General features: G+C 37.6%; 52 protein-coding genes (1 of these 52 running past the window's edge). 23 read left to right on the top strand and 29 right to left on the bottom strand.

Annotated elements, in window-relative coordinates; translation table 11 throughout:
* Both ACR1PO_RS19845 and ACR1PO_RS19840 read right to left on the bottom strand, forming a co-directional pair.
* Window positions 1-855, bottom strand: partial view of a RagB/SusD family nutrient uptake outer membrane protein gene (locus ACR1PO_RS19845; RefSeq protein ID WP_433987921.1) — the 5' portion only. The gene continues 675 nt to the left of window position 1, outside the view; 855 of the gene's 1,530 nt are visible here — the first part of the coding sequence; the start codon lies at window positions 853-855; its stop codon lies off the left edge, out of view.
* A gap of 9 nt (window positions 856-864) precedes the next feature.
* Window positions 865-3,783 carry a SusC/RagA family TonB-linked outer membrane protein gene (locus tag ACR1PO_RS19840; protein ID WP_433987920.1) on the bottom strand — a complete coding sequence of 973 codons (2,919 nt, stop codon included), beginning with the start codon at window positions 3,781-3,783 and terminating at the stop codon, window positions 865-867.
* Window positions 3,784-3,959: 176 nt separating this feature from the next.
* On the opposite strand from ACR1PO_RS19840, the gene ACR1PO_RS19835 reads away from it, so the two are divergent.
* The 4 genes from ACR1PO_RS19835 to ACR1PO_RS19820 all read left to right on the top strand — a co-directional run bounded on the left by ACR1PO_RS19835 (window position 3,960) and on the right by ACR1PO_RS19820 (window position 9,374).
* A complete protein-coding gene (locus ACR1PO_RS19835) occupies window positions 3,960-5,144 on the top strand; it encodes an MFS transporter (RefSeq protein WP_433987919.1) in 1,185 nt (394 codons plus the stop codon).
* Between the two features lie 16 nt (window positions 5,145-5,160).
* Entirely contained in the window at window positions 5,161-5,949 is a 789-nt protein-coding gene (locus ACR1PO_RS19830; protein ID WP_050791148.1) for an NUDIX hydrolase, read from the top strand.
* A gap of 128 nt (window positions 5,950-6,077) precedes the next feature.
* On the top strand, window positions 6,078-7,256 hold the full coding sequence (locus ACR1PO_RS19825; RefSeq protein ID WP_110008646.1) for an acyl-CoA dehydrogenase family protein: 1,179 nt from the start codon (window positions 6,078-6,080) through the stop codon (window positions 7,254-7,256).
* Between the two features lie 159 nt (window positions 7,257-7,415).
* Entirely contained in the window at window positions 7,416-9,374 is a 1,959-nt protein-coding gene (locus ACR1PO_RS19820; RefSeq protein WP_433987918.1) for a T9SS type A sorting domain-containing protein, read from the top strand.
* A 103-nt stretch (window positions 9,375-9,477) separates the two neighbouring features.
* On the opposite strand, the gene ACR1PO_RS19815 is transcribed toward ACR1PO_RS19820, so the two are convergent.
* From ACR1PO_RS19815 to ACR1PO_RS19790, 6 genes are all read right to left on the bottom strand, one after another.
* Window positions 9,478-11,838 (bottom strand): patatin-like phospholipase family protein, encoded by a 2,361-nt coding sequence (locus ACR1PO_RS19815; RefSeq protein WP_433987917.1) that lies wholly within the window; start codon window positions 11,836-11,838, stop codon window positions 9,478-9,480.
* 185 nt (window positions 11,839-12,023) lie between these two features.
* On the bottom strand, window positions 12,024-14,711 hold the full coding sequence (locus ACR1PO_RS19810) for a PD-(D/E)XK nuclease family protein (RefSeq protein WP_433987916.1): 2,688 nt from the start codon (window positions 14,709-14,711) through the stop codon (window positions 12,024-12,026).
* On the bottom strand, window positions 14,708-15,244 hold the full coding sequence (locus ACR1PO_RS19805; protein WP_433987915.1) for a DUF922 domain-containing protein: 537 nt from the start codon (window positions 15,242-15,244) through the stop codon (window positions 14,708-14,710). The genes ACR1PO_RS19810 and ACR1PO_RS19805 overlap by 4 nt, the downstream gene beginning before the upstream one ends.
* Window positions 15,244-15,648, bottom strand: coding sequence for a hypothetical protein (locus ACR1PO_RS19800; RefSeq protein ID WP_131433446.1), 405 nt, complete (start codon window positions 15,646-15,648; stop codon window positions 15,244-15,246). Before ACR1PO_RS19800 ends, ACR1PO_RS19805 begins: the two co-directional genes overlap by 1 nt.
* Window positions 15,649-15,710: 62 nt before the next feature.
* The gene (rsmG, locus tag ACR1PO_RS19795) at window positions 15,711-16,346 is read right to left on the bottom strand and encodes a 16S rRNA (guanine(527)-N(7))-methyltransferase RsmG (RefSeq protein WP_332387115.1); all 636 of its coding nucleotides are present in this window, start codon (window positions 16,344-16,346) and stop codon (window positions 15,711-15,713) included.
* A gap of 94 nt (window positions 16,347-16,440) precedes the next feature.
* The gene (locus ACR1PO_RS19790) at window positions 16,441-17,778 is read right to left on the bottom strand and encodes a M20/M25/M40 family metallo-hydrolase (RefSeq protein WP_433987914.1); all 1,338 of its coding nucleotides are present in this window, start codon (window positions 17,776-17,778) and stop codon (window positions 16,441-16,443) included.
* Between the two features lie 207 nt (window positions 17,779-17,985).
* Between ACR1PO_RS19790 and ACR1PO_RS19785 the strand changes: the two genes are divergently transcribed.
* From ACR1PO_RS19785 to ACR1PO_RS19765, 5 genes are all read left to right on the top strand, one after another.
* Window positions 17,986-19,179, top strand: a complete 1,194-nt coding sequence (locus ACR1PO_RS19785; protein ID WP_278353483.1) for a pyridoxal phosphate-dependent aminotransferase — start codon at window positions 17,986-17,988, stop codon at window positions 19,177-19,179.
* A gap of 34 nt (window positions 19,180-19,213) precedes the next feature.
* On the top strand, window positions 19,214-22,153 hold the full coding sequence (locus ACR1PO_RS19780) for a M16 family metallopeptidase (protein ID WP_433987913.1): 2,940 nt from the start codon (window positions 19,214-19,216) through the stop codon (window positions 22,151-22,153).
* Window positions 22,154-22,301: 148 nt separating this feature from the next.
* On the top strand, window positions 22,302-22,934 hold the full coding sequence (locus tag ACR1PO_RS19775) for a peroxiredoxin (RefSeq protein WP_002980000.1): 633 nt from the start codon (window positions 22,302-22,304) through the stop codon (window positions 22,932-22,934).
* A gap of 129 nt (window positions 22,935-23,063) precedes the next feature.
* Complete coding sequence (locus ACR1PO_RS19770) at window positions 23,064-23,372, top strand: thioredoxin family protein (RefSeq protein ID WP_002980001.1); 309 nt, start codon at window positions 23,064-23,066, stop codon at window positions 23,370-23,372.
* Window positions 23,372-23,620, top strand: a complete 249-nt coding sequence (locus ACR1PO_RS19765) for a DUF6952 family protein (RefSeq protein ID WP_002980002.1) — start codon at window positions 23,372-23,374, stop codon at window positions 23,618-23,620. The genes ACR1PO_RS19770 and ACR1PO_RS19765 overlap by 1 nt, the downstream gene beginning before the upstream one ends.
* Window positions 23,621-24,149: 529 nt before the next feature.
* Here the strand turns inward: ACR1PO_RS19765 and ACR1PO_RS19760 are convergent.
* From ACR1PO_RS19760 to ACR1PO_RS19750, 3 genes are read right to left on the bottom strand one after another with little or no spacing between them, the layout of a single operon-like run.
* Complete coding sequence (locus ACR1PO_RS19760; protein WP_433987912.1) at window positions 24,150-24,839, bottom strand: Bax inhibitor-1/YccA family protein; 690 nt, start codon at window positions 24,837-24,839, stop codon at window positions 24,150-24,152.
* 38 nt (window positions 24,840-24,877) lie between these two features.
* Window positions 24,878-25,312, bottom strand: coding sequence for a peptidylprolyl isomerase (locus tag ACR1PO_RS19755; RefSeq protein WP_332387119.1), 435 nt, complete (start codon window positions 25,310-25,312; stop codon window positions 24,878-24,880).
* A gap of 47 nt (window positions 25,313-25,359) precedes the next feature.
* Window positions 25,360-26,394 carry an acyl-CoA reductase gene (locus ACR1PO_RS19750; protein WP_332387120.1) on the bottom strand — a complete coding sequence of 345 codons (1,035 nt, stop codon included), beginning with the start codon at window positions 26,392-26,394 and terminating at the stop codon, window positions 25,360-25,362.
* Window positions 26,395-26,453: 59 nt separating this feature from the next.
* Here ACR1PO_RS19750 and ACR1PO_RS19745 point away from each other — a divergent pair, with 59 nt between their 5' ends.
* The 8 genes from ACR1PO_RS19745 to ACR1PO_RS19710 all read left to right on the top strand — a co-directional run bounded on the left by ACR1PO_RS19745 (window position 26,454) and on the right by ACR1PO_RS19710 (window position 35,527).
* Window positions 26,454-26,804, top strand: a complete 351-nt coding sequence (locus tag ACR1PO_RS19745; protein WP_002980006.1) for a 4Fe-4S binding protein — start codon at window positions 26,454-26,456, stop codon at window positions 26,802-26,804.
* Between the two features lie 111 nt (window positions 26,805-26,915).
* Complete coding sequence (gene serC, locus ACR1PO_RS19740; protein ID WP_332387121.1) at window positions 26,916-27,980, top strand: 3-phosphoserine/phosphohydroxythreonine transaminase; 1,065 nt, start codon at window positions 26,916-26,918, stop codon at window positions 27,978-27,980.
* A 110-nt stretch (window positions 27,981-28,090) separates the two neighbouring features.
* Complete coding sequence (locus tag ACR1PO_RS19735; protein WP_433987911.1) at window positions 28,091-29,056, top strand: D-2-hydroxyacid dehydrogenase; 966 nt, start codon at window positions 28,091-28,093, stop codon at window positions 29,054-29,056.
* A gap of 2 nt (window positions 29,057-29,058) precedes the next feature.
* The gene (locus tag ACR1PO_RS19730) at window positions 29,059-30,303 is read left to right on the top strand and encodes a DUF1015 domain-containing protein (RefSeq protein ID WP_433987910.1); all 1,245 of its coding nucleotides are present in this window, start codon (window positions 29,059-29,061) and stop codon (window positions 30,301-30,303) included.
* A gap of 55 nt (window positions 30,304-30,358) precedes the next feature.
* Entirely contained in the window at window positions 30,359-31,762 is a 1,404-nt protein-coding gene (locus ACR1PO_RS19725; RefSeq protein ID WP_433987909.1) for a M28 family peptidase, read from the top strand.
* A 2-nt stretch (window positions 31,763-31,764) separates the two neighbouring features.
* The gene (locus tag ACR1PO_RS19720) at window positions 31,765-33,123 is read left to right on the top strand and encodes a M28 family peptidase (protein ID WP_433987908.1); all 1,359 of its coding nucleotides are present in this window, start codon (window positions 31,765-31,767) and stop codon (window positions 33,121-33,123) included.
* Window positions 33,124-33,127: 4 nt separating this feature from the next.
* A complete protein-coding gene (locus tag ACR1PO_RS19715; RefSeq protein WP_433987907.1) occupies window positions 33,128-34,486 on the top strand; it encodes a M20/M25/M40 family metallo-hydrolase in 1,359 nt (452 codons plus the stop codon).
* A gap of 810 nt (window positions 34,487-35,296) precedes the next feature.
* Window positions 35,297-35,527, top strand: a complete 231-nt coding sequence (locus ACR1PO_RS19710; RefSeq protein ID WP_332387127.1) for a hypothetical protein — start codon at window positions 35,297-35,299, stop codon at window positions 35,525-35,527.
* A gap of 159 nt (window positions 35,528-35,686) precedes the next feature.
* Here the strand turns inward: ACR1PO_RS19710 and ACR1PO_RS19705 are convergent, their stop codons facing one another.
* From ACR1PO_RS19705 to ACR1PO_RS19685, 5 genes are all read right to left on the bottom strand, one after another.
* Window positions 35,687-35,908: a hypothetical protein gene (locus ACR1PO_RS19705; RefSeq protein ID WP_433987906.1), complete on the bottom strand. Its 222-nt coding sequence runs from the start codon at window positions 35,906-35,908 to the stop codon at window positions 35,687-35,689.
* 131 nt (window positions 35,909-36,039) lie between these two features.
* Window positions 36,040-36,615 carry a hypothetical protein gene (locus tag ACR1PO_RS19700; RefSeq protein WP_433987905.1) on the bottom strand — a complete coding sequence of 192 codons (576 nt, stop codon included), beginning with the start codon at window positions 36,613-36,615 and terminating at the stop codon, window positions 36,040-36,042.
* A gap of 152 nt (window positions 36,616-36,767) precedes the next feature.
* Window positions 36,768-37,805 (bottom strand): peptidylprolyl isomerase, encoded by a 1,038-nt coding sequence (locus ACR1PO_RS19695; protein ID WP_228370561.1) that lies wholly within the window; start codon window positions 37,803-37,805, stop codon window positions 36,768-36,770.
* Window positions 37,806-37,886: 81 nt separating this feature from the next.
* A complete protein-coding gene (locus ACR1PO_RS19690) occupies window positions 37,887-38,399 on the bottom strand; it encodes an FKBP-type peptidyl-prolyl cis-trans isomerase (protein WP_332387130.1) in 513 nt (170 codons plus the stop codon).
* Between the two features lie 169 nt (window positions 38,400-38,568).
* Window positions 38,569-39,639 carry a branched-chain amino acid aminotransferase gene (locus ACR1PO_RS19685; protein WP_332387131.1) on the bottom strand — a complete coding sequence of 357 codons (1,071 nt, stop codon included), beginning with the start codon at window positions 39,637-39,639 and terminating at the stop codon, window positions 38,569-38,571.
* 85 nt (window positions 39,640-39,724) lie between these two features.
* Here ACR1PO_RS19685 and mnmC2 point away from each other — a divergent pair, with 85 nt between their 5' ends.
* The gene (gene mnmC2 / locus ACR1PO_RS19680) at window positions 39,725-40,399 is read left to right on the top strand and encodes a tRNA (5-methylaminomethyl-2-thiouridine)(34)-methyltransferase MnmC2 (protein WP_433987904.1); all 675 of its coding nucleotides are present in this window, start codon (window positions 39,725-39,727) and stop codon (window positions 40,397-40,399) included.
* A 121-nt stretch (window positions 40,400-40,520) separates the two neighbouring features.
* Window positions 40,521-40,937 (top strand): NUDIX hydrolase, encoded by a 417-nt coding sequence (locus ACR1PO_RS19675; protein ID WP_332387132.1) that lies wholly within the window; start codon window positions 40,521-40,523, stop codon window positions 40,935-40,937.
* 22 nt (window positions 40,938-40,959) lie between these two features.
* Here ACR1PO_RS19675 and ACR1PO_RS19670 read toward each other — a convergent pair whose 3' ends face one another.
* Complete coding sequence (locus tag ACR1PO_RS19670) at window positions 40,960-41,664, bottom strand: DUF4294 domain-containing protein (protein WP_374464606.1); 705 nt, start codon at window positions 41,662-41,664, stop codon at window positions 40,960-40,962.
* Between the two features lie 51 nt (window positions 41,665-41,715).
* Here ACR1PO_RS19670 and chrP point away from each other — a divergent pair, with 51 nt between their 5' ends.
* Both chrP and rpe read left to right on the top strand, forming a co-directional pair.
* Window positions 41,716-42,789, top strand: coding sequence for a chryseobasin maturation metalloprotease ChrP (chrP, locus tag ACR1PO_RS19665; RefSeq protein WP_332387133.1), 1,074 nt, complete (start codon window positions 41,716-41,718; stop codon window positions 42,787-42,789).
* 121 nt (window positions 42,790-42,910) lie between these two features.
* Window positions 42,911-43,561, top strand: a complete 651-nt coding sequence (gene rpe / locus ACR1PO_RS19660; RefSeq protein ID WP_433987903.1) for a ribulose-phosphate 3-epimerase — start codon at window positions 42,911-42,913, stop codon at window positions 43,559-43,561.
* Window positions 43,562-43,778: 217 nt separating this feature from the next.
* Here rpe and chrI read toward each other — a convergent pair whose 3' ends face one another.
* Genes chrI through chrA form a run of 3 tightly spaced genes read right to left on the bottom strand, consistent with a single transcriptional unit; the run spans window position 43,779 to window position 45,620 of the window.
* Window positions 43,779-44,264, bottom strand: a complete 486-nt coding sequence (gene chrI, locus ACR1PO_RS19655; RefSeq protein WP_433987902.1) for a chryseobasin maturation helper ChrI — start codon at window positions 44,262-44,264, stop codon at window positions 43,779-43,781.
* Window positions 44,265-44,300: 36 nt separating this feature from the next.
* Window positions 44,301-45,395 (bottom strand): MNIO family chryseobactin maturase, encoded by a 1,095-nt coding sequence (chrH, locus tag ACR1PO_RS19650; RefSeq protein WP_433987901.1) that lies wholly within the window; start codon window positions 45,393-45,395, stop codon window positions 44,301-44,303.
* Between the two features lie 3 nt (window positions 45,396-45,398).
* Window positions 45,399-45,620, bottom strand: a complete 222-nt coding sequence (gene chrA / locus ACR1PO_RS19645; protein WP_433987900.1) for an MNIO class RiPP chryseobasin precursor ChrA — start codon at window positions 45,618-45,620, stop codon at window positions 45,399-45,401.
* 153 nt (window positions 45,621-45,773) lie between these two features.
* Here chrA and ACR1PO_RS19640 point away from each other — a divergent pair, with 153 nt between their 5' ends.
* Entirely contained in the window at window positions 45,774-47,621 is a 1,848-nt protein-coding gene (locus ACR1PO_RS19640) for an alpha-L-fucosidase (RefSeq protein ID WP_433987899.1), read from the top strand.
* Between the two features lie 71 nt (window positions 47,622-47,692).
* Here ACR1PO_RS19640 and ACR1PO_RS19635 read toward each other — a convergent pair whose 3' ends face one another.
* The 9 genes from ACR1PO_RS19635 to ACR1PO_RS19595 form a co-directional block, all read right to left on the bottom strand.
* Complete coding sequence (locus tag ACR1PO_RS19635) at window positions 47,693-48,109, bottom strand: nucleoside-diphosphate kinase (RefSeq protein ID WP_034722935.1); 417 nt, start codon at window positions 48,107-48,109, stop codon at window positions 47,693-47,695.
* Window positions 48,110-48,692: 583 nt separating this feature from the next.
* Complete coding sequence (gene rsgA, locus ACR1PO_RS19630; RefSeq protein WP_332387140.1) at window positions 48,693-49,619, bottom strand: ribosome small subunit-dependent GTPase A; 927 nt, start codon at window positions 49,617-49,619, stop codon at window positions 48,693-48,695.
* 143 nt (window positions 49,620-49,762) lie between these two features.
* Window positions 49,763-50,845 (bottom strand): chorismate mutase, encoded by a 1,083-nt coding sequence (locus ACR1PO_RS19625; protein WP_433987898.1) that lies wholly within the window; start codon window positions 50,843-50,845, stop codon window positions 49,763-49,765.
* 400 nt (window positions 50,846-51,245) lie between these two features.
* Window positions 51,246-51,827, bottom strand: a complete 582-nt coding sequence (locus ACR1PO_RS19620) for a DUF8439 domain-containing protein (protein ID WP_433987897.1) — start codon at window positions 51,825-51,827, stop codon at window positions 51,246-51,248.
* Between the two features lie 32 nt (window positions 51,828-51,859).
* Window positions 51,860-52,945 (bottom strand): DNA polymerase III subunit gamma/tau, encoded by a 1,086-nt coding sequence (dnaX, locus tag ACR1PO_RS19615; RefSeq protein WP_433987896.1) that lies wholly within the window; start codon window positions 52,943-52,945, stop codon window positions 51,860-51,862.
* A 99-nt stretch (window positions 52,946-53,044) separates the two neighbouring features.
* Window positions 53,045-53,677 carry a TetR/AcrR family transcriptional regulator gene (locus ACR1PO_RS19610; RefSeq protein ID WP_002980040.1) on the bottom strand — a complete coding sequence of 211 codons (633 nt, stop codon included), beginning with the start codon at window positions 53,675-53,677 and terminating at the stop codon, window positions 53,045-53,047.
* Between the two features lie 5 nt (window positions 53,678-53,682).
* Complete coding sequence (locus tag ACR1PO_RS19605; RefSeq protein WP_433987895.1) at window positions 53,683-54,939, bottom strand: aminotransferase class I/II-fold pyridoxal phosphate-dependent enzyme; 1,257 nt, start codon at window positions 54,937-54,939, stop codon at window positions 53,683-53,685.
* A gap of 430 nt (window positions 54,940-55,369) precedes the next feature.
* Window positions 55,370-55,726 carry a helix-turn-helix domain-containing protein gene (locus ACR1PO_RS19600; protein WP_332387145.1) on the bottom strand — a complete coding sequence of 119 codons (357 nt, stop codon included), beginning with the start codon at window positions 55,724-55,726 and terminating at the stop codon, window positions 55,370-55,372.
* A gap of 92 nt (window positions 55,727-55,818) precedes the next feature.
* Window positions 55,819-56,556, bottom strand: coding sequence for a response regulator transcription factor (locus ACR1PO_RS19595; RefSeq protein WP_433987894.1), 738 nt, complete (start codon window positions 56,554-56,556; stop codon window positions 55,819-55,821).
* Between the two features lie 88 nt (window positions 56,557-56,644).
* Between ACR1PO_RS19595 and ACR1PO_RS19590 the strand changes: the two genes are divergently transcribed.
* Window positions 56,645-57,292 carry a DUF1349 domain-containing protein gene (locus ACR1PO_RS19590; RefSeq protein WP_332387147.1) on the top strand — a complete coding sequence of 216 codons (648 nt, stop codon included), beginning with the start codon at window positions 56,645-56,647 and terminating at the stop codon, window positions 57,290-57,292.
* The last annotated feature ends 379 nt before the right edge of the window (window positions 57,293-57,671 follow it).

The following is a 57,671-nucleotide window of genomic DNA, read 5'->3' as shown; positions in this document are numbered from 1 at the left end:
TACTTCCAGAATAGATTCTGTGGTGAACTTATTGTCCGGTCTCCACAGATCATTATAATTGGCAATTAATTTATATCCATACTGGCTGGCTTGTCCCGGTGTTCCGTTTACTTCAGCAAATTGGGCTGCAGCAAGATCTTTCTTATTGTTATACAAATAAATTTTTCCTAAAATAGCTCTGGCTGTTCCCTGGCTTATCCTTCCCACCTCAGCCTTGTTAGTAGGCGCAATAGAGAGTGGAAGATCATTAATGGATGCTAAAATGTCTGATTCAATCTGCTCATATACTTTCTGAGGTTCTGCCTGAGGGATATTATAAAAATCATCGGCAGCTGTAATAGGCTGTAGAATTAGTGGAATATTTCCAAACATTTTCAGCAATTCAAAATAGTAAAGAGCCCTCAGCGTTTTAGCTTCAGCAATAAATCTCTTGCGTGTCTGATCATTCATTTTAGCAGCTGGAATTCTCTGAATAAGGAGATTTGCTCTGGCAATTCCCTGATAGAAATCATTCCAGTAGGTTTTAGGAACAGTGATCTGATCAATAGAATAGTTGGAAAAACTTTGTATTCCGGTACCGTCTGTAGGACTTCCGCCCCCAGAATAGAAATCATCCGAAGCTGCATTAAAAAAAGTTACCGTATTTTCAAACCCACCAGAATATTTTCTTAGCAGATCATACACTGATACAAGCGCACTAAAGGATTGTTCTTCATTCTGGAAGTAGTTATTGGAGTCAAAAGCTCCTTTATTCTGCACATCTTCAATAAACTCATCACCACAAGATACGGAACTGAATCCAATACCTGATGTAAGAGCGATCAATACTATTGCTTTATAGAATCTATTTTTCATGTTGTTTTTTTAGAATTGAATATTAGCACCAAATATGAATGTTCTGGCCTGTGGATAATAGGCTCTGTCTATACCATAGGAATCGTTAACTGCAATTTCAGGATCATATCCTGTATATTTTGTAAAAGTGAAAAGATTTTCTCCCGTTACATAAAATCTTACCTTATTGGCACCAAAGCGTTTGGAAATATCTACCGGCAGCGTATATCCCAGCTGAACCAGTTTAATTCTCATAAAATCTCCTTTTTGAAGATAATAGTCAGACATTTTGGTGTAATTTTCATTTTTATCGTCGGCATCCAATCTTGCCACTGTATTTGAAGTACCTGGCCCTGTCCATCGATCAAGAATTGTAGTCTGATAATTACTGTAGAAAAGATCAAGTCTTCTTAGGCCCTGGAAAATCTTATTTCCTCCCTGTCCTTGTAAAAATACCATCAAATCTACATTCTTATAATTAAGATTTAATGTTAAACCATAGGTAAACTTAGGTACAGAGCTTCCCAAATATTCATAATCATCCTGATTGATTCTACCATCACCATTTACATCAAGTCTTTTGAAATCACCAGGCTTAGCATTAGGCTGTATCAAATCACCATTGGCATTTCTGTATGCATTAATTTCCTCCTGCGTCTGGAAAATGCCTACATTCTTATATCCGTAAAAAGCTCCATAGGGCGCACCCACCTGAAATCTTGTTACAGGTCCCATAGACTGGAAGGAAGCAAAGTTCTCATAGACTTTATCATCTTCAAGCCTTGTTACTTCATTCTTTAAATACGAGAAATTACCATTTACTGTAATTCCGAAATCAGACCAGTTCTTTTTATATCCGAGATTAACTTCAACTCCAGTATTGTTCATATCCCCCACATTTCTCCAAGGTCTGTCCGGAGCACCTACATATCCCGGAATGTCCACCTGACGGAGAATATCTGTTGTTTTCTTTTTAAACCAGTCCACTGTCAAGGTAAAATCATTTAATAATTTCAAATCGGCAGCAACATTTAACTGAGAAGTCTCTTCCCAGCGAAGATCCGGGTTTTCAAGAGTAGTCGGAGCATATCCGATAATGATATTATTATCGCCATAGGTATAATTACTTCCTGATTTAAGGAAGTTTGCAAATCTGAAGTTTTCAATAGCATCATTACCTAAAACACCATATCCTCCTCTGAATTTCAAGGTATTAACAATTTTATTCTCAGGCCAGAAGTTTTCGTTGGAGATATTCCATCCCAGAGAGAAGGCAGGAAAGTTTCCCCAATGTCTGTTTTTTGCAAATTTAGAGGAACCATCTCTACGTATTGTCCCGGTAAAGAGGTATTTATCTTCATAATCGTAAATCACTCTTGCAAAATAAGAGGCCTTATGGGTCTCAACTCCGTCATAAGCAGATGTTGAGCGATTTTCCTGTGGAACATCAAAATTAAAGGAAGCATCTTCCCAGTTATTCACCGGCAGGTTGATATAAGTAGTATTATTTCCTGAACCTATATTATAAAAGTAAGCTCCCTGCCCGATTAATACACTTAAATTATGACTTCCCCATTTATTCTGATAAGTCAATGTATTTTCCGTATTCCATTCAAGCTTCCTGTTGCTTTCTCTTAAAAAGCTATTGAATACAGTGTTTCTTGAATTGGTATTAAGATAAAACTTAGGCGTAAACTGTTCTTTTCCCCAATAGGATAGCTTTCCGTTAAGGGTAGTTTTAAAAGTAAAATGTTCTAGAAACTTTAACTCTGCAAATATATTCGCCACAAAGTCATCAGACCAGTTATATCTTCCACGCTGGGTTTGTCTGAATGCCAGCGGGTTTGTCATCTCATTCTCTACAATAGTTGATACTCCATATGGATTTCCGAAAGCGTCTCTAATCAGATAAGGAGAAATATCTGCATTATTATATGGGCTTGTATTCAGTAAGGCAGGGTCTGTAACCACTACCGGTGTTATAGGATCTAAATTTATAGCCGAACTTAAAGGTCCTCCGAATTCGTCATTCGCGTTAACTCCTTTTGTCTTTTGATGAGTGTAGGAGAATGTTTGTCCAATGGTAAGGAAATCAAAAACTTTATGGGTAGAATTCAGCCTTACATTCATCCTTTTGTAATTTGAAATATCTTTCAGAACAATTCCGTCCTGCTCATAATATCCGAAGGAAGAATAAAAAGTAGACCTGTCATTTCCTCCACTCAGACTGAATTCATGAGAGTTTCTTTCAGCTGTGTTGAAAACTACATCCTGCCAGTCTGTACCGACTCCAAAAGATTGAGGATTAGTGAAACGCGGAGCTTTTCCTGCATTGGTTAGCGCTTCATTAATTATAGTTCCATATTGACTGGCATTCAAAAGATCCAGTTTTTTTGAAGCTGAACCTATTCCATAAAACCCGTTATAGGTTAAATTCATTTTTCCCTTTTTCCCTTTCTTGGTCGTTACAAGAATAACACCTTTTGCTGCGGAAACCCCGTAAATTGCTGCGGAAGCACCATCTTTAAGAATTTCAATATTTTCTATGTCAGACTGGTTGAGCCATGCAATATTATCCACCACAATTCCATCTACAACCCATAAAGGATCATTACTTCCGGCTCCAAAACTTGTAACACCACGTACTCTCACAGTAGCAGCTGACCCAGGCTGCCCGGAATTGGTAACCACAGAAACACCAGCTGCCCTTCCCTGAAGGACCTGTTCAGGTTTTCCTGAAGGAATATCCTCAATATCCTTCGCCCTCACACTGGAGATAGCTCCCGTTACATTACTCTTTTTCTGGGTACCGTAGCCGATGACTACCACTTCGTCTATTTTGTTTTCTTTAGCAATTGTGTCCTTTACCTTGGTGGTCTGGGCACTGAAGTTGGCCGTAAAATAGAGGACGGCAACCACTCCTACGCTTCTTGATATTCTTACATTCATATACAGTTATTGTTTAATTCTCAAATTGAGACAATAAAAATAAATTTTTTTTCAATTAATTAACATTCTATTCATAAAAATTTTAATTTTTCTTTTATTTTTCAGGGTTAGAAGCACTATCTTCGCATTAATATTTCATAAAATTTCATAAAAAAACAATAAAGATATCTCCCAAAATGACCAACAAGCTTTCCAAAATTTCCCTTCCGTTAAAACTTACCTTTCTCATTTTTTCAATGGTTCTGAACTGTATGGGACTTATCATTCTGCAGTTATCCGAAGAGAAAATCACTTATGGAGAATTGGGGCTTTTAGAGTCATTTAAAGATTTACCCATTGCCTTTATTTCTCTTTTTGCTGTAGGTTTTATTAACAAAACAGGAACGAAAAAAGCGCTGGTTTCAGCATTGGTAATTGTAGGACTCTGCTGCTGCCTTCTTCCGTTCGCAGAAGTTTTCTGGTTTTTCAAATTATGGTTCGCCATCATAGGAGCTTGTTTTGCAATAGGAAAGATCTGTGTTTTTGGGATAATCCGGAATAATATTTCAGATGAAAAATCACTGGCAAAGACCATGAACAGTGTAGAAGCTTCTTTCATGATCGGAATCTTTGTTGTTAATACCTGTTTTGGATGGGTAGTATCCAGCGCGTATTCTGAATACTGGAAATTTTGTTTTTTACTGATCGCTTTTTTATGTGCATCAGCGATCTTCATGCTGTCAAACATTACCATCGCTGAGGCCAGACCCGTTGAAAACAAAAATATTTTTTCAGAACTGTCCGGATTCATGACTCCTGCTGTAACACTATTCCTTGGGGTAATATTTTTTATCGTTTTTATAGAGCAGGGATTTAATTCATGGCTTCCTTCTTTTTATAAAAATCACCTGAAGGTCAATTCATTTTTTGCACTTCAGGCTACTTCTTTTCTGGCCGTATTTTCTTATGCAGGCAGAACAGTAACAGCAAATATTATCAGAAGATTTTCACTGCCGGGGTATTACAGGTCATGTATGGCCTTCATTATCGGTTTACTGGTGATTATTGTGGGAGTACAGTATTTTGAGTCGGCAGATTCAAGGATAATTCTCTTTTTATTCCCGGTGATCGGTTTGTTTTTGTCGCCGCTCTACCCTGTTATCAATTCAAAAATGATTGCACAGATTGATAAAGAACAGGTGAATCTTTTCACCTCCCTTATTGTTATTTTTTCTTCTTTGGGCAGCTCTGTAAGCTCTATTATTATGGCTGTTCTGTTTGAAAAACAATGGCTGAATTTCTATCCGTTATATATCTTAATTTTCGTACTCCTTCTTTTTGTGATTAGTTTGGTATTTTTTAACGTTTCAAAAAGAAAATAGTTTTATTTTTACAGCCATGAAAATCAAAGACACAAAAAGTAAAGAAACACTTCAGGAACTGATCGATACAAAAGATTTTGTTGCTCACATATCTGTTGACTGTACTATTTTCGGCTTTCATAATAATATTTTGAAAGTTCTTCTTTTAAAGTATCACGATCTGGATCTGTGGTCGCTTCCAGGTGGTTTTGTTTTCAATGATGAAGATTTAAGAGAAGCTGCAGCAAGAGTTTTGTTTGAAAGAACACATCTTGAAGATATTTTTCTGAAACAGTTTCACACGTTTGGAAGAATAGACCGTACGGAGAATAATGTCCATCAGATTCTCCTTAAAAACAAAGGTATTCAGGTACCGCCGGATCACTGGATTTTCCAGCGGTTTATTACTGTGGGGTATTGCAGCCTTATCGATTTTTCCCTGGCCAATACTTTTCCTGATGCTTTTAATGAAAGCTGTGAATGGTTTGAAGTCAACAATTTACCTAAGATGGCTTTCGATCATGACAGGATTATTGAAACCGGGCTAGAATACCTGAGGATGAACATCAATACGGAGGTGGCAGCCAGCAATCTCCTTCCTGAAAAATTTACGATGAAAGACCTTCAGTCTCTCTATGAAACGATTTTAGGACAAAAATTCAGAAGAAATAATTTCCAGCGTAAAATTTTAAGCTTAAATATTCTTGACAGACTTGAAAAACTTTATGACGGTTCAGCCAATAAAGCGCCTTATCTCTATAAATTTAAAAGCAAGGTTCATAACTCTACCAGCCAGTATCCCATATCCAATGATGAGGAGTCATAAAATATGGAATTTGCCTTATAAATAAGGAAAAAGAACATTATCTGCCTGAAAACCAACATCAAGATAAGTTTTCAAAAAAATTTTCACGACAACACGAAAAATGTTACTTTTAACCAAATCAAAAAATCATGTCATATTATCCTCTTACAAGCATCCCTGATTATTATGGAATTGATGCTTTACTTACTGAAGAACATAAACTAATCCGCCAATCTGTAAGGGACTGGGTTGAAAGTTTTGTAATGCCGCAGATTGATCAGGCCGCTCAAAATCATACAGATCTACCTAATCTTATGAGAGAATTGGGGAAAATCGGTGCATTGGGACCTTATATCCCGGTTGAGTATGGCGGTTCAGGATTGGACCAGATTTCTTATGGTCTGATTATGCAGGAGCTGGAAAGAGGAGATTCTGCAGTACGTTCTGCTGCTTCGGTACAGAGCTCACTGGTAATGTTCCCTATCAATGAATTCGGTTCTGAGGAACAGAAAAAGAAATATTTACCTAAGCTTGCTGCCGGAGAAATGATCGGATCTTTTGGGTTGACAGAGCCTAACCACGGTTCTGACCCGGGTTCTATGGAAACTTATTTTAAAGATATGGGAGATCATTATCTTTTGAATGGAGCTAAAATGTGGATCACCAATTCTCCTCTGTGCGATATCGCTGTGGTATGGGCAAAAAATGAGGAAGGAAAGGTGCAGGGATTAATTGTTGAAAGAGGAATGGAAGGATTTACCACTCCTGAAACTCATAATAAATGGAGCTTAAGAGCTTCAAAAACAGGAGAACTGGTGTTCAATAATGTAAAAGTTCCGAAAGAAAATCTACTTCCGGGAGTAACAGGGCTAAAAGGCCCGCTTTCTTGTCTGAATTCTGCGAGATACGGAATTTCATGGGGAGTGATTGGTGCTGCTATCGACTGTTACTGTACTGCTGTTCAGTATTCTAAAGAAAGAAAGCAGTTTGGTAAACCAATTGGTTCTTACCAGCTTCAGCAGAAAAAGCTGGCTGAATTCTTAACAGAAATTACCAAAGCTCAGTTGCTATGCCTTCAGTTAGGAAATCTTAAAAATGACCATAAGGCAACTCCTGCCCAGATTTCAATGGCTAAACGCAACAACGTGAAAATGGCGATCGATATTGCCAGAGAATCGAGACAAATTCTTGGTGGTATGGGAATCATGGGTGAATTCCCGATGATGAGACACGCTGCTAACCTTGAATCTGTGATTACTTACGAAGGAACGCATGATGTGCATTTACTGATCACCGGATTAGATATTACCGGAATCAACGCCTTCTAAGAAAGACAAAATATAAACAAAGGAGTCTGGCCAATGGCCAGACTCCTTTGTTTTACTCACTTTGCAGAGAATTGATATTCACTGAATAATTATTGATATTGTAAAGTTTTTGTCATTTTGTTAAATTTATTACTTTAATACCACGCAAAAACAAACAATATGAAAAAAATCACAACTCTTTTACTAAGTCTAACAGCATCATTTTACTTTGCACAGCAGGCAGGTGATGTTGTAAGCGCCGAACAGAAACTGGATTTAACACCGCAGGGCGTTATTAATTTTATCGTCAATAATCTCGGCGAACAGAACGCCCCGGAATTCTCCAGCTATCTCAGCAGTTTTAATGTTGGTTTAAAAGGTTACAAAATCACCTATTACACCAAAAATGAAAATAATGTTCTTGTAAAAGCAACAGGATTGCTTATGTATCCTAACGTACCGTTTAAGCTGTCAACAGTAGTTTCCGACCACGGAACTACAGACAGCAGGTATAATGTTCCGTCTAATTTCAAAGGAGCACTAACAGCAGGATTTGTAGTTGAACTGTCTTATGTCCTTAATGGTTATATCTTAATGGCTCCTGACTATGTAGGGATGGGGACAGGGGAAGGAACTCACCCTTATGTAGATTACGCCACAGAAGCCGGAGCAACCATTGATTTTATCACAGCTGCCAATAAAGTACTGGCACAGCTGAACATTAAACGTTATGACGAATACTTTTTAGCTGGTTATTCCCAGGGAGCTCATGCTGCAATGTCTACATTAAAGAGATTAAGTATTTCAAACCCTGATAATATCAAATTCAAGTATGCATATATGGGTGACGGACCTTATGATTTTTCCGGAGTAACTTTAAATAAAGGAGTTCTTGAAAAAGATTTTTACCCTTTCACCTCATTCCTCGCAAATGTTCTTCATACCTGCAACAATACGGGGTATAAAACCTACAATAATGACATTTCAGAAGTTATTTCTGCTGAATATCTTGATACATACAATTATCATGTTGTTCAGGATAACGGAGGCCTGTTATGGGGACCGGTAATATGGAGAAAACTTTTCACCAGCAGTTTTGTTAATGATGTTACCAACAACCCCAACAATAAACTAAGGCAATGCATGAAGCCTAAAGACGTCTACGACTGGTACAATAAAACCCCGATGACATTAGGGCATTCAACTGTTGATTTAGCTATTCCCCCAGAAAATACTTCTAAAACTATTGATGTTCAACGAGGATATTACCCATGGTGGGATCTGAATAAATATAAACTGGACTCATTTTATTGGGGGCCGCTCGGACATGTAGGGGGAATTCTCCCGTTCACTCTGGCTTCCAACGCCAAATTCAATACCTTGAGAAGCGGCGGCATACTTAATGAATGGGCAATTGCAGGATCAGTTTTCGGTAAGCAGGCCGCAGAGAAAACCTCTGAAAAACCGGTATTGTTTTCTTCACAGATAAAACCGGATCTTGGAACAATGCAGCTGGTTGAAATTACAGATTTCAATCAGGAAAAAACGCAGAGAAGAGCAGCCGACAACCGTAATTTAGCAACCTTAAAAGATGGAGTTTATTTATTGAAAGTACTGGAAAACAATGAAAACAAAATAATTCCATACATCAAGAATACCCCAAAAGAAGTTGCTGAGAACGAAATCGTACAATCTGCTACCCCATCCGTTTTGCAATTAAAAGTTGATCAGGACGAGCTTTCTTCAGTCAACATTTTTGACGAAAATAAATTCCTTATCAAAAGTATTTCTCAGAAACAATACCGTGAAGCCGGAGGGATCAATGTACAGGATCTGGAAAATAAAAATTATACCTTTGAGGTGGTAACTCCTTATTACAACCTTCAGTTCAGTAAAGCAACCGGTGGTACATCATCTTCAGAGAGCAATGCAGACATTTTTACCCAAAAACAACAGATTATTGCAAAAGCAGGCAATGGTATCAAAAACATCAGCATTTACAGCATTTCCGGTTCACTGATCCTTCAGCAGGAAGTTAACCAACCACTGTTTGAATCCAGAAGCCTGGAGTCCGGTGTATATCTGGTACAGATCACATTATCTAATGGAAAAGTCATCAATAAAAAAGTAAAACTTTAAATCAATCACTCCTCAATATCTTATTTCAAGTTAATTTTTGGCACTTCAGCAATGAAGTGCTTTTTGTTTCAATGTCTTAAAAAATTATACAAGAAGTATATCCTTAAAACTTAAACCCGATGCTAAAGTATATCCTGGAAAAATCAAGCTGATTGTTTCTGGAAAGATTAAGGCTGATAGGGCCTATTAAAGATTCATACCCCAGATTCACTCCATACCCCAACATATCAAAACTGTTATTAAAAGGAGAGAATTCCTCGCTCACTTTCCCATAGCTGAACGAAGGAGTAAGATAAAGTCTTTTCATAATCCTGTACTGAAATGCCACAGCTGCCTTTGCCACCGAAGTCATCGGAAGCTCTTTCTGGCGAAGTCCATTAAATTCCGGGCTTAGAAGGTCATAATTATACTCACTGCCTCCAAGGTTATACTTTTGGTTCAGGAACAGATACGGAACCTGATCTTTTCTGCCACCAAAGCTTGTACCGAGAAACACATTTGCTTTTACGGCCAGTCTTCTTGTAATCGGGTAGAAAAAGTTCTCATTCAGGGTGAATGAAACGAGGTTTTTAGGCTCATAATAGTAAGACTCTTTCGGATTAAGAATGAGATAAAGGAAAGGCTGTACGGTTTTCAGATCATAAAGTTCATACTGATCTCCATAGTAAAATCTTGTGCTCACCTGAAGATGATTCCCTCTGGTTGTAAAGTATCTTTTGTTGAGGTTATTCTGTTCAAATTTCAGGAAAGTATTGAAATTGCTGTGATTATAAAGTTTTTTACTGTAATTATCAACTTTTGACTGATCCACTTTATCCAGTAAGCTGTACATTCTTTCCGTACTGAACTCTGTTCCGAGTGAAAAATAAGCATTAGGGCTTACATTATAGTTCAAAGCTATCTTTCCGGTTATATTGCGGTACATATGGTTAGGAAAACTCTCTCCGCCATCAGCCCCTACATCATACAACCTGAAATTCAAGTCGTTACTTTTAAGATGAATCATCTTAGCTTCCAGATCCAGCCACAGCCGCTCCCCACTGTCTAAAAACTGCTGGTAAGCAATTTTAGCTTTAAAACGTTCAGAAATATCTACCGTTGCCAGAAATCTTGATCTGTTCAGAAGGATATTCCTGTAGGTATAATTGACAATAATTCCTACCGACTGCTCGGTGTCATAATGCAAAGCCAGTTTGAAAGCACCTTTTTTGGCTCTTTTCACAAAAACATTCATTACCAGACCATCATTTTCATTCGTATAAGTATAATACACCTTCACATACTGTCGCATTCCGAATACGCGGTCTATGGCTTCATTTACCGTTTTTACATCATAATATTTTCCTTCCGTCAGTCCCATCTGCTTTTTAAGCACTTCAATTTCTGCGGCATCATTAATGGGAGTTCCGTCTTCTTCATTGAAGGTAAATTTTGTAGTGGGCAGCTTTACTTCCTCAATCATCTCATGTTCATATTTGATCCCGGCTTTTCGCTGGGCTTCAGCAAGGGCTACAAACTCAGGAAGGTGCTTTCTCGCCTCGGTCTCTCCTATTTTGATGATTCTCCTGAATCTGGCAAAATCCTTCGTTGTAATCTCACCCAAAGGATCTACAAAATCCACCAGGATATCGGACAGCTCTTTCTGATGCTTGAAATCTTCTACCGACCGGATGGCATGGGTCTGATAAATCATCTTCATAGGATTCTCAATTTCTTTCTTGGTGAAAAGCCTGAAACCTGTATAACCGCCGATCACAAAATCCGCTCCCATCTCACGAACCTCATTGGCAGGATAATTACGGTCTAATCCCCCATCCACCAAAAGTTTTCCATCAATATAAACAGGAGCAAAAGCTGCCGGAATTGCCAATGTAGCGCGAATAGCCAATGGAAGAGATCCCTCCTTCTGCATCACAAGACCGCCGTTTTCAATGTCTGAGGAAGTAAGCTGGACAGGAATTCTCAGCTTGCTGAAATCATTGATATGTTTGGCATTAAAAGTAAGCGTATTCAAAACCTCTCCCATATACTGCCCTTCAATATAAGAGCTTGGAAGAGTCGGAAATCCTTTGACTACAGGAAACTCAAGAATATATTTGTCATATTCATCTTTCTCACTGATATTGACTTTGCTGTAAGGAATTTTATTGCTGAGAATCCTGTTCCAGTCCATTTTATAGATGGTATGCTTCAGCTGGTCAGCATTATATCCCATTGCATACAGGCCTCCCAGAATTCCTCCCATACTGGTTCCTGTAATATAATCTACCTTGATTCCCAATGAGTCTATCATTTTAAGAATACCGATATGTGCGAACCCTTTTGCTCCGCCACCGCTGAGTGCCAGGCCAAATTTGGTGTCTTTGGTTACCTTCTGAAGAGCTGTGTTCAGGGAATCATTCTTTTGCTGGGACTTGATCATAAGAGAGAAAGCTATAGCAAAAAATATCAGGATCTTTTTCATTGTTGATTCTTGGTGCATCCGATTTTAACTTAAAAAAGTTTTATAAAGAGTAAAGATACACAAAAAAGTCGCCCATAAATTGACCTGTAATGTGAAGTAGACAAATGTATTCCAGCCAATGACTTACCATAAATAACCTACTGATTTTCAGATCACATATCCTTTAGCATCAGTATTAAATATTTTTAATACGTTTTTATGGTCTCCACAAAGCTGATATCAGGATTCAGAATTTCGAGGATAAGACTTTTGACAGCTCTCATGGCATCATCAATATTTCCTTTGTCAAACTGCAGGGAAACCATTCCTTTTCTGGCATCTGCAAAGCTCCAGATTCCTGTTTCAATCGGGAATCCCCAAAATTCGGGAAGATGCTGTACCACATAATGGTAAATACAAAGCTGTAGCGCCTGCTTTCGGTCACTGTTGTGAAAATATTCAGCCACATTATCTTCATCAATTTTTACGTTGAGATTTTTAATTTTGGCTGTTTTATAATCAATGATTCTCAGCGTTCCATTCAGTTTATCGATACGGTCAATGAATCCGAAGAAAGATATTTTATCATTTCCATCAAGAGGAAAATCTATATTTTCAAACCTTCTTTCAATATCAACAATTTCCAGTTTGTTCCCTTGCTTTATCAGTTCAAGATCGTGATTTAGAACATTCTCAATTACTTTTTTAGCAATGGCCTTATGGATATAGTTCATCCCTTTTTCATAGAATTCAGGCTGATGCTTCAGCTTTTCAATAGCGATATTTATATATTGATCTATCGCTTTAACTGAATTCTTTAAATCACTTTCTTTTAAAACTTTACCCTTTAACACCTCATACACTTCTTGAAGTGAATAATGAACTAAATTTCCGTAATTTTTTACCGAAAGCTCTTCTTCTATTTCATCCGTTTCCGAGGTATTTAGAATCTTTGAAAGATAAAAATCAATCGGATTATAGAGATAACTGGTAAGGTGTGATGCAGAGACTTTTTGCTTCCATTTTTCAAGCCGTTCCTGCACGATCTGTGTCTTCGAAATTTCTATAGGCTGCGTTGCAATAGGCTCTGAAGAATTTTCAATAATCAGATGTTCAATCTCATGGGAACTCTCCATTTCAATCTGGGTAATGAAACGGCTCTTCTCTCCTGTATTGACTCCTGAACTTAAAGCATTATATAGCAAATATACATTCTTTGCATCCTGAATAAGCCTGTAAAAATGATAGGCATAAATGCTGTCATTTTCAAGGAAGGTATGAAGATCAAAAAACCTGCGGATATCAAAAGGAATATAGGTATTCTGAGAGTTTCCAAGCGGAAGTTTTCCCTCGTTCACAGAAAGCAGAATAACGTTCTCAAAATTCAGAAGACGCGTTTCCAGCAATCCCATAATCTGTAACCCCCTCAATGGCTCTCCCTGAAAATCGATAGTTTCAGAATTGATATGCTGATTGATCAGAATTTCCAGCGTTTCCATCTTGATCTCAATATTGTAAGGAGTCAGCTGATTTTTGATGATTCTGAATGCATTTTCAAAGTGAGAAACATTCTCATACTGAATATCATCTATTTCAAGCCATTTTACCTGCTGGCAGAACGCTATAAGCATATCCAGATAAGCATTTGTTCCCGGAGCTTTCTGCAGAAGCCCGAAATAAGACAGCCCGCTCAGCAGTTCATGTAAAAGTTTATGAGAGATATAAACAATGTTCCTCTCTTCTACTTTGGCTTTAAAATCATTAATAATCTGCTCATCCTCGGGAGATTTAGGCAATTCTTCCAGGATCGGGAAAACATCCCTGTAATAATAAGAAGATTTATTTTTTTCCAGTTGTTTCTGCAGATAGAAAAGACGTTTTATTGCATTGGAGAAGGACAGGTTTTTCAATGGAAATCCCATTGTAATATTCAGGTTGTCAACCCCATGCATCACATCAAGGCTTGCAGGAAGAAGATTCTCATCCAGCAATACTACAGCTGTATTGGAATAGGTTTTATTATTAATCTCTTTAAAAATTTCGGGCAGTACTTTTGTTTGGGTTACATTCCCGGAAACTTCGTACACCTTAATTTTTTTAGGCTGGTTAAAATCATCTTCTATCCACTGGAAAGCCCTGTTGTCATCAAATTCTTTCCATGTTTTATGATTTCTGAGAAACTTACCGGCTTCCTGTCTTTCGTCATTGAAATAATACCGGTCTGCCTGAAAGAAACATTGGGCTTTATTCCACTGTAAAAGGCTTCTTACAAGCTTTTCTTCAACCGGAGTAAAGGCATTGAACCCACAGAACACAAACTCTTCTCCTGTATTTTTAGCAAAATCAGCAACCTTAGCTTTGGCAGCCTCATGAATCATCCCTGAAGTAGCCCAGTTTTTTTCCTGTAACCTCTTTTTTAAAGCAGGGAGAAAAATATTCATATTCTGCCAGAAATTGAGGAATTTCTTTCTTGGAACATCATCATCCTCTCCAAGATCCTGAGCCCATTCTTTGATCCTTTCCTCATCAAACATGTACTGCAGAACCGCCTGATCACTGTCTGAGAATTTAAGAATATCATCCCAATCCTTCTGTAACGTCGGGAACCACTTCAGAAAGTCTGAAAAATCATCCCTGGGAATAAGATTAAGGCTTCTGTATACATCAAATGAAAAAAGCCACAGCGGAATACCCTGAATAAGCTGTTGGCCCGCAATAGTATTCACGAGCTCTTCTATGGTAAAAAAGTTGGGAAGAAACCCTGAATAATGATTTTCTTCCAGAATCTGCCGGATAAATACAATGGGACGTTTTCCGGGCAGAATGATATTAAACGCAGAAAGATCCGGGTTTTGTGCTAGCAGTTCGTGGATGATCTTATTGAGGAATTTCAAAGGGCTTGGTAGCTTTTTAAGTTGTCGAGTTGTTCAGAAATTAAATCATTATATTCTGTCTGTTTTTCTTTGTCAATTCCATGACGGGTTTCTCTGTCGTAAGCCATCTGGAAATTTTTATAATCTATCGATATCCCATCATAAATTGCTTTGAAATACTTGTTGTAATCTCCTGAATTTTTGATTTTTTCAGCAACTGACTTTCTGAATTTTCTCACAAATAATTCTGCAATGTCAAAATGCTTCTGTTCGTGCAGCAGAATGTAATCATTCATTTTTTTGACATCTTTCCATGATTTTTCTTCGTTAAATATGGTTGTAATGGAAATCGTAACAGGTGCCTTGGGATCTGAAGATTTTACAGCAGAAAACTCCCATCCACAATGGGTATATGCTGCCACATCGGGATTCTTTTTATGACTGACCGGACTTTTAAAATTATCCCAGGTCAGCTTTTTATCTTCCTGCCAGATAATCTTCTGCCCGAACAACGCCTGGGCAGTCAGTAAACACAATACAATACTCAGTTTCATTATTCTACTACAATTGTTTTTGTAATCCAGCTATTTCCTCCGTTCCAGAATTTAAAAGTATAAGTCCCTTTTTTCTGCGGGCTGAAATTGATCTGGCTGGCTCCAACGTAATTTCCCTGCGTACAGGGTCCGTTCGTAATATATTTATAGGAAGTCACCGTTCTTTCCAGATTGGTATTGTAAACATAATCATATCCGTAAAAGCCTTCACAGTGTGACGGATAGGTGGAATAAGTCTTTATGCTCTGTATTGCAAAAACGTCCATGGTATCATTGACAATTTTTACGCTGTCGATTTTGATCTTATCAATAGATTCAATCGTTTGGTAATCGTCATCATTACACGAAACCAGAAGCCCGCCAAACACGAATACTGAAAATCCAATATTTAAAAGTTTTTTCATAACCTTTAATTTTCTGATTATTAACAAATATTAGCAAAAATTATTCCTTATTTACATAAAAATCAGGAATTAAAATTACCTTTTGATACATAAACTACCTTTTTAGTATCAAAAAACTCTTCATCAAAATAGTGTTTAAGGTTGAAAATTTCACATTTAATTCCAGCCAGTTCTTCTGCGAGATCACCGCCTTTTAAATATAAAATTCCGTTATGTTTAGGGTTAAACTGTTCTTTTTCAAATTTCCCTTTCAGCCATCTTAAAAATTCAGGCATCTGGGTTACCGCCCTGCTGACTACAAAGTGGAATTTTTCTTTCAGTTTTTCTGCTCTTCCGTGGATAGCCGTTACATTGGTTAAGCCTACTCCATCTGCTACTGCCTGTACCACACTGATTTTCTTTCCGATAGAATCAATCAAAGTAAATTCTACTTCAGGAAACAGGATAGCCAGCGGAATTCCGGGAAAACCTCCTCCGGTCCCGATATCCAGAACTTTGGTTCCGGGGGCAAATGCCATCACTTTTGCAATTCCCAGAGAGTGCAGGATGTGCTTTTCATACAGGGATTCCATATCTTTCCTGGAAATTACGTTGATCTTTTCATTCCATTCATTATACAGGTTTTCCAGTTGTGAAAATTGTTCTCTCTGTTTTTCAGTAAGATCCGGGAAATATTTTAATAGTAACGATGCAGACATGTGAATTATTATAAACCGCAAAAATAAGTTTTATTTCTCTTGTATTCAAATCTACTTTCCGGATAAGCATTGAACTCAGCTTTAACGGAGATCATTATTTCGCAATTCCCGGAATTACCGGCACACCAGGGTTCCCTGATTGACTGATCGTTTGTACAGCAAAAATATAATTGTCTTTCGAAAGCGGTACTTTTATGGAAAGTCCTGTTGTAAAGATTTTTTTCTGCCACACCGGACTGTCAGTTTCGCGGGCCAGGACATAATACCCTGCCGGCGTTCCTGATTTTGGTTTTTTCCAGTGAAGCGTAGTGGAGTTCGTCAGTTGCTTAACATCCATTTCCACATTCTCAGGCTTTGAAGTGGATTTTGCAAGGCTGGCCAGCACCGCAATGTTGGCTGCAACATTCTTCTTCAGATATTTAAAATCTATAAATTCAGGCAGATCACCATATTGCTTGTTATTTTCCACCCTGATATCCTGATGCTGATGGTCATAATTTTCATAGTACTCGGTAAGCCTTACAGACGGAAAGCCGTTGTTGACAAAGCTGGTATGATCGCCTCCGCGTAAAAACCGGTCATTTCTGTAGATCAGCTTTATGTCAAGCCCTTTCACATATTCTTCCGCAATTTCTTTGATATACCTTGCCAGCTGCCTGGATTCGCTGTCATTTTCAAAACCCAGATTCCTGATGGTCATTGCTTTTTTATCGAGGTCTTTGTAAGGCACACCTTCACTGAATACACGAAGGGTCCGGGTATTGATTTCCCCTGTTTCTCCTGCTTTGGGATTCCCGATCATATCATTATTCAGAACGGCTTCAAGCTGTAAACCTTCTTTATTTATTTTTTCCGCCAGCTGTCTGGAACCTAACAACGACTGTTCTTCGCCGGAGAACGCCACAAAGATAATCGAGGCCGGAAATGCAGACCTGCTCAATATTCTTGCAGATTCTATAACAGCACTTACTCCGCTGCCGTCATCATTGGCTCCGGGTGCTGCTGAAGTTCTGTTCATCACATCAGTGACTCTTGAATCCAGGTGTCCTCCGATCAGGAAAATTCTTTTATCGTCAGGGTCTGTCCCTTTCAGAAAAGCAACGGCATTTCCCAGGTTTACCGGCTTGTCAATTCTTTTTCCATCAGGCTGAATATCTTCCTGCTGAAGGTATACTTCCATCCTGCCGCCGGCATTTTCAGCATAATCATTGAATTTTTTAATGACCCATTTTCTTGCCGCACCAATTCCGTGTTTAGAATCATCTGTTGAACTCAAAGTATGTCTGGTTTCAAAACTTACCAGCTTGCCGATATAAGATTTCAGTGAATCTTCATTGACCTGTGAGACATATCTTCTCACTTCATCATCTTTGGAATGCTTCTGAGAGAAAACGGTACATGAAATCAGCAATAAAAAAACAGAATACTTCATAGGACAGGTCTTAGAAATTTTAAAGATACAAAAGACCTGGCTTCATAGGTAATTTTTATTCTGATTATCTCGCTGTACAGATTAAAAATTAATCGTCTGCAAAAAAATACATTTGACCAAAACCTGACAAATATCTTCAAAGCAATCCCATTTTTATTATCCCTGCAAGGCGTTTTTATCATATATTTGTTAAAATTCAAAAAATACATGGATAAACTTTCAGATAGAGTAAAAAGATTAGGATACTCACAGACATTTGTCATGTCTAATAAAGCCAGGGAGATGAAGGCTAACGGAATAGATGTAATCAGCTTAACTCTTGGTGAACCGGATTTTGATGTTCCGGACAATATCAAACAGGCCGCTTTCGATGCCATTAACCAGAATTACAGCCATTATTCTCCTGTTCCGGGATTTCTGGAATTGCGTGAGGCTATTGCTTATAAATTAAAAAGAGACAACAACCTGGAATACAAACCTACTCAGATCTGTGTTTCAAATGGTGCCAAGCAGGCCATTATCAATGTTCTTGCAGCTATTATCAATGATGGTGACGAAGTTCTTCTTCCCGCTCCTTATTGGGTAAGCTATGATGAAATGGTGAAAATGATGGGTGGCACTTCTGTGATTCTTCCGACATCTTATGTTACCGATTTTAAAGTGACTGCAGAACAGCTTGAAGAAGCCATCACAGAGAAGACCAAAGCAGTACTCTTCAGTTCTCCATGTAATCCGTCGGGAGGATATTATACTTATGACGAATTAAAATCTATCGCGAAAGTTATCGCAAAATATCCTCAGATAACGATCATTTCTGATGAGATCTATGAGTATATCAACTACGAAACAAAAACGACATCTATTGCTCAGTTTCCTGAAGTATATGAACAGACAGCCGTAATCAACGGAATGTCGAAAGCATTTGCCATGACAGGATGGAGAATCGGATATTCCGCTTGCCCTGAATGGCTGGCAAAAGCTTGCGAAAAAGTACAGGGGCAGATGACAAGCGGTGCCAATACGATGGCACAGAGAGCTTCTATCGTTGCCTTAAAAACAGATCCTTCTGAATACAGGTATATGATTGATGCCTTCAAAAAAAGAAGGGATCTTGTTTATGAATTAATCAAAGAAATCCCTGGATTTAAAGTCGTACTTCCAAAAGCTGCTTTCTATTTCTTCCCGGATATTTCGTACTATATCGGAAAAACATTGAACGGAACTGAAATTAAAAACTCTGATGACTTTGCCATGTTCCTTCTGGAAAATGCGCATGTAGGCTGTGTTGGCGGATTCTCTTTCGGAAGTCCGGAATGCATCAGATTCTCTTATGCTGCTTCTGAGGAGGAATTAAGAGAGGCTATGAAACGAATCAAAAACTTATTGGAACAATTCAGTTAACAAATTAATAACCCATAAATAAAACACGACAGCAATGAATCTGTTAAAAAAACTGACCATCGCCACAAGTATTGCCGCAGCGAGTTTTGCAGGATATGCTTTTGGCCAGGATTTCCAGTGGAAAGAAGCTACTTCGAATGGCTACAAGTACAAGTATGTAACCAACGACCCTACTTCCGCAAGGTATTACACCTTAAAAAACGGATTAACGGTTATTTTGAGCCCTACCAATAAGGATCCGAGAATTCAAACCTATATTGCAACAAAAGCAGGAAGTAAAACCGACCCCGCAGACCACACCGGTCTTGCCCATTATCTTGAGCATATGCTTTTCAAAGGAACGAATCAGTTCGGTTCCAAAGACTGGGGAAAAGAAAAACCGTTATTAGACCAGATTGACGCTCTTTACGAAAAGTACAATCAGACCAAGGACGAGGCTAAGAGAAAAGAAATCTACAAAGAAATTGACAGGGTTTCAGGAGAGGCGGCAAAATTTGCAATCGCAAATGAATATGACAAAATGATGGCTGGTATGGGAGCTGATGGCACCAATGCTTTCACTTCTTTTGAGCAGACAGTATATACGGAAGATGTGCCTGCCAACGTTCTGGATAAGTTCCTTGCTGTACAGGCTGAAAGGTTCAGAGAACCTGTTCTGAGACTTTTCCACACAGAGCTGGAAGCAGTATATGAAGAAAAAAACAGATCTCTTGATGACGACGGCGATAAGGTTTTCGACACGATGTTTGCCAATCTTTTCCCTAACAACAATTATGGAAAACAAACGACCATCGGAACAATTGAACATTTGAAGAACCCTTCGCTGAAGGCTATCAGAGAATATTACAACACATATTATGTTCCTAATAATATGGGGATCATCATGTCCGGAGATTTCAATCCGGATGAAGTGATTGCAAAGATTGACAAAGCTTTCTCTTACATGAAGCCTAAAACAATTCCTGAATACAAAATCGGACAGGAAAAAGCAATTACCGCTCCGATTGTAAAAGAGGTTGTAGGACCCAATCCTGAAAATGTAATGCTTGGTTTCAGATTTCCGGGAGCTTCCACGAAAGACGCAAGAATGCTGAACCTTGTTGGAAATATGCTTACCAACGGACAGGCAGGATTAATTGATCTTGACCTGGTAAAAAAGCAAAAATTACTTGGAGCTTACGCCGGATCTTATGCTTTAAAAGACTACTCCGTTTTGCTTCTACAAGGAAAGCCTACTGAAGGACAATCTTTAGATGAAGTAAAAAACCTTCTTCTTCAGGAAATTGATAAATTGAGAAAAGGCGATTTTTCCGATGATCTGATCCAGTCCATTGTAAACAATGAAAAGAAAGGGATCATTCAGAAGGATGAAAAATATTCGTCAAGAGCAAGTATCCTGATGGATGAATTTACTTCTGACATTGATCATAAAACATCGCTGGAATATGTAGACGAAATCTCCAAGCTTACGAAAAAAGATATAATGGATTTTGCTTCCAAGTATCTCCAGAACAATAACTATGTTGCTGTTTACAAAAGAAAAGGAGAAGACAAGAGCATTGTAAAAGTTGACAAACCAACCATCACTCCGGTTTCCGTTAACAGAGAAGATCAGTCTCCTTTCCTTAAGAAGATTGATGAAATGCCGGAAAACCCTATTGCTCCGGTATGGTTGAATTATGATAAAGATATTGCTAAAAACAAATTAGCAGAAGTAGATGTACTTTCTGTAAAAAATACAGATAATGCCCTGTTCAGAATGTATTATCACTTTGATTCAGGAAAATGGAACAACAAAATCCTTCCGTTAGCAGCAGAATACCTTCAGTATTTAGGAACTAAAGATAAATCTTCCGAAGTGATCAGTAAGGAATTCTATAAACTTGCCTCAAGCTTCAATGTGAGTGCCGGGAACGAGGAAACTTATGTATCACTGGAAGGTTTAAATGAAAACTTCGATAAAACCGTTGCTTTATTTGAAGATCTGATTAAAAACTGCCAGGCTGATCAGGCAGCTCTTGATGCTTATAAGACAAGATTGAAAAAAGCCAGAGCAAATGCTAAACAGAATAAAGGAGTCATCATGTCCGGACTGAGAAGCTATGCTCAGTATGGCCCTCAGAATCCTTTCAATAATGTATTGAGTGATGCTGAACTTGATGCATTAAAGGCTGAAGACCTGATCAATGTTCTTCATGATCTGTTCAATTTCAAGCATAAAGTATTGTATTACGGCCCGAAAACAGGAAACGAAGTGGTTGCTTCTTTAAAACCAATCCACAAACTTCCTGCAACGCTGAAAGATCTTCCTAAGTCTAAAACTTTCGTTCAGGTGCCGACAGATAAAAACAAAGTATTGTTTGCCCATTATGACATGGTACAGGCAGAAGTTTTCTGGGTGAGAAACTCTGACCAGTACAATCCTTCAACGACTCCTACCGTAAGCTTGTTCAACAATTATTTCGGAGGCGGCATGGGTTCTATTGTTTTCCAGACCATCAGAGAATCTAAGGCACTGGCCTACTCCACTTATTCTTATTTTGCCCTTCCAAGCAAGAAAACAGACAAGGATATGATCATGGCTTATGTAGGAACCCAGGCAGACAAATTCAATGAATCTACAACAGCCATGAATGAGCTTTTAACCACGCTTCCAAAATCTGAACAATTATTCGAAACAGCAAAAAGCGGATTGAAAAAATCAATTGCTTCCGAAAGAATTACTCAGGACGGAATCATCTTCTCTTATCTGAAATCCCAAAGGCTCGGAAACAATTTTGATATGAGAAAGACTGTGTATGAACAGGCTCCAAAGCTATCTTTTGCAGACATCAATGCTTTCCATGACAAAGAGATGAAGAACAAGAACTACACCTATTGTCTTGTTGCTTCTCAGGATAAAGTAAATGAAGCTGATATGCAGAAATTAGGTGAAGTAAAAAAACTTAATTTAACTGAAATATTTGGTTATTAAAATAAACAAAAAGCCCTGATATCAGGGCTTTTTTATTTAGCAGCATGTCAAAAACAATTATAGATTTTATTTATCGATATTTGTTTGTTCGATAGATGAATCTTTTATATATTTGCATCAGAAATTTAAATATAAAAACAGAAAAATTATGTCTTTAGTAGGAAAAAAATTCCCGAATTTAACAATTGACGCAATGTCTGAAATGGGTGACGATCTTAGAATCAACATCCTTGATGAAGCAGTAAACAACCAGCAAAAAGTTCTTTTATTCTGGTACCCTAAAGATTTCACTTTCGTATGTCCTACAGAGCTTCACGCTTTCCAGGAGGCTTTAGGTGAATTCGAAAAAAGAAACACTAAAGTAATCGGTGCATCTTGTGATACTAACGAAGTACACTTCGCATGGTTGAACACACCAAAAGATAACGGAGGTATCGAAGGAGTAACTTACCCACTTTTAGCTGATACACACAGACAATTGGCAAACACGTTGGGAATTGTTGATCAGGATTTCGAATATGATGAAGATGGAAACGAAGTTTTCACAGGTTCTAACGTAACTTACAGAGCAACTTACCTTATCGACGAAACCGGAAAAATTTTCCACGAAGCGGTAAATGATATGCCATTAGGAAGAAACGTAAAAGAATTCTTAAGACTAATTGATGCTTACACGCACGTTCAAAAACACGGTGAAGTATGTCCTGCAAACTGGGAAGAAGGAAAAGAAGCGATGAAAGCTGACAGAACTTCTACTGCAGAATACTTGGCTAAGAACTAATCCAATTTAACAATCCAATAATTTAACAATGTAACAATGTATCGGCGTTGCAATAGATATTTTTCATTGGCACAGTGATACCCTACTAAATTGTTACATTGTTAAATTTTAATTCTTAAAATTTAACCTATGTACACAGAATTAACCGAAGATACATTACAAAATATAGTTAACGACAACGAAAAAGTAGTTGTTCAATATGGTGCAACATGGTGCGGAAACTGCAGAATCATGAAGCCGAAATTCAAAAAATTAGCAGCTGAAAATGATTCTATCCCATTTTTATATGTAGATGCAGAAAAGCTTCCTGAAAGCAGAAAATTAGCAAAAGTAGACAATTTACCTACCTTCGCCATCTTTAAAAACGGAGAACTGGTCAACCAGGTTCAGTCTAACCAGGCAGAAAGTTTAATTAACCTTTTTAATGAATTAGCATAATGAAGTTACCCGTAATCAGACAGTTTTATCAGAATCAGACTCCTGAAAATCTTGAAAAAACATTAGAAGTTCTGGAAAGTTTCTGCGAGTTCAGAGGAACAAGCGAAGAAGATTTAAATGTTGCAGGAGAATTAATCACCAATATTTGCGGAGCTTTAGAAGTTCACGCCAATGTACAAAACGGAATGAGCGAGAAAGATGCCTTAAACTCTTTTGCTCAGAAAGTTTTAGGTTCAATTGACAAATAATCTTTTGATAACTTTATCAAAAAATTATAAAAACACAAAATACAATACCTGAGGTTTTTCCTCATTACTATACTTTTTTCTATTCTTTAAGAATCTTTATTTCAACTGTAAATGTACTTCGAAGGACCCTAACCGGTCACATGAAGCTGGAAGCTGTATGTAAAAATTTTAAAGAGTAACCAATAAAATCCCGGTGATATCTTTCATCAGGATTTTTTGGGTTTAATTTCCCAAAACCACAAAACCACAAAACCACAAATGCTTTCACACAAATTTCACAAATACAACAGGCAGTTGAAAAGGTATTCATCAAAAAACACATTATCATCTGTGTCAATCTGTGAAATCCGTGGGATTAAATAATCATAAGTTTCGGCTAAAGCCTTTGGATGGAATTTATTGATGTAAACGGGTAAAGCCCGTTCCTATTGAATTCGTGTCATTTGCGAAATCAGTTGCGCCATTTATGTTAAAAAGAAGAATCCCGATGAAAGCATCACCGGGACTATTATAAAAAGATCTTTATCTGCTAGTTTCTTCTGCTCATCAGAATACTCAGAATATACCAGAATAAAAGCATAATTGAAGCAAAAAGCTGCAATGCCGCTCCCACATACTGATTGGTACCGTAAGAGTCTTTCAGTTTACTTGTCTGATATAGAATAGTAGCTGAAGCTAAGATCACCATTCCTACTGAAAACCATAACCCAAGGTTAAAACCGAAGATCATTCCTCCTGCAATCAGTCCTATGGAAATAAACCCACCGATTACAATAATGTTTCTTAAGAAAGAAAAATCTCTTTTAGAAGTAAATGCCACAGCAGAAATACCTGCAAACATAGCAATGGTTAAAGTAGCTGCCTGAAAGATTACATTAGCCCCGCCTTCAATATTGGTGGCAATAAAAAGCAAAGGCATAAAGATAATTGCTTCCAGCAGGATATAAAATCCTAATCCCAGATACTGAGTAGATTTGCTTTGTGAAAGCGACCATTTGGAAGCTAAAACAGAAGCCAGCCAGAAAACTCCGATAATCAGCAGCCAGATATATTTCTGACTAAACATCATAAATATAATTTCCTTCGGAACTGTTTTCAATAATATTGTTTCCACTCCAATAAATGCAAGAATCGATAATGCAACATGCAAATACGTCTTCCTGTAGAAATTTGCCTTCTCCACCTCTGAAGAATGAGCAACTAAAACATCTGTCATCATAGTTAATATTTTTTTGTTAATCGAAAATAAAATAAGTCTTATTTCGTAGGCAATACCCCAAGAATTTTTCCGTCATCCTCAAATACAGCAGTAATAACTTCCCTGGAAGATTCTCCTGCATATCTGTATTTAATACTCGGATGACTGATTCCATCCATTGTTTTATAATATCCGGCCTTTAAGACTTCAAGTTTTTTGTTGGGATCAATACCGTCTTTGACTTTCTTAAGTACATCATCCGTCACAATTTCCTTTACCTTCTCAGAAATCAGTCCATCAATAGTCTTCCGGTCTGAAGCCTGCAAAGCCACAGCGAACTTCTGGAAGTTATCATCATACAAACTGATCTTTTCTTTACTTATAGTAGCCTGTACTTCCTTTTCAGGACTGTTTCCAACCTTTGCACCGGTTACTTTCTGTGCAAAAACCAGCTGTCCGCCAACAAGAGCCAGACCCAGCAATAATTTTTTCATAGTATTCATTTTTGTTCTGGTGAAATAAGTGATGGAAGATACGAAAATCAGACCAGTTCTAAAAATTTCATTGTATCTACATTATCAGCATACGTATCAAGTCCCGGATTTTGTGCTTCACCAAACGGAATTGCATTCAGTCCCAACTCCTCTTTTGCCACCACACACTGAATATTTTCTTCATTTTCTGCAATAAAGCTTTTCACATCATCCAAAGATTCATATCTGCTGAAGTTGATTACAGAAAGCGGACTGAACAGTTTTTCATCTTCTTTCAGCATTACAAAATTGTTATCCCAGAATTTATCCTGATTCAGAAGATAAACCGCTCTGTTATAATCATAATTATTGGCATATTTATTATGATTGATAATATCCTGGAATCCCAGGAAGTTCTCAAACAGCCTGTCAATTACAAAATCCTGCGGAATAAAAATTCTCGTTACATTTCTGCATCCCAATCCGAAATACTGGAAAATATCTTTTGCCAGCAATTGCAGTTCTTCATTCGTTTCATCACCTTTCAGCACCGCAACAGAAGTCCTGTTCTTACGGATTATGCTCAAATGATTCTTAAAATAATATTCCAGATATCTTGCTGTATTGTTACTTCCTGTCGCAATAACGGCATCAAAATTTTCTAATTTTTCTACAAATTCAAAAGCTACATTCCCATTGGAAAACTCATTCCACTTTTTAAGTAAAAACGGAATCATATATTTATCTTTTGAAGACAGCTTGATAACAGGAATATGATGAGCCAGAATCACGGAAATCACATCATGAAATCCCACCAAAGGAATATTTCCCGCTAAAATAAGTCCAACTCTTTTTGAAATTTTAGAAATGGAATAATTGGCAAGCCAGTTTCTGATATTGTCTTCAGTCAGAATTTCGGCCCATTGCCGTAAAGCAAATTTCTGATTATCAACTGTAAACCACGGGTTCTCTATTTCAGATCTTTTTAACAATAATTCAATATCAGCATCATCTTCATGGTGATCCTCCGGTTTCTTCGCTAAAAACGCTTTTATATAATCGCTTAATTTAATAAGTCCTAAAACTTGATTTTCGGTATTCATAATTACTTTAAAATTGGGTAAAATTTTGTAATTTTGTGCAAATTTAAAAAAAATTAGCGATGGCTATTAAAATAACTGATGAATGCATTAACTGTGGGGCTTGCGAACCAGAATGCCCAAACAATGCAATATATGAAGGAGCTGTAGATTGGAAAGCTTCTGACGGTACGGCTCTTCAAGGTACAATTACTTTGCCGTCAGGACTTACTGTAGATGCCAATGCACCGCAGGAACCTGTAAGTGATGATGTATATTTCATTGTAACAGATAAGTGTACAGAATGTAAAGGATTCCATGAAGAACCTCAGTGTGCAGCAGTATGTCCTGTAGACTGCTGTGTGCCTGATGAGGATCATGTAGAATCTGAAGAAGCTCTGCTTAATAAAAAAGCATTCTTACACGGCGAATAAAAAATTTCCGTCTCATGATCTGTGAGGCGGTTTTTTTGTCCAAAAATCCCAATTTAACCCAGAAATAAAGCTAAAGGAATCTCAATCCGAAAGCAACCAAAAAATAAAAATATGAGCAAAAAGCACAACTTCAGCGCAGGACCATGTATTTTACCACAGGAGGTATTTGAAAAATCAGCACAGGCTATCTTGGACTTTAACGGTATCGGATTGTCTCTTCTTGAAATTTCCCACAGAAGCAAGGATTTCGTTGCGGTAATGGACGAAGCGCGTGCCATTGTAAAAAGATTGATGAATCTTGGTGATGATTATGAAGTACTTTATTTAGGAGGAGGTGCCAGCCTGCAGTTTGCAATGGTTCCTTACAACCTGATGAAAGTAGGTGGAAAAGCAGCCTACCTGGACACAGGAACATGGGCGGCGGGAGCCATCAAAGAAGCAAAAAAAGTAGGAACAGTAGACATAGTAGGTTCATCAAAAGAAGAAAACTATTCTTTTATTCCTAAAAATTATACAGTTGGGTCAGAATACGATTATTTCCATTGTACTTCCAACAATACCATTTACGGAACTCAGATGAAATCTTTTCCTGAAGTGGATACACTGATGGTTTGTGATATGAGTTCTGATATTTTCTCAAGACAGCTGGATTTTTCCAAGTTTGACCTGATCTATGCCGGTGCCCAGAAAAATATGGGGCCTGCAGGAGTTACTTTAGTGGTGGTGAAAAAAGAAATCCTTGGAAAGACAGGAAGAGAAAACATGTTTTCTATCCTGGATTATTCCCAGCACATTGCTAAAGAATCCATGTACAATACTCCACCGGTATTTCCTGTGTATGCCTCTTTGCTTACCCTTCAGTATCTTGAAAGAAACGGAGGTATTGCAGCAGCAGAACAGAGAAATGAAGCTAAAGCCAAGCTTTTATATGATGAAATCGACAATAATCCGTTATTCGAAACTTTCTGCGTAAAAGAAGACCGTTCGCTGATGAACGTTTCTTTCAGAATTACGGATGAAAGCAAGAAAGAAGAATTTGATAATGCCTGGAAAGCTGCCGGAATCAGCGGCTTAAACGGACACAGAAGTCTTGGCGGTTACAGAGCAAGTTTATACAACGCTCTGCCGATTGAAAGTGTACAGGTTCTGGTGGATGTAATGAAGTCAATAAAATAGCTTATATTAGGCGACCGAAAAAATAAAAAGATATCAGACAACAGATGTCGGATAACAGACTCAAAGTCTGATTTCTGACATCTTGTATCTAACATCTGTAAAAATAACAAATGAAAGTTTTAGCAAACGACGGAATCTCAAAAGCAGGAGAAAACGCTCTGAAAGAAGCCGGAATTGAAATTCTGGACAATAGAGTGGCCCAGGATCACGTTATTAATTTTATCAACGATAATAATGTGACTGTTCTTCTTGTGAGAAGTGCCACGAAAGTGAGGCAGGATCTGATTGATGCATGTCCGGGCCTTAAAATTATCGGAAGAGGCGGTATCGGAATGGATAATATTGATGTGGAATATGCCAGAAGCAAAGGCATTAAGGTCATCAATACGCCTACAGCATCTTCAAAATCAGTGGCGGAATTGGTTTTCGGACATTTCATTTCACTGGCAAGATTCCTTCATGAATCCAACAGACTGATGCCTCTGGAAGGAGAAACGCATTTCAATGCGATGAAAAAATCATTCAGCAATGCGCATGAGCTTTCAGGGAAAACATTAGGAGTAATCGGCTTTGGAAGTATTGGCCAGGAAGTTGTAAAAATAGGAATCGCTTTAGGAATGAAAATAACCGTTCTGACAAGAAGTCCGAAAACAGAAGTTCTTACGCTGAATTTCTTCGACGGACAGTCAGTTCACTTTGAAATCACGTCCACCAATGATATGGAAGCATTCCTTAAAGATGCCGATTTCATCAGCATCAATACGCCGAAAACGAATGAATACATTCTGGACACCGCTCAGTTTGAAAAGATGAAAGACGGAGTCTATATTGTAAATACTGCAAGAGGAGGTGTCATCAATGAAGTGGCACTGATTGATTTTATCGAATCAGGAAAAGTAGCCGGAGCGGCACTGGACGTTTTTGAAAACGAACCGAGCCCCGAATTACCTTTACTGATGAATCCTGCATTATCACTTTCCCCTCACGTAGGCGGAAATACAGTAGATGCACAGGAGAAAATCGGTATTGAACTTGCAGAACAAATTATTAAGCTACAAAAAGAAACTATAAGATAAATATGCCTGTTTTTAAACCTTTCCGTGGAATAAGACCTCATAGAGACTTTGAGAGTACTTTCCCTACCCATCCACTGGATAATTTTACCCAGGAAGAGATTGCAGAGAAAGCTCAAGTTGAAAATACTTACATCAATATGATCAAACCTTATGTTGTAAGTAAATCCAAAGATATTGACCGGAACCTGAGAAAGATCCGTTCTACATTTGAAGAACTTCTGGAAGAAAAAAAATTGGTCCAGGACAATTCAGCCTATTATCTTTATGAGCAGATCTATCCCAACAAACAGATGTTCAGAGGACTTCTGGGATTGGCAAGTATTGAAGATTTCTGGAATGGAAAAATCAAAAGACATGAAAGTACCATTCCGCAGAAAAAGGAAAAACTGGCCCATTACCTTGAAAAGGTAAATCTGCAGGCAGAACCTGTGCTTCTTACCTATCCGGCCAATTCAAAGATTGAATTGCTGATGAACCATGAGGAAAAAAATGTTCCTATCTTCAACCATGTGGATTCGCTTGGTATCAGACACAAAATATGGAGAATTGACAATCGTCTGAAGCTGCAGCAGTTTAAAGAAGTGATTGATCAGATTGATTCGTTCTACATTGCTGACGGACACCACAGAATCGGATCTACAGCATTAAATGCCAAATACCATAAAGAGAAAAACAAAAAACATAACGGTACAGAGCATTACAATTTTGTATACAGCTTTATTGTTTCCAACCAGTCTATTAAGATTCATGACTATAACAGAATTTTACACGATCTGAATGGTACTTCGCCGGAAGATTTCCTGAAGCAGCTCGAACAGTATTTCCTTATTCACGAAAAAGGAGAAACACCATACTACCCTTCTCAAAAGTTCCACATTTCGATGTATATGGACGGTAAGTTTTACTCTCTTCACGTAAAGCATGATCTTCGTTCCAAGGAAATGTCTCTGGACAATCTGGATCACCACCTTCTGGACAAGTATATTTTCAAAAATATTCTGAAAATTGAAGATCCGGACAGCTCTGAGCTTATTTCTTATGTAAAAGGAACCTCCAATATCAACGGAATCAATATTCTGAAAGAAAAAGTGGATAACGGCGAAGGCAAGGTAGGTTTCGGAATTTATCCTGTAAGTTTTAATGATATGATTAAAATTTCAGACTTAAAACTAAGCATGCCTCCGAAATGTACATTTATTGAGCCAAAATTGATTACAGCCTTAGTAATGTATGATATGAAACCTTAATAAATTCCTATTTTTTCCCTAATTTTATCAAAGGAAAAAGAAAGGTAAATAATAAATGAAAAAAATATTCATTATACTTCCACTCTTTTTGAGTGGATTTTTATTTTCTCAAAAAAAGCCACAAAAAAATCCGGCAAAAAAAGGAACGGTTGCCAAATTCAATTATCATGATGAGTTCAGAAAAATTTCGGATGAAATTATGACCAACGGTGCCGCTTATGAAAACCTGGGAGAACTTACCAAAGGAATCGGGCCGCGTTTCAGTGCCACGCCAGGATATGCAAGAGCGGTAGAATGGGCAGAAAAAAAATTTAAGGAAATCGGCATAAACATGATCTGGCGGCAGGAAGCCAAAACCCCGGTTTGGATCAGAGGAAAAGAATCGCTGCAGATAAAAGCCGGAAACGGAGACTGGAAAAATATCAGGATGCTTTCTTTTGGAAACTCTGAAGGAACAGGCGGAAAAGACCTGACAGGTGAAATTGTTTTAATTAATTCCACTTCGGAGCTTAACGCCATGTCAGTAGGCCAGTTAAAGGACAAAATAGTTTTTGTGAATGTTCCTATGGATCCGAAGATTATCAATACCAGTGATTCCTATTTACAAACGGCAAAATCAAAATTAATTTCCGCTTCTGTCATTGCCAAAACAGGCGCAAAAGCATTAATTATAAGATCGTTGACAACCGCCGGTGATGACACTCCACATGCCAAAATGATTTATTACGAACCGGATGATAAAATTAAAATTCCGGCTTTGTCTATCGGGGTAAAATCTGCGGATGAATTGGAAAAAACCCTGAAAAAACAAAAAGTTACTGCTAAAATCAATATGACCGCCCAGTCTAAAAGCGATACTACAAATCCCAATATCATTGCTGAGATTCAGGGCAAAAAAGATTCCAAAGTAATTGTTTTAGGTGCCCAGCTTGACTCCTGGGATGTTGGCGAAGGCGCCATTGATGACGGAACAGGTGTTGTCCAGTGTATTGAAGTTTTAAGGACATTGAAAGCACTTGGATACGAAAATAATCACACTATCAGGGTAGTTTTATATGCCAACAGTGAAAACGGAGGACAGGGCCGCGAAATGTATGCTGCTTATGTGAAAAAGAAAGATGAAAAACATGTATTTGCTTTAGGAACTGATGCCGGAGGATTTTCTCCACGGGGATTTTCTTTGGATATGTCACCCCAGAGAAGAAGACTGGTGTACCCGTGGAAAGAATACTTTCTTCCTTACGGGGTTTATGATTTTGACCAGACAGAGGCCATTCAGGACATTTCACCTTTGAAAAAACTTGATATTCCCCTGGCAGAGCTTGTTGTAGATACACAAAGATATTTCGATTACCATCATTCCGAACAGGATACTTTTGATAAAGTGAATAAAAGAGAACTTCTGCTCGGAGCGGTTGCCATCACACAGATGATTTTTATGGTTGATAAAAACTGGTAACAATGAAAAAGATATTAGGAACATCATTATTACTTTTTGGAATGGCCGCATATGGCCAGTACAAAGAAGACTCTATACAGTTCAAAAGAATTTCCACCGAAATTCTGAACAACGGAAAAGGATACAATGAATTAAGAGAACTTACCAAAACTATAGGAAACCGTCTCAGCGGGTCAGAAGCGTATGAAAAATCAGTTCAGTGGGCAGCACAGAAACTCCGTGATGCCGGAGCTGATAAGGTATGGCTTCAGGAAGTCATGATCCCGGTTTGGGTAAGAGGAAAAGAATCCCTGGATATTCAAACCGCCAAAGGAGAATGGAAAAGTATCAAAATGCTTTCTCTTGGAAATTCTGAAGGTACGGGAGGAAAAGATGTATCGGGAGAGATTATTATGGTAAAATCACTGGAGGAATATGATCAGCTTCCCGCTGAAAAAGTAAAGGGTAAAATTGTCTTTTTCAATTACCCTTTTAATCAGGGAAATGTACAGACTTTCATATCTTACCGCGATGCAAGTGCTTACAGACGGACCACAGCTTCTTTAACAGCTAAAAAAGGTGGCAAATTTGCCATCGTCAGATCTCTTTCTTCTGCCTTTGACGATGTTCCCCACACAGGAAACATGCGTTATGATAAAAACATTCCCAAAGTACCGGCTGTAACCATTGGAAATAGCTCGGCTGATGAACTTGAAGCGTTATTAAAGAAACATAGGGTCACTGCTAAACTCAATTCCGATTGTGGCATGAAGGGAGAAAAGCTATCCCACTCCGTTATCGGGGAAATTACAGGCAAAAAAGATCAAAGCGTTATTGTTGTGGGCGGACACCTTGACTCCTGGGATGTAGGCGAAGGTGCCCATGACGACGGAGCCGGAATTGTTCAGAGTATTGAGGTATTAAGAACCTTTAAAAAATTAGGGATACAAAATAACCACACCATCCGTGCGGTTTGCTTTGCCAACGAAGAAAACGGAACAAAAGGAGGAAAACAATATGGCAAAACAGCGAAAGAAAACAATGAAAAACATCTTTTTGCTATAGAATCGGATGCCGGAGGCTTTTCACCCAGAGGGATTTCCCTGGAAATGAACGATCCTCAGAGAAACCAGATCAAAGGCTGGGTAAATCTGTTCTTACCATATGGCGTTTATAACTTTGAAGGAAAATATTCCGGGTCGGATATCGCTCCGCTTCATGAAATGGGAGTTCCCACTGCTGAACTGGTGCCCGATCCACAGCGTTATTTTGATATTCACCATACCGAAGAAGACACTTTTGAAAAAGTCAACCGCAGAGAACTGCTGCTCGGTGCTGCAGTAATGACACAACTTATTTATATGATTGATAAAAATTGGTAAAACAATGAAAAAGATATTAGGAACTTCATTATTACTTTTTGGAATGCTTTCTTTCGGCCAGTCTAAAGAAGATTCCATTCAGTTCAGAAAAATCTCCACAGAAATCCTCAACAACGGAAAAGGATATACTGAGCTGAGAGAGCTTACAAAGAATATCGGGCATCGTTTAAGCGGGTCTGAGGCGTATGAAAAATCCGTAAAATGGGCTGAACAAAAACTCCGTGATGCCGGAGCAGATAAAGTATGGCTTCAGGAGGTGATGATCCCGGTTTGGGTAAGAGGAAAAGAATCCCTGCACATCCAGACTTCGAACGGAAAGTGGAAAAGCCTTAAAATGCTTTCCCTTGGAAACTCGGAAGGAACGGGAGGAAAAGATGTTTCAGGAGAAATTATCATGGTAAAATCTATGGAAGAATATGATCAGCTTCCCGCTGAAAAGGTGAAAGATAAAATTGTATTCTTCAACTATGCTTTCAGCCAGTCTTTCATAGAAACTTTCAAAGCATATGGTGATGCTGCCAAATACAGAACTACAGCGGCTTCTCTGACAGCCAAAAAAGGAGGTAAATTTGCTATCGTAAGATCTCTTTCTTCCGCATTTGACGATGTTCCCCACACCGGAGCAATGCGCTATGAAGACAAGGTTTCCAGAATACCGGCTGTAGCCATCGGAAGTACTACAGCAGATGAACTGGAAGCATTATTAAAAAATCAGAAAGTCACAGCAAAACTCAATTCCAACTGTGGAATGAAAGGGGAGAAACTCTCCCATTCTGTTATTGGTGAAATCACGGGTAAAAAAGATCAAAGCGTTATTGTTGTCGGCGGACACCTTGATTCCTGGGATGTAGGTGAAGGTGCTCATGATGACGGAGCCGGGATTGTACAAAGCATTGAGGTTCTAAGAACCTTTAAAAAATTAGGGATACAAAATAACCATACCATCAGGGTTGTATGTTTTGCCAATGAAGAAAACGGAGTAAAAGGCGGAATTCAGTATGGTAAGACAGTAAAAGAGAAGAATGAAAAACATCTTTTTGCCATAGAAACAGATGCCGGAGGTTTTGCACCGAGAGGAATTGCCCTGGATATGGATGATGTCAAAAGAAACCAGATCAAAAGCTGGTCAAACCTGTTTCTCCCTTACGGCGTTTATAATTTTGAAGAGCGGTTTTCAGGAACGGACCTCTACCCGCTTCACGATATGGGTATCCCCGCAGCCGAACTGATGCCGGATTCTCAGCGTTATTTTGATATTCACCATACTGTAGAAGATACTTTTGAAAAGGTGAACCGAAGAGAGCTTTTACTGGGCGCTACGGCTTTGACACAGATCATTTACATGATCGATAAAAACTGGTAAATATGAAACCGTCTGTAAGGACGGTTTTCTTTTTACATATTATAGCAGGACATACAACAACAGAAAACGTAAAATATTATGATACTACGCTTTAATTCAATAGGAACGGGCTTTAGCCCGTTCCTATTGATTCTGTTGAACTGTTTATTGGTGTTATTCGTGAAAAATATTTGTGTTATTCGTGGTTTTTGAATAGTTTATATTATGAGGATGTCGGATAGCCCAGTAATTTTAAATACATAAAAATACTTCTCTTCCGTAATATTTTCTTGACTTCAGGTTATTCAAGCTTCAAAACAGAAAATTTTTCTACGTTTAAGGAAATAACAGATGAAAACACGCTTCAATACTAATCTTATCAATCCCGTGAAACAAAGTGTTAATCGCAGAATCTGAACTTTGGCATAATATTGGCATGTAAATTCATGAGAAAAAATTAACAAAAACACTAAGGATGAGAAAAAAGGTTTTCTGTGGATTTTCAGTTTTTCCACTGATTCAAATTCATATGTAAATATGAATCCCTTTTTTTTTCTACGATGCCGTAAAAGATACGGGTCCGTGATCAACTAACCCCCATTAGTTTTTCACAGCAGTTTTGCACCCCGTATCTGACTGGTATCACAATAACCAGGAATCATTTATTGATTCAAAAAAAACAAAAATATCCCGGACTTTCAGCCCGGTATCGTAATATAAATAAATGGCAAGTCATCGTGAACCTTAGCCCAGTAAAAGAATATATTCTTTTTACCGTGATGAGTGTGCCTTTATGATATAAATTAATGTATAACCCTTAAAATGTTAGTAATGATGAGAGCGTTTTTTGAAATGATTTTTAAGAGAAATGAAGATGCTGCGAAATTACATATATGGAGCCTAATGCTGGTGTTGAGTTTTGCTGCATTTTCTGTGTTGGTATACGCCACAAAACCAAGCTTTAACAGCTTAATTATATACCTGACGGCATTTGCCGCTTATATCGGGTTTGGCCTTGTATTCATCAGTTCCCTGGCTGGAACAAGTGTGAAGAAAAGATAACAAAACATATAACTTTCAATTTATTTTTACTTGGAAAACCGCCCTGTTTTTGGGGCGGTTTTTTATTGAGTTCAAGTTGTTAAAAACATAACAAAAAAGCCACTCCTTCCGGAGCAGCTCCCGTGATAACAACAAGTGCTATCATCACATCGTAAAAATTTATTCTTTAAACATATTCTTCAGCATTTTTTCGAGGATCTTCTGGGTTTCTTCTTCAATCATTTTCCCGGATTTCTCAACCACCTTCTCCCTGAAAGGCTCACAACAGGCTTTTATTCCGAAGCCTTCATCTGTTTTAATCAGTTCCGGATGCAGATGGTGCGCTTCACACACCTCCGACTCTATTTCCTTTTTTATTTCATCGTAATTCAGATCCAACATATTTATTTTGTTTTTTATAAGTGCCGGATAAAGATAGAAGTAATAATTCCTTACTCAAATCCGTATTTTTACGGTATTTACAGGAACGAAGAAATGCTTCTTCAAGGCAGTTTACTTTTACTGCTTAACTTTTAAAATTTATCCAGAATTTTTTTCGGTAAGATTTTCACCAGTTCTTTTTTATACTCTTTTTCCAGAATAACAAATTTCCATGCCTTTTTATCTTTTGCAACAGCACAGGCTTTCATAGGAGCGTTGATGAGATAGGCCCCTTCGTTAGCTACATATTTTACATTATCTGCGCCGTATTTACCTGTTAAGGCGCTGCTCATTTTCTTTCTCATATCATCACTTAATGAACTGACATTACATTTCAGTTTCAAAAAATAATGGGTAATAGAAAAATATTCACCCGTAATAAGTTCAGGTTTTTCAATAGTTCCAAATTTTAAATCCTGTACTTCAATTTTCATGAACGGATTATTGTAAGTCATATTCAAAATCTGCGTCATCTGCTCTTTTGAAACTATCGTGAAGAATTTTGGATATATACAGCTTACCGCCTGACCGATCTGCCTGGATTGAATGCTGTTTACAAAGTAGGTAAGTGATTTTTTTATTGCTGTATCATCAGAATTCGTCTTGGTCTGCGAAAAAGCAGTAAAAGACAGCAAAATGAGCAGAAAGAAAAGTGATTTGGTTTTCATGATTGAAGGGTGTTACATTTTTGTCAGAAAAATTATTAACCTTTCCAACTGTTAAATGTGTCGTACTATTTACTCGGATCGTTACAGAATATTTGAGCAAAATAAAAAAGCCATCCTTTCGGACGGCTTTTTACAATATTTTGAAGATTCAATTATTTTACTTTTACAAGCTCAACATCGAAAACCAACCATGAGTTTGGCGGGATTACCCCTCCTGCTCCTCTTTCTCCGTAAGCCATTGCCGGCGGAATCAATAATGTTGCCGTTTCACCTTCTTTCAATAAAAGGATCCCTTCATCCCATCCTTTGATTACTCTTCCCATTCCGATTGGAATTTCGATCGGCTCATTTCTTTTGAATGAAGAATCAAACTCAGTTCCGTCTACTAATTTACCTGCATAGTGTACAGATACATTGTCACCAGCTTTTGGAGCTTTACCGTCAGCTGTTTTTGTGATTTTATAATAAAGACCGGACTCAGTTTTCTGCATACCAGCTTTCAGGCTTTCTACCAGTTTCTCCTGGTTAGCTTTGAATTCTTCTTCTTTTTTCTTTCTTTCAGCTTCTTCTTTAGCGATGAAAGCTTTATTGTTTTCTGCGATTTTAGCTTTTCCTTCGTTGAAAGTTTTAGCCGCGTCGTAGTGTTTGTACTCGTCACCTTTACTGAAAACAGAAACTTTTTCTAAAACGATATCTGTTTTAGGCTTATCCTGAGCTCCTTTTTCAACATTGGCAATAGCATCAATCACTTCAGTTCCTTTTACTACTTTTCCGAAGATCGTATGTCTTCCGTCCAGCCAAGGAGTAGCTACTTCAGTAATAAAGAACTGAGAACCGTTTGTATTGGGTCCTGAGTTCGCCATAGAAAGGATCCCTTTTCCTGTGTGCTTAAGGTCATTTCTTTCATCCTCGAATTTATATCCCGGATCTCCCATACCTGTTCCCTGAGGGTCACCTCCCTGGATCATGAAATCTTTGATTACTCTGTGGAAAATAGTTCCGTCATAGTAAGGAACTCCTTTAGCCTTAGCTTTGTTGTCGATTTTCCCTTCTGCAAGACCGATAAAGTTGGCTACAGTTACTGGTGCTTTCTTGTCTTCAAACTTCACAATCATATTCCCTTTTGTGGTTTGAAGATTGGCATAAAGTCCGTCATTAAGACCTTCGTAAGTTTCTTTGTCTACGTTCATTTTTTTATAAATTGGGGTACAACTCATCAGCGAAATACTTGCCGCTGCCAGAATTATATTCTTGTTAAACAATTTCATGTATTATAGAGCTTTTAATTTTATGATTAATGGAATGTCGTTGTCTATTTTCTTTTCGTCTCCGTAGGTTCCGTAAGCCAGAGAAGACGGTACCAAAAGCGTTACTTCCTCTCCATCACGTATAAAACGTAAAGCATTCTCCACCGCTTTCAGTTCATTAAAATGCCCGAATCTGGCATCTCTCCTCTCAAAAGGCTTGTCATAGATTTTAGTCTCGTCAAAATCATACAGATCATAGGAATAGGAAATCATGGTTTCATCTTTCCTTTTCTCTCTCTGATCATAACCTTCTACTGTTACCCAGTAATTAAGCTGCGTAGGATAATACTTCACAGACTGGCCATTGATCCAGTCCTGAATCTGGCCCCGTTCTATGGTATTCAAATTTTTCATCCTGTTTTTGGAAACATCCAGATCTTTCTGGCTTAAAACACCGCCTACAGGAGGATGGGCCGTCTGGGCATTTCTGTTGCAGCTCAACAGGCATATGGCTGATATGAAGAGTATTTTTTTCATAAACTTTTGCGAAAATACACATTTCGGGAATCAATTACAAAACTTGATTAAGAAATGTGTGCATGTAATAAAATATGAATGTGATCTTCAACTATTCATCTATTTTTATAAATACATAGATACGAAAAAGCCGGGAAAAACCCGGCTTTCATATTGTTATTTTAAGCTATTATACTGTTTCTAAAGCGTGATCTACAGTAACTCTCCATCCGAACGGATCTTCAGACAGGTTCGTTTGTAAATCTACAAGGTCTTTCTTAAGGATCGCTGCAAAACTTTCTTCATCAGATAATCTTGGAAGATCAAGTTTTTCTCCCTGATATCCTAAAGCCTGGAATTGAGTGGTTACTACTGCTGTACCTACTCCCCAAACTTCTTTAAGAGAACCGTTCTTTAAAGCTTCAATTACTGTTTTTACAGCAATAGGCTCTACTTTCACTTCGATTCCTCTTCTCTTTGCTAACTGAATAAAGCTGTCTCTCGTTACCCCGTCAAGGATTTTTTCAGAAGTCGGAGGGGTATAGATTGTATCGTTGATTCTTACAAATACGTTCATTGTACCACTTTCTTCGAAATATTCGTGAGTAGCATCATCTGTCCAGATGATCTGCTCATATCCTTCTTCTATAGCCAATTGTGTAGGATAGAAAGAAGCAGCGTAGTTCCCTGCAGCTTTTGCGGAACCTACTCCTCCGTTTGCAGCTCTTGAATAGTGGTCAGAGATTTTCACTGATACCGGTTCTGAATAATAGCTCTTCGCCGGCGTTGCAACGATAGCAAACATATATTTATCGGCAACTCTTGCTTTCAAAGCTTCTTCTGTAGCAAAAATCAAAGGTCTGATATAAAGAGACATTCCTTCCCCCTGTGGAATCCAATCTCTGTCGATATCTACTAATGCTTTTAACCCGTCTAAAAACATTTCTTCAGTCACTTCAGGCATAGCAAGACGCTTCGCTGACTTATTGATACGTTCAAAATTCTTTTCTGGCCTGAAAAGGAAAACCTGCCCGTCTTTGTCTTTATAGGCTTTCATACCTTCAAAACAAGCTTGTCCATAATTTACCCCCATCATAGCAGGCGTAAATGGAATCGGACCGTAAGGAACTAATTTTACATCACCCCATTTTCCGTTTTCGTACTCACAAATGATCATATGATCGATGAAAGTATTTCCGAATGAAAAATTGTTAGGGTCAAATGTAGAAATTCTGGAGTTTTCAGTTTTTTGAATTATCATTTTTTAAAATTTTTACGATGTTCTACAAATTTAACATAATTTTCTAAATATAAAAATTTTAGAGTAAATTTGACAAAAAAATAGCTTGAAAAGAGAAATTAAAACCACAAACGATGGCAGTAAAACACTGTTTATCAATGAATTAAACGAAAACTACCATTCGCATCACGGAGCACTACAGGAAGCCGAACACGTGTTTATCAAAAATGGACTGAATTTGATAAATGATTGCGAAATTAATATTTTAGAACTCGGTTTTGGAACAGGTTTGAATGTTTTGGTAACAATTAATGAATATTTAAAAACTGACAAAAATCATGTCATCAATTATTTTTCGCTCGAAAAATACCCCATAAATGAATCCGAAGTTAAAGATTTAGCTTACGATGAACTTTTTGATAACCCAGAGTTAAAAAATATTTATCAGAAAATTCATCTGTCAGATTGGGAAAAGCCAGTAGAAATTATTAGTGGATTCAACCTAAAAAAGATAGAATGTGATTTTTTTGACCTGAAAGACATTGATCTGCCTGAAATTAACCTTGTTTATTTTGACTGTTTTGGCGCCAGAGTACAGCCTGACCTTTGGGAAAAACCGTTATTTGAGCTGGTTTCTGACAAAATGGCCATTAACGGATTATTAACAACTTATTCTTCAAAAGGCAGCGTAAGAAGAATTCTTCAGGAATTGAATTTCCAGGTTGAAAAAAAACAGGGCCCGCCGGGGAAAAGAGAAATGATTAACGCAGTGAAACTGTAAAAAGGCAAAGGGGGCAAAAGTATCCAGAAGCTGATCTTCAAATTTACTTTTTGGCAATTTCGCCTTTTCACCTCTATAAAATTTCCTTACATTAGCTATACAAATATTATACATTATATATATGATAGATAAGATCAACATTAGAGTGTATGCGTGTGCGGTAAAAGATAAGCAGGTTTTAACCTTATTTGAAGAATATGCCGGCGAACCTTTAATGAAATTTCCCGGCGGCGGACTGGAATACGGAGAAGGTGTACTGGAATGCCTGCATCGTGAGTTTGATGAAGAACTGAATGTAAAAATAAATGTACTGGAACATTTCTACACACAGGAAAACTTTCTGGTTTCCCGCTTCCGAGAAAATGAACAGCTGCTTACCATATATTATATCGTAGAGATCATCAATGAAGAAGATTTTATTATTATGGATCCCTGCATTGAAAAAACAGAATGGATTGATATTGACAGACCGGATAACCCTTTTCCGCTTCCGATAGATAAAATCGTATTCGATAAATTAAAAGAAAAATTCCTGTAAGGTAACCTTACAGGAATGTATATTATTTCTTTACTTTAAAATCGCTTGCTCCCGGATAAGGCTGTAAATACCCTGAGTTCCAGTTGGATTGCAGCAGTGATTCTATAAATTCATCACTTCTGTTGGTATGAGGATCATAGCGCTCTTTCAGATCAATATCAGCCATTTTTCCTTTCACATTCCACCAGAAAGCACTCCATCCTCCCCTCAGCTCTTTGATAATCTCAAATACATTTTTGCCGGTAGCCCTGTTCATCAGCTTTGCAAAAACCTGTCCTTCGGTAGTAGTAAGATCTCTCAGTTGCTTTTCATATTGGTCAGCCAGTATATTCTGCCTCTCTCTTACAAACTTTCTTTTGGCTTTACTATCCATATCATTCATATCTTTCTGAATATCCCTGTACTGCTGCAATGCGGTAACAAATAACGGATATACTCTATAGAGCTTTTTATTCAGGAAGTAATAGTAATTCTTATCCAGCTGATTGTTAAATCGTGGCTTATTCACCAATACCAATTCATCTAAAACGACGACAGGCTCACCATTGATTTCATAAACCTTGATCTTCTGCTGTTCGTCATAATAATACTTATTCCCAAATTCGTCCACTTTCAGGGATTCAGGCGGGTACTGACTGAGAGGTTTTGCCACAATACCATCTTTCTGACCGAAAACACTGACTCCAAAAAAGAGAATAAAAAGGCAGATAATCTTACTAAAATTCATTATTTTTACACTTATAAGAACAAAAATTGAACGCAAAAATCATTCCTTTTTATGAAATTTGAAAAGAAATCTTTAAAATTTTTAGAAAAATACCTAAACACTTCATCACCAACAGGTTACGAACATAAAGGACAGGAAGTCTGGATGGATTACATCAGACCGTATGTAGATAAGATAGAAGTAGACCATTATGGAACCTGCTATGGAATTATCAATCCGGAAGCCGAATTTAAAGTAGTGATTGAAGCACATGCCGATGAAATCTCATGGTACGTTAATTATATTACTGAGGATGGATTAATTTATGTCATCAGGAACGGAGGCTCTGACCAGACCATCGCTCCCTCCAAAGTGGTACATATTCACGGAGAAAACGGAATTGTAAAAGGAGTATTCGGATGGCCTGCCATTCACACAAGAACAAACCAGAATGAGCCGACTCCAAAGATCGAAAATATTTTTATAGACTGTGGTGCTACTTCCAAAAAGGAAGTGGAAGAAATGGGAATCTTTGTAGGATGCATGATCACTTATCCTGATGAGTTCTTTGAAATGAACGACCGGTATTTTGTGTGCAGAGCTCTGGACAACAGAATCGGTGGTTTTATGATTGCTGAAGTGGCCAGACTTTTAAAAGAAAATAAGAAATCAATTCCTTTCGGGCTTTACATCACTAATTCCGTACAGGAAGAAGTAGGCTTATACGGAGCAGATATGATTGCAGATACTATCAAACCGAATATTGCCATTGTAACAGACGTCACCCATGATACGACAACCCCGATGATTGAAAAGAAGAAAGAAGGTGATCAGAAATGCGGTGCAGGTCCGGTAGTATTCTTCGCTCCAAGTGTTCATCACACCATCAGGGAACTGATTATTGATACTGCAAAGGCTAAAAAAATTCCTTTTCAGAGGGCTGCAGCCAGCAGGGCTACAGGAACTGATACAGATGCTTTTGCCCATTCGAACGGCGGAGTACCAAGTGCGTTAATTTCCTTACCTTTGCGCTATATGCATACTACGGTAGAAATGGTGTCTAAGGAAGATGTAGCTAATGTTATTAAACTTATCTACGAAACGGTCCTTAAGATCAAACCGGAAATGAAACTGAAATATCATTAATTGAGATTTCAGATATAAGACAACAGACACCAGACTCAAATGACTGCATATTTCTGCTCTTTAAAGATCTGAAATCTGAGATCTAATATCTTATATCTAAATAAAAAGTATAAAAGTAAAAATGAAAACGAAGCTTATTGCTCCATCCCTTTTATCTGCAGACTTCGGGAACCTGCAAAAAGACATTGAAATGCTGAATAATTCTCAGGCCGACTGGATCCACGTTGATGTAATGGACGGCAGATTTGTACCCAACATTTCATTTGGTTTTCCGGTAATGAAAACCGTTCAGCAGCATGCTAAAAAATTTGTAGATGTTCACCTGATGATCGTGGAACCTGAAAAATATGTTGATGAATTCATCAATCTTGGTGCAGACCTTGTTTCTGTACATTATGAGGCATGCACCCATCTTCACAGAACCATTCATCATATTCAGAATAAAGGAGCAAAAGCCGGTGTTGTTTTAAACCCTTCCACTCCGGTGCTAATGCTTGAAGATATTATTGCAGATGTTGATCTTGTATTATTAATGAGCGTAAACCCGGGATTTGGAGGTCAGAAATTCATCGAAAATACTTATAAAAAGATTGCTGAAACCAAAGACCTGATCTTAAGCAACAATTCTACAGCACTTATTGAAGTAGACGGAGGGGTAAATCTCGACAACGCTTCCAAATTATTTGAAGCCGGCGCCGATGTTCTTGTTGCAGGAAATGCTGTTTTCTCAGCTGAAAGCCCTGAAAGAACAATCGAACTTTTAAAGATTTAAGATTATCTTTTATCATATACAAAAGGCAGCCGTTGGCTGCCTTTTCTCTTGTTTGGAAACTTAAGTCGTCTTGGTTATAATCTTTTTTTCAACTTGTTGAAAATGTTTAAAACTGTCTTACTAACAAGACAAAGATCTGAATAAAACCACATGTACACATCCGTAGAAATACTGAATCTGATGTTTACGTATTTTTACCTGATTCCATTTATAATTTTTATACTTCCTTATTCCAGACACAGGCACAGACCACAAAAATGATTGAAATGACAGAAAAAACAGTTCTTATATTATTCAGGAAATTCCATCTGTTTTCAAAATTTTCCCGCATCTGCCTGATCGCTTTCGTAGTGGAACCTGAAATATCGAACTTATCCAGCGCATCATTCATCGGAACATTCCCGGCAACCGTCACCCCAAAAACTCCAATCAGGTAAGCCAGTGTAGCTAAAAGGAGAAAAATAAAGACAGGTTGCTGCCCACGGAATAAAAATGCAGACAATGGAAGAAGAACTACAGTACCCATAAAGCTCATAAAGAAGACAGGATTAAGGATTTCCCGGTTGATGTTCTGCATAGCTTTCAGGTATTCCGGATCAGAGAGCTTTCCCAGCCCAAGGACAACCGAACATGAATAAGCATAAAAAAGTCCTCCTATCAAAGCAGTGAGAACAGCGGTAATGATCAATACTAATGTTGTCATTTTCATATAATTTGATTTTGGTTATCAGAATAGAATTTAATAAGGATTCCATTTTTTAATGATGTTCTGAGCTGTAAGAATCATTTCAGGGTCCCAGTTTTCTGTTTTGAAATAATGAAAGTTATGATTTTTAATAACTGAGACATCAGCATTTTCAAAAAGAAGCTTAGTAAGCACCGACTGTTCTTCATATAGTATCAAATCTTCCAAAGGTTTTTCCGGAAGAGTTATTTCTTTTTTCCTCCAGTTCCTTTCTTCCCATTTCATATCGGATATCTCAATAATTGTTCTGACAGTATTAAAATCAGTCAGGAAAGAAGCTTTTTCTTCTTCTGTTTTTACAGTATGCCCCAGTCTTTCAATAATAACATATTCCAGATGTTGGCATTGCTCCATTACAGAGGGCAAAACAGAAAGAATATCCTGAGGAACGGCATCATCATGAGTATCTCTCCTCACCTGCTTTTTTCCATAAGCACTCTCCTGCCAGCTTCCTCCGGAAAGATGAATCTCTTTTACCTTATGCAAAGGATACAAATCAATAATCTCTTTCATTCCTACCCCGAAATTACAGGATTGACAATAAATATTATGGAGATCAAGAATCAGAAAGCCATTTGTATCTTCTGTAAGCCGATCAAGAAACACTCCCTGCTCCTTAACATCATCTATGGAAAAAGAAAATGCCAGATTTTCTACCCCTACGGGAATATCCACTGCTTCCTGAAGCCTGTAAAGCCTGTCTTTTCCTATTTGTAAAGTCTTTGGATGCAAAGACACCGGTAATGGTACCCCCTGATGAAAATTTTCCGTATTCATGAAACCAAAATGTTCCGTAATATGGCTGTATTTCCGGAGCCTGACTTCTTCTTTAAGCTTTTTCAGCCATTCATCCTGTCTTTCTGTCCATCTTGCATCAAACAAAGAATAATAAACACCATGACCAATCAAACGCCCATTCTCTGCATAAAAGTTTAACAGATCACGAAGCCAATCCGGTTCATACGGTTGATAAAGGGTATCAAAAGACCATTCCAGCACATCCATGGAATTATTCTGAAGCAATGGCAAAACAGCGGAAACAAAGTCTGCTTCTGCCATCATCGATACTCCCAGCATTGGCTTTCTCATCTCCTATCCCATCCCGCAGGCCGGGCAGCCATATCCATGAAGTACAAGTGTATCTTTTTTTACGGCCGGTTTAGGACTTCCCGGTTTTTTCTTTTCAACCGTATCCGAAGCAGCAGCTTTCTTTACTTTTTTGACAGGCTTTTTCGTTTTAGTTACAGGTTTGGTAGTCTGTGCAGAGACTCCTACCGCTAGCAAACTTGCCATTAATATTGCCGGAATTTTCATAATTGCTTTTTTCAGGTAAATTTTACAATAAACGTTCCATTTCTAAAATACAATAAAAAGAAACAGTTTGATAACAATTATTACTCAATATTAAAACTATTTTATCCTGTAAGGTTTTCTTTATTTATATTTAATGTTAAAATTAATCTATATATGAAAAGCAGTCTGATTAAAGCTGTTTTCCTTGGCCTGATATTATCTGCGGGTACTATTGATGCACAGGAACAAACAGCCGGCAACAGCAAAAAAATGGAATGGTTTAAAAATGCCAAGCTGGGTATCTTTATTCATTGGGGAATTTACTCCGTCAACGGAATCTCCGAATCCTGGTCATTCTTCAATAATTACATTAATCACGAAAATTATATGAAACAGCTGAATGGTTTTTCAGCTTCAAAATATCAGCCGGAACAATGGGTAAATCTCATTAAAGAATCCGGTGCAAAATATGCGGTGATAACAACAAAACATCATGACGGAGTTTCATTGTGGAATTCAAAAGCAGAAAAAGCGACAAGCATTCCTCAGAACTCATTGGCCCAAAAGGATGTTTTGAGCCCTTTTGTTACTGCACTGAAAAATTCAGGATTAAAAACAGGACTTTATTTCTCCTTACCGGATTGGAGCCATCCTTATTATGATATCAATACCCGGACAAAAAAGCGGTATGAAATCAAAAATGATCCTGCACGGTGGCAGCATTTTATCAGCTATTATCAGAGCCAGCTTAATGAACTTTCTTCTCAGTACGCTCCGGATCTTCTTTGGTTCGATGGGGACTGGGAGCATACTTCTGAGGAATGGCAGGCTTCTCAGACTTTAGATTTACTGAGGAAATACAATTCCAATATCATTATCAATTCCAGACTCAACAATCACGGAGATTATGATACTCCGGAACAAGGTGTCCCGGTAGTTCCCCCTCAGAATCCATATTGGGAACTCTGCTATACCATGAATGATTCCTGGGGATACCAACCCTTTGACAAAAGTTATAAAACCCCTAATATGATTGTCAGAACGCTGGCAGATGTAATCAGTATGGGAGGAAATCTCCTTCTTGATATCGGCCCCAGATCAGACGGCAGCATTCCGGAGGAACAGGTTGAGATTCTTAAAAACCTGGGACGATGGACCTCAAAAAATCAGCATGCCATTTACGAAACAACCCGTGGAATTCCTTTTGAAAACTACAAAGGGAAATCTTCTTTGTCGGTCTCCAAAAAATCTTTATTCCTGTATCTTGAAGAAACCAAAAACTTTACAAAGATCTATGGGCTGGCAACAAAACCTCATTCAGTAAAAATCATCGGAGAACCATCCGCTGTTGTTAAAGCGGATTATAATCCTGAAAAAACTCTGACACTGAACTTCTCCGATGTAAAATTTGACAAAGATGTCACAGTTGCAGAACTTATTTTTGACACTCCTCCTGTATTTCTGAAAGATTTTAAAAAGAAAGAACATCCTCTTGCTGAAATGCTGGAAAACAAAAATACCCGGGAAGCCGTTTATGATGTAGCCAATGCCTTATATAATGGTAATAATCTGTTCACAAATGCAGGATTAACCAATGATGGCCTTGATATGAAAATCAAAAAAACTCCTGCAACAAATCCGGAAACGCTGCAATGGATAAGCAAACATGCAGAGGCTTTATTTGAAACAGGAAAAGGGCTGCCGGAAGGTCATTTCCCGGGAATGAGTGCTTTATCAAAAGACAAACAGACACTTTATCTTTTTGTGGAAGGAATTCCAACAGGACCAATTGCACTGAAGGGAATAAAAAACAACATTGCCAGAATAAGAATCGCAGGGGAAGGCAGCATGCTTACCCATACCATTTACAATAAACTTTACTGGAGTGACAGACCGGGAATCATTTACATTGATATTCCTAAAGAGAGACTGGATAAACAGATGACGGTCATTGCAGTTTTGCTTGATAAGCCTCTTGAGCTGTACAGAGAAAATGTAGGAGCTATTGAAAATAATCTTTAAGCCTTCGCAATAGCAAAACAAAAAATCCGGAGAACATTCCCCGGATTTTTTTATTGTATAAGATGATTTTCTTAGAAAATCTCTCTTCCTGAAAAATGGAATTGAGCTTCGATTAATGCATTCTCGTCAGAATCTGAACCGTGAACAGCATTTTCTCCGATGCTTCTTGCAAACATTTTTCTGATTGTACCTTCTGCAGCTTCTGCAGGGTTAGTAGAACCGATTAATGTTCTGAAGTCTTCAACTGCATTGTCTTTTTCTAAAACTGCAGCTACGATAGGACCAGAGCTCATGAATTCTACTAATTCTCCATAAAATGGTCTCTCAGCGTGTACTTCATAGAATTTTTTTGCATCAGCAACTGTAAGCTGAGTCAATTTCAAAGCTTTGATTTTAAAACCTCCTTCAGCAATCTTACCCAATATAGCACCGATATGTCCGTCAGCAACAGCATCAGGCTTAATCATAGTGAATGTAATGTTAGACATAAATGTATATTTTTTTAATGGCGCAAAATTACAAAAAATATCTTTGATTTTTATTTTAATTTTTTTTAACATAAAAATAACTTTTATTAAGAAATTACAAAGTAAACTTTGGCACAGTAATTGTTTATTCTATTGCGATTCTCATGTTTAATTTGAGTTTTCATGGTTATTAGTTTTTACCCAGCTTCGGCTGGGTTTTTTATTTCAAAAAAAATACCACATTTTTTTACTAATTCCATAATTTTCAACCACATAAAAAGTCATATAAAATAATTTTATCATTTTTTTTGCTATTATTGCAATAGCCAAAATTACCCTTAGTATCATTTTTCAAGCTCAGTCAAAATGTGACAAAATTGGAGTTATTTATGAGAAAGGTAGATCAAAAAGTGGAATTATTCAAAAAACAGATTTTTTTTCATTAAAATTCAAAAAAAATAATTCATAAAAAAACAAATGCTTCTATGTATCTAAATTTAATCTTTAAAGAAGTAATTTATTAGAATAATATTTTATCTGGTGTCAGATAAAATGTTACAGATCCGTCCGGATTCATCTGTATTTGACAAATAAATAGCACAGTTTACTTTTGGGAAGCTTCTTCAGCCTCGTCCATCAGCTTAATGTAGGTTGCATAGCGGGAATGTTGGATTTCACCGGTTTCAAGCGCTTCGATAACGGCACATTTCGGTTCATTTACGTGAAGGCAGTTGTGAAATTTACACTCTTCTCTCTTTTTGAAAATCTCAGGGAAGTAATGCTGTACTTCTTCTTTTTCAATATCGATCATCGCAAATTCACGAACACCGGGAGTATCAATGACATTTCCTCCAAAATCCCAGAAGTGCATTTGCGCAAAAGTTGTTGTATGTTTTCCTTTCAGGTGGGTGTCTGAAATTTCCGATGTCTTTAAATTCAGCCCAGGCTGCAAAGCATTTACCAGAGTAGATTTTCCACACCCTGAATGCCCGAAGAATACTGAAGTTTTATCTTTCAGAATTTCCTGAAGCTGATTCAGATTCAATTTAGAATAGGAGGAAATTTCCAGGGTGTCATAACCAATTTCCTGGTATAAGAATTCAATGTCTTTTACAATTTCAATTTCTTCTTCGTGTAAAACATCGATTTTATTAAAAAGAATAAGCGGGGTAATATTGTAGGCTTCACAGCACGCCAGAAACCTGTCCAGAAATCCTAGTGAGGTTTCAGGATGCTTCAGCGTAAAGATAAAGCATGCCAGGTCAATATTGGAAGCAATAATATGAGCTTCTTTTGAAAGGTTGACTGATTTTCTGATCAGATAATTGGAACGCGGCTCAATTTTCGTAATCCACGCAATATCATCCTGTTCCAGTTGGAACTCAACAAAATCTCCTACAGCAAGCGGATTGGTAAGTCTGGTTTTTATCAGTTTAAATTTTCCCCTGATTCTGGCCTCGAAAATTTTATTTGTTTCCAATTCCAAAACCTGGTACCAACTGCCTGTAGATTTAATGATTTTTCCTTTCATAGATAATACTGCTGCAAATATACGGAATTAGGGCTTAGAATTCAGGAAATAGGTTTAAAAACACATGTTTCAATTCCCTAAATACTGATGCCTAAGCCCTAAATTATATTGAGACCGAAATTCCGGTACAAGTTTTAATTCTATTATCTTTTATCGATCATAATATTATTCTGAACTTCAATAGACTCCTCGTGGATTGCTTTGAATACTTTTTCAATAAACTCCTGAGACATTCCTGTTTCTTTGGCTTTTTGTGTAGCGTATTCTGTAATTACTTTCCAACGTTCAGGCTGGAAGATCGCAATATCGTTTTCCTTTTTAAGCTTACCGATTTTTTCAGAAATTTTCATCCTTTGGGAAAGAAGCTCAATTAACTGGAAGTCAAGGTCCGAAATTAAAGTTCTGTGTCTGCCCATTTCTCCTTCAAAACCTGCAAGATTAGAGCTTCTCACCTTTAAATTACCAATAAGATCTGCAAGAACCTCCGGGGTAATCTGCTGAGAAGCATCACTCCATGCTTCATCAGGATTGCAGTGTGATTCAATGATTGCTCCCTGGTATCCTACGTTAAGTGCCTCCTGCGTAATATCAGCAAGACCTGTTCTGTTTCCGCAGATGTGTGACGGGTCAATCAGCATGGGTATATTCGGAAACTGGCTCTTGAAATCAAGGGCAATCTGCCAGTTCGGGTTGTTTCTGTATTTTGTTTTCTGGTAGGTTGAAAATCCTCTGTGGATCACCCCCAGGTTTTTAATATCCTGTCCTAATAGTCTTTCCAACGCTCCGATCCATAAAGCAAGATCCGGATTAACAGGGTTTTTCACGAATACCGGCTTATCAGTTCCCCTTAAAGCCATCGCAATTTCCTGTACTGTAAACGGATTCACTGTAGAGCGTGCCCCGATCCAAAGAACATCCACATCTGCCTCCAGAGCTGCAAATACGTGGTGTGCATTAGCTACCTCAGTAGCTGTTTTAAAACCGTATTCTTCTTTTACTTTTTTCAGCCAGTTCAAGCCTATAACCCCTACTCCTTCAAAACCGTTCGGTTTGGTACGGGGTTTCCAGATTCCTGCACGGAAAACCGAAACATTAGCATTGGCTTCTTTAATTCTCCTGGCAGTTTCAAGCATCTGAGCTTCACTTTCCGCACTACAAGGTCCCGCAATCATTAAAGGCTGTGTAAGCCCATCGATCCACTCATTTTTTAAATCATTTAAATTCATTATTCTAAATTTTATTGTTTTTTTATATACTTTTTTCGTTGACAGCAATAGCCCTTTGGATTATAAAATTTAATTTATAATTCTTTTCAAAAAATGCCGTTCAAAATTGTTTAAAGGAATCAGGAAAATAATAGGGCTCTACTTCTCCTGTATTTTTTGGAAAGAAATTCAGTTAACAGTACCAATAAAATCGGTAATAGGTTCTGAAATTTCTATAATAAGAAGCAGAAAAACTAAAATAGCCGCTAAAAAAGTAATTAGCGGGTGCAAAAAAAGACAGATATGTGTTAGTCAGTTTTTCCATTTTATTCTGGAAATGTCTTGTTTTAGCGTTTCTGGTTGTAATGTATTTTTGTCAAAAACGTATTTTCGACAGAAATATTTGACAAATATATAAAAATTATGTCAAATCAAACTTCATTAAATCATCAAGATCTTTCAAAAGTGGATTTTTTTCGATAAACTTTTCAAACATTTTCCTCTTCGTCACCACCTCAATCTTCAGATTTTCAACGTCTCTGATGTATTCTACCTCGATGCTATGGTTCTGAACTTTTCTTTTAAAATGATTAAAAAATTCTCCACTTATTTTGTCAAATTCTACTTTGGCAGAATCTGAAGGGAATAAAACTTTGATTTTATGCTCTTCAGCTTTTTCCAGCTTAAAGGTTTTCACCGCATTGAACACAAAATTATTTTTAACCTGGAGCTGCTTAAGCATAATTTTCCATTCTGTCTGCAGATCTGTATCTGTAAAATGGTTTTGAGGAAGATTTTCAGTTCTCACAACTGTATCTTCTGCAGCTTCCACTTTATCTTCTTTATTCAAAAAGGAATTGATGCTGAAACCGGAAGAGATTCCCGGCCTTGATAACGGCTTGGTTGTTTTGGCTACTGAAACTGCCTGAACTGTCTGGGAAGCTGCAGGCTGCTGCTCTGCTTTAACTTCTATCTTCTCCGGAGATTTTTCCGGAATTTTCACTTCCTGTTTCTCACTGAGAAACGGAGCCAGTATCAGGAACTTTTTTTTTTAGTATCGCCTAAATTAGCTGTCAGTGAAGCCAGCTGCATTAATGCAATTTCAACCGTAAGTCTTGGGTTTTTGGAATTTTTATAATTGATGTCCGCGTGGTTGCAGATCTCAATACCATCAATCAGCTGCTGGGCGGCCCATTTCTGTCCCTGTTCTACAAATTTGGCTTTGGTCTTCTCTCCTACTTCTATGAGTTCCATCGTTGAAGCATTCTGTGCCATCATCAGGTCTCTGAAATGATTTCCTAATCCGGCAATAAAAATATGAGGATCAAAACCTTTTTTTACAATTTCATTGAATGCAGAAAGGACTTCCGGAATTTTATTTTCCTTGGCAAGATCCACAATATTGAGATACTGATCGTAATCCAGAATATTCAGCACTTCGGCAGCTTTGGCCAGCGTAATGTTTTTCTGGGAGAAAGTAGACAGCCTATCGAAAATGGAAAGTGCATCTCTTAAGGCTCCATCGGCTTTCTGAGCAATCAGATACAATGCATCATCTTCGTACCGGATATTTTCTTTCTCGGCAATATTTCTCAGATGATTCTGGATGTCTTCAATGACAATTCTCTTGAAGTCATAGATCTGACAACGTGACAAAATGGTAGGAATAATCTTATGCTTCTCCGTGGTTGCTAAAATAAATATAGCATGGGCAGGCGGCTCTTCCAGCGTTTTCAGGAAAGCATTGAAAGCGGCAGAAGACAGCATATGAACCTCATCTATGATATATACTTTGTATTTACCAACCTGAGGTGCAAAACGTACCTGATCTATCAGTTCCCTGATATCATCTACAGAGTTATTGGATGCTGCATCCAGCTCGTAGATATTATACGCAAAGCCGTCTTCTGAAACCGAGCCATCTTTCTCATTGATCTTTCTTGCCAGAATCCTGGCACAAGTAGTTTTACCCACACCACGAGGACCGCAAAAAAGCAATGCCTGAGCTAATTGGCTTTCTTCAATTGCATGTTCTAAAGTATCCGTAATATGGGATTGTCCTACAACCGTATCAAACTCCTGAGGACGATATTTTCTTGCAGATACTATAAAATTTTCCATTGGCCAAAAGTAAGAAATATAGTTTTAATTTGAAAATTAAAAGTTTTCAAATTATCAACAAAAATCATATTTCTGCCTAAATCGGAAAACTTTTAATTCCTACTTTTTTTTGCTGTAAGCAAAGTCGATCAGCTCAACGATAGCGCCTTCAATCTCTTTTCTGCCTTCTTCAGTTTTCAGGTCAATCCCGCAGAACTTACTTGCGTTGTATCCTGTATAAAGGTTGAGATAATAAGCCCCGGAAACAATAAGAGCCATAATTGCCCTGTGCCTTGTTGCCACACCTTCTCCGAAGTAAGGATCTGAAATGTTTCCAAATAAAACCTCTCCTACTTCTTCACGCTGATCAACCAGTTTTTTAAGGATAGGCTTGCTTTCAGAAAGTTCCCAAAGAATAATTTTCTGAAGTTCCTTATTTTTCTTCAGGTTTTCGAACTGATTAAGCACCACCATTTTGGTAAGCTCATGTCCGCCGTCAGAAAAGTCCATATCAACGTCCTGGTTGACCTGGCTCCAGTAATCCTGAGATTTGATATACTCATCGATCAGTTTATCAGTACTTCCGAAGTACTCATAGATCAGTTTTTTATCAAATCCGGCAACGGCAGCGATTTTGCTTACTTTTAATCCGGAATATCCTTTTACTCTTAAAATTTTACCAACTGCAGCAAGCAGTTTCTGTTTTGTTTTTTCTTTGTCCCTAATGGGGCCCTGCACTACTTTTCTAGGCATAATTATTATTTTTTCGCAATATGCAATTTTTTATTAATATCATCAAACGCATTAAGCGTTTTGTCGAGATGTTCTTTTTCATGTCTTGCAGTCACACTCATCCTGATACGCGCATCTTTTCTTGGTACAGCCGGATAAAGAATCGGGTTGGTATAGATTCCTTTTTCTATTAGTAGTTTTCCGGCTTCCCCTGTTACATAAGGGTCTCCAATTTTTACGGGAATAATGGCGGAGCAGGTTACCCCGGTATCTAATCCTAAATCATCAAGTCCTTTTTTGAAATAGTTGATATTATTCCAGAGTTTTTCTCTCCAGATAGGTTCTTCATCAATTAAATCAATGGCTTTAACGATTCCTGCGGATGATGGCGGAGCTGTAGCTGAGAAGATCTGCTGACGGGAATGGAATCTGATGAATGCGGAAAGTTTTTTATCTGCAATAACATAACCGCCCAGATTACCAAAGGTCTTACTGAATGTACCTGTAATGATATCTACCTTATCCAGTAATCCAGCCTGTTCCAAAGTTCCTCTCCCTGTTTCTCCGAGGATGCCGACACCATGTACGTCGTCCACCATCAGAAAGGCATTGTACTTTTTTACAAGATTATAGATCTCATTAATGCGGGAAGTATCTCCATCCTGGGAATACACTCCATCCACTACAACGAGTTTCGTACGGTACAGATTTTCAGATACCTTCAAAATGTGTTCCAAAGATTCGAGATTATTGTGCGGAAATGTTTTTTTATTGGTAAAAGCACATCCTTCGTGCACGCTGGCATGTACCGCCATATCTAAAATAGCAAGATCCTCTTTCTGCATTAAACATTGTAAAGTAGCACTGTTAGCAGTATATCCTGTAGTAAATACTACAGCTTCGTCTTCTGTACGTTTAAAAAAACCTGAAATCTTTTTTTCTAAAGCGTTATGGTAATCAAAATATCCACCGATAAGAGGAGTTGCTCCTGTACCTGTACCATATTTTTCTATTCCTTCAATAGCTGCTTGCTTTACTTTTGGGTGTTGTGTAAATCCCAAATAATCACTTGATACGAAACTAACGAATTCTCTGTTGCGGTCTGCAATATTTACATTCAGTACTGCATTGGTTCCTGAAGTATTCTTCAGTCTGTAGTTCATGTGCCCGTTAGACTTTACATAGTCTAAATATTCATAAAAAATTTCAGCCCTTTGAGCCATGTCATTGTCTGGTATATTCTCAAAGTCTTTAATAGTTGCTGTTGTGAAGTTGATGCTCATCCTTAATCTTGTTTGTTGTGTGGTTTAAAAAAAAACAAATATATAACTATTTAAAGGGCTTAAGCTCCCTTACTAAGATTAAATATTATTAAAGACACAATAATTTATTCTTATGCTCTGGAAACCAAACTCAATTGTATACCTCTGTCTCTTTTTAACATTTTTCTTTATTGAATTAATTAGTTTTTTCTTACCTAAATTTAATAAAAAAAGTAAACAATAAAGAAATATTAATAGATAAATAATAAAAAAATGCGATTATTTTTTACAACCACCTCATTTATAAAAGATTATTTTCGGGTAATTTTAACAATATAATTCACTAAATTATCTTTAAACCGTCATTACAGCATGATTAAATCCCTACCTAGAGACAGAATTTGCCGTAAATTCCCTTCTAAAGCAATTTTAAAGAAATAAAACAGACGGATTAAGATTTATTGGATTTTCTGAATTCCCCAGGTGTATGACCGGTCATTTTTTTGAAAAACTTTGAAAAATTGGAAGGGTCATACGTAAAAATACGGGCAATTTCTGCTACAGATTTACGGGTAGTAACGAGCATATATTTGGCCTGTTCAATAATTTTTTCATCATAAAAAAAGCAGGGATGCTGCCCGGTTTCCTTTTTAACAGTATCGGTAAGATGTTTATGGGACACCGCAAGCTCTCCGGCAATTTCATTCAATTCCATAAATTCCGGAACAGCCCCGGAGATAACATCCCGGATATGCTTGTCTAAAAAGGTAAAATACTGACGGGTGATCTCTTCACTTCTTTTCATCATTCAGGGTTCTTCTTAATCTGTATTCAAATTATAAAATTAATCATTAGATGCAAAACAGCATGGTGAACTTTTCGGATATTTAAACTCAACGTTTAATAAAAACTATCTTTAAAAGCCTGCGTAGAATTTTTTACTTTCAACTTTTCCAGAATATTCTGGCGGTGGCGGCTTACAGTATTGACGCTTATAGACAGCAGATCTGCAATTTCTTTGCTGGCATATCCTTCACCTACAAACTTCAAGACCTCCAGCTCTCTCGGGCTCAGAATACTTTTATAGTCAAGCTTATCTTTTACAACCACTTCTCCTTTTATCATATTCACAATCATAAAATCAGGGGCATTGGATGAAGTCAGGGCCATATTATAGAGGCATAATGCCAGCCTCAGCCTTCCGTTGTCAGGTGAATAAATATAAAACATACGGTGATTCACCCATCTGTACTTTTCATTTTTATCTTTCATCCTGATTTTTGAAAGCACACTGTACGCTGTACGTTCCTTCCTTTCCATCGTATCAAGTAATTTGAAAAAACGGAGTTCGTGGATATATTTTTTCAGGCGGTCATCCGGATGTATCTTTTTCAGCATTTCTTCTTCCCAGATGGTTTCAATTTCTGCAGGATTTTCATCTGTACTGAGGCCAAGTTCTGCTGCCGCTTCAGACTTATAAATATAACTTTTATTCGCCTGCATATCACTCAGTACACCTATTGCACCTTCCATCTGCGAATATGCCAGAGTCCTCTGCTTATAGATTTCTATATCAAGCAGGCACTTTTTTGAAGTGCTATCAAGTAATTTATCGCTAAGCTGTTCACGGATTTCCATAATGGTTATTTATCAGTATTGACGAAAATGTTGTTTAATAATACTTTTGCTAAAATAATAATTACGTTTAGAACTTATTTCAAAGAGAATGAAGAAATTGATTTTAGGTTTTTGCACCTTATTCCTTACTCAAAAGTTTTGCGCCCAGACCCTGGAGAAAATGACCTGGTTTAACGAGCCTGAAAAATGGGAAATAAAAAACAACAGTCTTTCGATGTTCGTAACCCCTCAAAGTGATTATTGGAGGGTTTCACATTATGGATTTACTGTAGATGACGCTCCTTTTTATTATACAACTTATGGCGGCGAATTTGAAGCAAAAGTAAAAATAACCGGGAGCTATAAAGCCAGATTTGACCAGATGGGGCTTATGCTGAGAACAGATAAGGAGCATTATATCAAAGCAGGAGTAGAGTTTGTAGATGGAAAATATAATCTAAGCACGGTAGTAACCCACAACAAAAGTGACTGGAGTGTCATTACACTGGAGAAAACACCTCCTGCAGTATGGATAAAAGCGGTAAGAAGGCTGGATGCTGTTGAGATTTTCTATTCTTTTGATGACAAGAACTATATCATGATGCGCAATGCTCCTCTTCAGGATAATACTCCTGTGATGGTCGGATTAATGGCAGCATGTCCTGACGGAGAAGGATTCAATGCCACCTTTGAAAACTTTAAAGTAAAGCATCTTCCGGATCAGCGCAGGCTGCAATGGCTTGAAAAACATCAATAGTGATTGAATTATACTTCAATATACAATCAATTTTATTTACCTCCCATCATTTCCGGGAGGTTTTTTATTGTAAAATGTCATTCCGTGAGGGTTAGAAACAAAAAGAGGCTGTTTATCAGTACAGCCTCTTGTGTTTTTGAGATAAAAACCGTTTGTGTTCTTAGAATCATTATTTTGACAATAAAGCTTCTTTAGTCGTTATGAGAATATTTTGCAAAAATATGAATATCCATGAGCCCTGGCAAAGATGTCATGTAGAATTAACCTCAGATTTTTGTCAAATTATTACTACAAATAACAATTAAAAAAAGCTTAAGCCGTTATTAATAAATCTGTAAAAAATATACAGACACATCAATATTTGTCATTTATAAATTCT

Origin of the sequence: Chryseobacterium amylolyticum (assembly GCF_051011775.1) — a bacterium.
GTDB lineage: Bacteria > Bacteroidota > Bacteroidia > Flavobacteriales > Weeksellaceae > Chryseobacterium.
This window is presented reverse-complemented; position numbering and strand designations above follow the sequence as displayed.

What these genes read in the sequence shown, in the direction of transcription:
- dnaX (WP_433987896.1), bottom strand. Translation starts at nt 52,945, where the DNA reads ATGGAAAATTTTATAGTATCTGCAAGAAAATATCGTCCTCAGGAGTTT.
- ACR1PO_RS19600 (WP_332387145.1), bottom strand. Translation starts at nt 55,726, where the DNA reads ATGATGAAAAGAAGTGAAGAGATCACCCGTCAGTATTTTACCTTTTTA.
- ACR1PO_RS19700 (WP_433987905.1), bottom strand. Translation starts at nt 36,615, where the DNA reads ATGAAAACCAAATCACTTTTCTTTCTGCTCATTTTGCTGTCTTTTACT.
- chrA (WP_433987900.1), bottom strand. Translation starts at nt 45,620, where the DNA reads ATGAAAATTCCGGCAATATTAATGGCAAGTTTGCTAGCGGTAGGAGTC.
- ACR1PO_RS19625 (WP_433987898.1), bottom strand. Translation starts at nt 50,845, where the DNA reads ATGAATTTAAATGATTTAAAAAATGAGTGGATCGATGGGCTTACACAG.
- serC (WP_332387121.1), top strand. Translation starts at nt 26,916, where the DNA reads ATGAGCAAAAAGCACAACTTCAGCGCAGGACCATGTATTTTACCACAG.
- ACR1PO_RS19705 (WP_433987906.1), bottom strand. Translation starts at nt 35,908, where the DNA reads ATGTTGGATCTGAATTACGATGAAATAAAAAAGGAAATAGAGTCGGAG.
- ACR1PO_RS19675 (WP_332387132.1), top strand. Translation starts at nt 40,521, where the DNA reads ATGATAGATAAGATCAACATTAGAGTGTATGCGTGTGCGGTAAAAGAT.
- ACR1PO_RS19730 (WP_433987910.1), top strand. Translation starts at nt 29,059, where the DNA reads ATGCCTGTTTTTAAACCTTTCCGTGGAATAAGACCTCATAGAGACTTT.
- ACR1PO_RS19805 (WP_433987915.1), bottom strand. Translation starts at nt 15,244, where the DNA reads ATGAAACTGAGTATTGTATTGTGTTTACTGACTGCCCAGGCGTTGTTC.
- ACR1PO_RS19590 (WP_332387147.1), top strand. Translation starts at nt 56,645, where the DNA reads ATGAAGAAATTGATTTTAGGTTTTTGCACCTTATTCCTTACTCAAAAG.
- rsmG (WP_332387115.1), bottom strand. Translation starts at nt 16,346, where the DNA reads ATGTCTGCATCGTTACTATTAAAATATTTCCCGGATCTTACTGAAAAA.
- ACR1PO_RS19815 (WP_433987917.1), bottom strand. Translation starts at nt 11,838, where the DNA reads ATGAAAAAGATCCTGATATTTTTTGCTATAGCTTTCTCTCTTATGATC.
- ACR1PO_RS19710 (WP_332387127.1), top strand. Translation starts at nt 35,297, where the DNA reads ATGATGAGAGCGTTTTTTGAAATGATTTTTAAGAGAAATGAAGATGCT.
- ACR1PO_RS19760 (WP_433987912.1), bottom strand. Translation starts at nt 24,839, where the DNA reads ATGATGACAGATGTTTTAGTTGCTCATTCTTCAGAGGTGGAGAAGGCA.
- ACR1PO_RS19790 (WP_433987914.1), bottom strand. Translation starts at nt 17,778, where the DNA reads ATGAAGTATTCTGTTTTTTTATTGCTGATTTCATGTACCGTTTTCTCT.
- ACR1PO_RS19720 (WP_433987908.1), top strand. Translation starts at nt 31,765, where the DNA reads ATGAAAAAGATATTAGGAACATCATTATTACTTTTTGGAATGGCCGCA.
- ACR1PO_RS19745 (WP_002980006.1), top strand. Translation starts at nt 26,454, where the DNA reads ATGGCTATTAAAATAACTGATGAATGCATTAACTGTGGGGCTTGCGAA.
- ACR1PO_RS19785 (WP_278353483.1), top strand. Translation starts at nt 17,986, where the DNA reads ATGGATAAACTTTCAGATAGAGTAAAAAGATTAGGATACTCACAGACA.
- ACR1PO_RS19830 (WP_050791148.1), top strand. Translation starts at nt 5,161, where the DNA reads ATGAAAATCAAAGACACAAAAAGTAAAGAAACACTTCAGGAACTGATC.
- ACR1PO_RS19780 (WP_433987913.1), top strand. Translation starts at nt 19,214, where the DNA reads ATGAATCTGTTAAAAAAACTGACCATCGCCACAAGTATTGCCGCAGCG.
- ACR1PO_RS19715 (WP_433987907.1), top strand. Translation starts at nt 33,128, where the DNA reads ATGAAAAAGATATTAGGAACTTCATTATTACTTTTTGGAATGCTTTCT.
- ACR1PO_RS19820 (WP_433987918.1), top strand. Translation starts at nt 7,416, where the DNA reads ATGAAAAAAATCACAACTCTTTTACTAAGTCTAACAGCATCATTTTAC.
- ACR1PO_RS19770 (WP_002980001.1), top strand. Translation starts at nt 23,064, where the DNA reads ATGTACACAGAATTAACCGAAGATACATTACAAAATATAGTTAACGAC.
- ACR1PO_RS19840 (WP_433987920.1), bottom strand. Translation starts at nt 3,783, where the DNA reads ATGAATGTAAGAATATCAAGAAGCGTAGGAGTGGTTGCCGTCCTCTAT.
- ACR1PO_RS19605 (WP_433987895.1), bottom strand. Translation starts at nt 54,939, where the DNA reads ATGAGCATCAACTTCACAACAGCAACTATTAAAGACTTTGAGAATATA.
- rpe (WP_433987903.1), top strand. Translation starts at nt 42,911, where the DNA reads ATGAAAACGAAGCTTATTGCTCCATCCCTTTTATCTGCAGACTTCGGG.
- ACR1PO_RS19750 (WP_332387120.1), bottom strand. Translation starts at nt 26,394, where the DNA reads ATGAATACCGAAAATCAAGTTTTAGGACTTATTAAATTAAGCGATTAT.
- ACR1PO_RS19685 (WP_332387131.1), bottom strand. Translation starts at nt 39,639, where the DNA reads ATGATAATTCAAAAAACTGAAAACTCCAGAATTTCTACATTTGACCCT.
- ACR1PO_RS19695 (WP_228370561.1), bottom strand. Translation starts at nt 37,805, where the DNA reads ATGAACGTAGACAAAGAAACTTACGAAGGTCTTAATGACGGACTTTAT.
- chrP (WP_332387133.1), top strand. Translation starts at nt 41,716, where the DNA reads ATGAAATTTGAAAAGAAATCTTTAAAATTTTTAGAAAAATACCTAAAC.
- ACR1PO_RS19610 (WP_002980040.1), bottom strand. Translation starts at nt 53,677, where the DNA reads ATGCCTAGAAAAGTAGTGCAGGGCCCCATTAGGGACAAAGAAAAAACA.
- ACR1PO_RS19725 (WP_433987909.1), top strand. Translation starts at nt 30,359, where the DNA reads ATGAAAAAAATATTCATTATACTTCCACTCTTTTTGAGTGGATTTTTA.
- ACR1PO_RS19755 (WP_332387119.1), bottom strand. Translation starts at nt 25,312, where the DNA reads ATGAAAAAATTATTGCTGGGTCTGGCTCTTGTTGGCGGACAGCTGGTT.
- ACR1PO_RS19735 (WP_433987911.1), top strand. Translation starts at nt 28,091, where the DNA reads ATGAAAGTTTTAGCAAACGACGGAATCTCAAAAGCAGGAGAAAACGCT.
- ACR1PO_RS19765 (WP_002980002.1), top strand. Translation starts at nt 23,372, where the DNA reads ATGAAGTTACCCGTAATCAGACAGTTTTATCAGAATCAGACTCCTGAA.
- chrH (WP_433987901.1), bottom strand. Translation starts at nt 45,395, where the DNA reads ATGAGAAAGCCAATGCTGGGAGTATCGATGATGGCAGAAGCAGACTTT.
- ACR1PO_RS19670 (WP_374464606.1), bottom strand. Translation starts at nt 41,664, where the DNA reads ATGAATTTTAGTAAGATTATCTGCCTTTTTATTCTCTTTTTTGGAGTC.
- rsgA (WP_332387140.1), bottom strand. Translation starts at nt 49,619, where the DNA reads ATGAAAGGAAAAATCATTAAATCTACAGGCAGTTGGTACCAGGTTTTG.
- chrI (WP_433987902.1), bottom strand. Translation starts at nt 44,264, where the DNA reads ATGACAACATTAGTATTGATCATTACCGCTGTTCTCACTGCTTTGATA.
- ACR1PO_RS19825 (WP_110008646.1), top strand. Translation starts at nt 6,078, where the DNA reads ATGTCATATTATCCTCTTACAAGCATCCCTGATTATTATGGAATTGAT.
- ACR1PO_RS19640 (WP_433987899.1), top strand. Translation starts at nt 45,774, where the DNA reads ATGAAAAGCAGTCTGATTAAAGCTGTTTTCCTTGGCCTGATATTATCT.
- ACR1PO_RS19690 (WP_332387130.1), bottom strand. Translation starts at nt 38,399, where the DNA reads ATGAAAAAAATACTCTTCATATCAGCCATATGCCTGTTGAGCTGCAAC.
- ACR1PO_RS19835 (WP_433987919.1), top strand. Translation starts at nt 3,960, where the DNA reads ATGACCAACAAGCTTTCCAAAATTTCCCTTCCGTTAAAACTTACCTTT.
- ACR1PO_RS19635 (WP_034722935.1), bottom strand. Translation starts at nt 48,109, where the DNA reads ATGTCTAACATTACATTCACTATGATTAAGCCTGATGCTGTTGCTGAC.
- ACR1PO_RS19775 (WP_002980000.1), top strand. Translation starts at nt 22,302, where the DNA reads ATGTCTTTAGTAGGAAAAAAATTCCCGAATTTAACAATTGACGCAATG.
- ACR1PO_RS19595 (WP_433987894.1), bottom strand. Translation starts at nt 56,556, where the DNA reads ATGGAAATCCGTGAACAGCTTAGCGATAAATTACTTGATAGCACTTCA.
- ACR1PO_RS19800 (WP_131433446.1), bottom strand. Translation starts at nt 15,648, where the DNA reads ATGAAAAAACTTTTAAATATTGGATTTTCAGTATTCGTGTTTGGCGGG.